Raw genomic sequence first — 52,735 nt, forward strand, 5'->3', positions numbered from 1 at the left:
CCCCGAGGTGGCGGACGTCTTCGGCAACATGGGGGAAGAGTCGTGAGGCTCACCGTCGTCGGGTGCTCCGGGTCCTTCGCGGGCCCCGAGTCGCCGGCTTCCTGCTATCTCGTGACGGCCGAGCACGAGGGGCGCACCTGGCGCATCGTGCTCGACCTCGGCAACGGCGCGCTCGGCGCCCTGCAGCGGCACGCCGACCCCGCCGACCTCGACGCCGTCGTGCTCAGCCACCTGCACCCCGACCACTGCATCGACCTCACCGGCATGTACGTCACCCGCACCTACCGGCCCGAGGGTGCGCTCACCGAGCGCCTGCCGGTCTACGGCCCCGCAGGCGCGGCCGAGCGCCTCGCCGCGGCCTACGAGGGCATCGACGAGGCCGGCATGACCGGGGTCTTGGACTTCCGTCGCATCTCCACGAGCAGGCCGACGCACATCGGACCCTTCGTCGTGCGGCCCTTCCTCGTGAACCACCCGGTCGAGGCGTACGGCTTCCGCGTCGAGGCGGACGGCAGGGTGCTCGCCTACAGCGGTGACACCGACTCGTGCGACGCGCTGTCGCCGCTCTTCGCCGACGCCGACCTCGTGCTCGTCGACTCGGCCTTCGTCGAGGGGCGCGACGAGGTGCGCGGCATCCACCTCACGGGACGACGGGCCGCCGAGGCCGCCGTCGCCGCCGGTGGCGTCCAGCGCCTCATGCTCACGCACATCCCCGCGTGGAACGACCCGCAGGCCTGTCGCGCCGAGGCCGCACAGGTGTGGCCCGGTGAGGTCGAGCTCGCCCGGCCGGACGCCACCTACGAGGTGTGAGCCTCCCGCCGCTGGAGATCAGCGACCTCATCACACCCGGCCCGGCCCGGCGGTCCGAGGCGGCTGCGCGGATGCGTGCCTCGGGGCAGGAGCGGGCAGCGCGGCTCGTCGAGCGACTGCCGGCCACGGACGACGTCCTCGACGCCGGGCACGTCGAGGCGCTCATGCGGCGCGTGCACGCCGAGCTGCAGCGGTTCGGTGAGGAGATGGAGATGCCGCACCGGATCAGCGAGGAGCTCGGCCGCCTGCGAGGACGGACGGGTCGCCCCCTTCGCCGTGTCGTGGACCTGGGCTGCGGCAGCGGTTACGTCCTGCGCTGGCTCAGCCACGACCCGATCCTCGCCGGGGTCGAGCTCGTCGGCGTCGACCACGACCCCGGGCTCATGGCCTGGGCCGGTGAGCTGGCGCGTGCCGACGGCTGCCGGGCGCGGTTCGTCGGCGTCGACGCCTTCGAACCCGGGCTCGCGATCGACGACCCGGAGGCGACCGTCGTCATCTCGTCCGGCGTGCTCCACCACATCCCGGCCACCCACCTGCCGGGATTCTTCGCCCCCACCACGAGGCCGGTGTCGCGGCCTTCGCCCACGACGACCCGGAGCCGGGGCCGGTGACGCGCCTGGGCGCCTGGGTCTTCCACCGGGCACGGATGCGCGTGGCCCTGTCCCGGCACGACGGCAACCTCTCCGCTCGGCGCGCGCACCCCGCGGCCGTCCTCCTGGCCGCCGTCGCCGAGGGCGCGCCAGGTTACGCCGCCCAGTGCATGGCCGGTCAGAGCGTGCGGCACGTCGTGCGACCGGTCATCGGGACGAAGGGGGCCTGATGGGCTGGGTGGTCCTGCTCGGGGTCGTCGTTGCGTTCGACGGTGCCTTCAGCGGGTACCGCGCGGCGCAGGGCCGCACCGGTCGGTTGCCGTCGTGGCGGCGGGACCTGGCAGCCAACGCTCTCGGACTGGCTGTGGCTGTCGCCCTCCTCGTGGTGCCCGTGGTCGTCGGTGCCGTGGTGACGACCGGACCCGAGCGCGAGGCGATCGCCCGTGCGGGAGTGCTGTGGTCGGCCTGGCTCAGCCTGCCGACCCTGCTGGCGGTGCTCGTGCTCGTCACCCTCGGCTGGCGCTGGCGTTACCTCGCGATGGCACTCGTGCTCGGACCGATGACCTGGCTGCGGCCGGTGGCCGCCCTCGCGACGGGCGCGGCTGGTGCCCTGGCCGCGCCCGGGCCGATCGCCGCAACCGCGGTCCTGCTCGCCATGGTGACGGTGCTGCTCGTCGAGCCGGTCGCGGGGCGTGTCGTCGCGCGTCGTACTGCAGTTCACCTCAGTACCGGTGAGGCGTCAGCGGCCTGACGGGTTCGGACGCCGAACTGCAGTACGACACGCGGTGCCGTTCGACGCAGTGCCCTGCGGCTGCTTGGCTGGACCCATGGACGCGCGACTGCCCGCCCCCCTTCGCCCCGGTGACACGATCGCCGTGACTGCACCGAGCTCGGGCGTGGGTCCCGCGCTCTGGCCGCGCCTCGATGTGGCGATCGCCCACCTGCGGCGGCGTGGCTTCGAGGTCATCGAGGGGGTCTGCCTGCGCGATGCCGACGACCACCACGTGAGCGCCTCCAAGGAGGCCCGGGCCGACGAGCTCATGGCCCTGCTCGTGGATCCCGACATCGCCGCCGTCATCCCGCCGTGGGGTGGTGAGACCGGCATCGACGTCCTGCCATACCTCGATCTCGACCTCCTCGCCGAGTGCGAACCGTGCTGGTACGTCGGCTTCTCCGACACTACGACGACGATGCTGCCGCTGACCCTGCGCTCGGGGTGGGCGACCCTCCACGGGATGAACCTCATGGACTCGCCATACGCGCCGGCGACCGGTCACCTGCACTGGCTCGACGTCGCCGCGAGTGAAGGGGGAGCGCTCACCCAGTCCGCGGCCAGCCACAGGCGGGCGAACGGTTGGGACGACTACGTCGGGGACCCCGGCGTCGACGAGATGACGCTCACCGAGCCGACGGCGTGGTCCCTGCTCGAGGGGGAGTCGGCGAGCTTCGCTGGGCCGCTCGTCGGCGGGTGCATCGAGGTGCTCTCGCCGCTGGCGGGGACTCCCTTCGGCGACGTGCGCGGCTGGGCTCAGGAGCAGGACAAGGCGCCGATCGTCCTTCTCGAGGCGGCGGAGGGGAATGCCTTCGAGGTGGCGCGGTGCCTCCACGGGATGCGGCTGGCGGGGTGGTTCGACCGCTGTGCGGGCGTGCTCGTCGGACGGACCTCGGCGCCGGACGCCGAGACCCTGACCCAGCACGACGCCGTCCGTGACGCCCTCGGCGAGCTGGACGTCCCGGTCGTGGTCGACGTGGACTTCGGGCACCAGCAGCCGATGATGCCGCTCGTCCTCGGTGCCACTGCGGAGGTGGAGGTCGGCGTCGGCGTCCAGCGGATCACGCAGGACCTGACCCGCGGACGGTGACTGCTAGCATTGCCATCAGGGAGTGATGGCAATGGCAGCGATTACGGTACGCAATCTGGACGACGAGGTACGAGACGAGCTCCGCCTGCGTGCGGCGAGCCACGGCCACTCGATGGAGGCCGAGGTCCGGTCGATCCTGACCGCGGCAGTCAGTCAGAGACGGCATCGGCCCAACGCGCTCATGGATCTCTACTGGGCCGGGCGGGGTGGAGTCGAGGCCGAGGCGGAGTTCGTGGAGCCACGGGGGGAGGCGGAGCAGCCTCGAGTCGACTTCAGCGGAGCCGAGTTCGGATGATCGCGGTCGACACCAACGTCGTGTCGGAGCTGATGAAGGTCCAGCCCGACCCTGAGGTGATCACCTGGGCCGGTGAGGTGGACCCCGCCGATCTGGCCGTGCCCGCCATCGTGGCAGCTGAGTTGCTGCGCGGACTCGATCGACTCCCGGACGGGGCCCGGCGGGATCGTCTCGAGCGAGCTCTCGATGCCTTCTTCGGGCGTCTCGGCGATGATCGCGTCCTGCCCCTGGATGCTCGCGGGGCTGCGGAGTACGCACACGTCAAGACGGCACGGGACCGTGTTGGCATGCCGATGGGCCCCATGGATGCACTCGTCGCGGCGACGTGCCGCTCGTACGGGGCAGTCCTGGCTACGCGCAACACCAAGGACTTCGTCGGCGTGGGTGTCGAGCTCGTGGATCCCTGGTCTGGCGAGGTGCAGGGATGAACGATGTCGTCGCACTCACCGAGTCAGACGCAGGTGAGCTGCTCACGCTGCAGCGCGGCGCGTACGTCACCGAGGCGCAGGCGCACGACGACCCGCGGCTGCCACCTCTCGTCGAGACGCTCGACGACCTCCGGTCGGCGCTGACCGACCCGGCCGTGACGACCCTCGGGATCCGCGACACCACCGCCCGACTCGTGGCATCGGTCCGGTTGACGCTGCGGACGGGGGAGGGCTGGGCGGAGCTGGGCAGGCTCATGGTGGCGCCCGACCTCCAGGGGCGCGGCCTGGGCGGGCGGCTGCTGGACGTGGTCGACGATCACCTGCCGGCGAGAGTTGTCGGGGTGCGCCTCTTCACCGGCGAGCGGAGCCCGGCCAACCTTCGGCTGTACGCCCGCCACGGGTACGAGGAGACGGGGCGGGAGCAGACACCCGCCGGCTACGCCGTGGTGCACCTCGTCAAGCGGCTGCGCTGATCCCCTTCAGGCAGAAGGGCGTCGCTCACTGACACGGTCCAGCGCCCAGGTGGCGATGCGCTCACCGATGATCTCGGGGGAGCGGGCGAAGGAGTAGTGGTCGACCGGCTTGCCCAGGTCGTCGGGCTGCTTGGCGAAGGCGCAGCGGTCGACGTCCGCGCCGGCGAACATCGCGACCAGTCCGTCGACGGCCGAAGGGGGAGCGAGGGTGTCGTTGTCGAGGTCGACCACGAGCAGCGGCAGGTCGCGATGCGCCAGCCCCGGCGCGATGTCGCGACCGCCGGGGGCGAGCCGGCCGGTCCGGCCGAAGGCCGCCCACTCGACCATGAGGGTCTTCGACTGCGTGCCACCGAAGCCGAAGCGCGTGCCCGGCCAGTAGCCCAGCGCCCGGCTGACGAGGCCGATGAACTGGGTCTGGACCAGCGTCTTGATCCCCTGCTGGTCACGCCAGTAGGGCGTACCCGAGCCGATGAGGACGACGGCGTCGACGTCGGCCTCGTCCGCGGAGAGGTGGGCCGCGAGCACGTGCCCACCGAGGGAGTGGCCGATGGCGACGACCGGGCCGGGATGCTCCCTTCGCAGCTCGTGGACCACGGCGGGCAGCCACGCGTGTGCCAGCGCGTCGTACCCGAGGTCCCGGCCCCGGCCGGATCGCGGGCGTGACTCGCCCTGACCCGGGTAGTCGGCCACGGCGGCGCTGACACCGGCCCGGGCCAGCTCGTCGACGAAGGGCCCGTAGTACCCCGCCGGCACGCCCATCGCGGGCAGCAGCAGCGCGACCGGGGCGTCGTCGCCCGCGGCGCGGGTGCCGTGCAGGACGGTGGTCCCGCCGCCGGGCAGGGTGATCTCGCTGTGCTTCTCCACGGCAGTGAGCGTAAGGGGTCGGCCGATCGTTAGCCTTGAGGACATGTCTGACACCCCCCGCCACGACGGACGCACCCCCGAGCAGCTGCGCGAGGTGCGCATCACCCGCAACTGGCTCGACCACGCCGAGGGCTCGGTGCTCGTCGAGTTCGGCCGGACGCGCGTCCTCGTCGCCGCCTCCTTCGAGGCCGGTGTGCCGCGCTGGCTCAAGGGGCAGGGCACCGGCTGGGTCACCGCCGAGTACGAGATGCTCCCGCGCAGCACCAACACCCGCAGCGGCCGCGAGTCGCGCAAGGGCAAGGTCGGCGGCCGCACCCACGAGATCTCCCGGCTCATCGGCCGCAGCCTGCGCGCCGTCATCGACACCAAGGCGTTGGGGGAGAACACGATCGTCCTCGACTGCGACGTCCTCCAGGCCGACGGCGGCACCCGCACGGCCGCGATCACCGGCGCGTACGTCGCGCTCGCCGACGCCATCGCGGACGCCCGGACCCGCGGCCTGATCGCGGCCAAGGCCGAGCCGCTCACCGGCTCCATCGCCGCCGTCTCGGTCGGCGTCGTCGACGGCCGCGCCGTCTGCGACCTCGACTACCCGGAGGACTCGACCGCCGAGACGGACATGAATGTCGTCATGACCGGCACCGGCGAGTTCGTCGAGGTGCAGGGCACGGCGGAAGGCGCCCCCTTCGACCGGGCGCTCCTCGGCGAGCTGCTCGACCTCGCGACCACCGGCTGCGCCGAGCTCACCACGCGGCAGCAGGCGGCCCTGGCCGAGACCCCGCGCGAGCGCGTGCAGTGACCCGGAGTGTCGTGCTCGCGACGCACAACGAGCACAAGGTCCACGAGTTGCAGCAGATCCTCGGCGGTGCCGATCTCGACCTCGAGATCGTGTCGATGGCCGCCTTCCCGGAGGTCGGGGAGATCGCGGAGACCGAGGTGACCTTCGTCGGCAATGCCCGGCTCAAGGCGGAGCACGTGGCGCAGCGGACCTCCCTTCCCGCGCTCGCGGACGACTCCGGCCTGGCCGTCGAGGTTCTCGGTGGCAGTCCCGGCATCTTCTCCGCGCGGTGGTCGGGTCTGCACGAGGGTGCGGACCTGTCGCGGGCCGACAAGGACCGTCGCAATCTGCAGCTCCTGCTCGACCAGCTCGCGGACGTGCCCGACGAGCACCGTCGGGCGGCCTTCCGTTGCGCGGCGGTCCTCGCGATCCCCGGCGGCACCACCGTGACGAGCGAAGGGGAGGTCCCCGGCGTCGTCGTGCGGGAGCCGGTGGGGGACAACGGGTTTGGTTACGACCCGATCTTCGTCCCCGACGGAGACACCCGCACCCTGGCGCAGTACACCGACGTGGAAAAGAACGCGATCAGCCACCGCGGCCGCGCCTTCCGTGCCATGGTCCCGCTGCTGCGCGAGCAGCTCGCTCCCTGAGGAGGCCGCCCGCGGCCGAGCCTCGAAACCTGCCCGGACCCGCGTCCTGCCTCAAGCGCGGCCGAGGGCCGATCTGGGAGCGTGCCCACGCAAGGACCTGACCATTCAGAGGGGGTCGGTGAACGAGACAGGCGTGTCGGTGGCGTGAGCGTAGGCAATCTCTGAACGAGTGGACTCACCGATGTACCCGCCCGGGTTGACCACGAGCACCCTGTCGGCAAGGTCGATCTTCCGCAGGTGGAGTGCGTCCAGCATGGCCTTCTGGTCGCTCGTGACCTCCCCGTCTATCTCGGCGGGCATGAGGGCGATCAGTCCCGAGACGGTCAGGTCCCGGTGGGCCCTACGCAGGTCATCTGCGAACCGCATCGAACCGCAGATGCACACGATCTCCGGTTGCTCTGACACGGTCCAGTCCTCCGCTCAAATTCTTGTGCCGAAGGCGGGACTTGAACCCGCACGCCCGTGGACACGGCATCCTAAGTGCCGCGCGTCTGCCAATTCCGCCACTTCGGCTCGGTCGTGCAGTCTAGGCGCTGGTGTAGCGACCCGTCTGTCGGCCGGCGAACGTTTCGGTTGTGGAATGGCAGTTCGGACATAGGTAGCGAACGTTCTCAGGCACGTTGTTCGTCATGTCGCCGTCGATGTGATCAACATGCAACGAGATGGCGTGGCCTTGCCAGTTTCCATCGCACCCGCACATCTCGCACTCGTATGGCCGACCGATCTCGTTGAGCGCACGTCGGAGTTGCTCAGGCGTGGTCCGGTTTGCGTCGCGAGGCTTCCGGACGAGGATCTGTGCCGCCGTCAGTGGAGGTCTCGTGGGAGGCCGACCACGTTGCGTGAAGTGAGACGTGTCCACTTCGAGCTTCTTCAGCATGCGACCTATGTGCGCCTGGGTGCCTCCGGCTTGTCTCAACCCCAGGTATCTGAGAATCCCCGCGACCGAAGTCGAGTTGGCAGCAGCCTCTTCCAGCAGTTCCTTTGTGTACTTCCTCCCCATGAATGAACTCTAGAGTTGACCACCGACAACGATTCTCGCTCAGGGAGGTGCCCGGTCAGCGACCACTCCTTCACCACGACCCTCGCGTGGTCGGGCTCGACGGGCGTCGGCTACGACGACTACTCCCGCGAGCACGAGCTGACGATGGCGTCGACGGCGACGCGGGCGAGCAGCGACGTCGCCTTCCGGGGCGATGCATCCCTGCCCAACCCCGAGCAGCTCCTCGTCGCGGCGGCGAGCAGCTGCCAGATGCTCTCCTTCCTCGCCGTCGCCGCGCGGGCCCGCCTCGACGTCGTCGACTACCGGGACGAGGCCGTGGGGGAGATGCCCGAGAGTGAGCGGCCGATGTGGGTGACCCGGATCGTCCTGCGCCCGCACATCACCCTCGGCAGCCCGGCCCCTCGCGCCAAGGTCGAGCGGCTCGTCGAGGTCGCCCACCGGGAGTGCTTCATCGCGCAGAGCCTGCGCAGCGAGATCGTCCTCGAGCCGACCTTCGTCGGGCTCGCCTGATCCCGAGCGATCGGGAGCCGGACCGGCATCAGGTGGTCACCTCGTGCACCATGCCCGTTGGCATGCCGCACCAAGCGACCACCTGACCGGGTCGAGCCGGCCGTCAGCCGCGCTTTCGCCCCGGCACCGACCGCGGGTCGAAGCCGTAGGGCAGCTCCAGCCGATGGGCCGCCATGAGCTCGCCGTCCGAGAGCACCTCGCGCGTCGCGGCGTCGGCGACCATCCTCCCTTCGGAGAGCACGACCGAGCGCTCGCACAGCTGGAGGGCGTACGGCAGGTCGTGCGTCACCATGAGCACCGTGATGTCGAGGCCGTCGACGATCTCGGCGAGCTCGCGACGCGAGGCCGGGTCGAGGTTGCTGCTCGGCTCGTCGAGCACGAGGATCTCCGGTCGCATCGCGAGCACGGTCGCGACCGCGACGCGCCGCTTCTGCCCGAAGGACAGGTGGTGCGGGGGACGGTCGGCGACGTCGAGCATGCCGACGGCCGTGAGGGCCTCCTCGACCCGGGCGTCGACCTCGTCCGCAGAGAGCCCGAGGTTGCGCGGGCCGAAGGCCACGTCCTGCGCCACGGTCGTCAGGAAGAGCTGGTCGTCGGGGTCCTGGAAGACCACCCCGACCCGGCGTCGTACCTCGAGCAGGTGATCGCGCTCGACGGGCAGCCCAGAGACGGAGACCGAGCCGCTGGACGGGGTGAGGATCCCGTTGAGGTGGAGCACGAGCGTCGTCTTGCCGGCGCCGTTGGGTCCGAGCAGGGCGACCCGCTCACCGGGGTGGATGTGCAGGTCGACCCCGTCGAGCGCCCGGTGCCCGTCGGGGTAGAGGTGGCGCAGGCCGCGCAGGTCGATGACCGGGATGCTCATGCGCCCAGCCTCGCAAACGCGAGCACGATCGCCGCGCCGAGGGGCAGCAGCATCGCCACTGCCCACGTGGCGCCGGGCACGGGTGTCCGCTCGACGTGGGTCCGCCCGTCGAACCCGCGCGCGAGCATCGCGAGGTGCACCCGCTCGCCCCGCTCATAGCTGCGGACGAAGAGCGAGCCCGCGGTGCTCGCGAGCGCCGGCCACGCCCGAAGCCCGCGACCGCTGAAGCCCCGCGACTCCCGGGCCACCCGCATCGCCCGCAGCTGCCCGGTGACGATGTCGGCGTAGCGAACCATGAAGCCGAGGATGAGCACGAGCTGACCGGGCAGCCGCAGCCGTGCCAGCCCCGTGACGATGTCGGCCGGCTCGGTCGTCGCGGCGAGCAGCAGCGAGGCGCCGACGCCGAGCGTGCCCTTGGCCAAGAGGTTCCACGCGCCCCACAGCCCCGCCTCCGACAGCGACAGCGGCCCGACGTCGACCCGCGGCCCCGTCGCGACGAACGGCATGAGCAGCGCGAAGACGACGAAGGGCACCTCGACGAGCAGTCGCGGGGCCAGGTGCCGCAGCGGGACCCGGCTGGCGAGGACGGCACCCAGCAGGAGCAGTGCCTGCACCCCCAGGGCCCAGACCGCCTCTCGGGGGGTGAGCACGACCGCGACGACATAGGCGAGGGTCGCGACGATCTTGACGTGCGCCGGCAGCGCGTGCAGCCGCGTGCGCCCGTGGGTGGTCAGCGCGTGGCCGTGCGGTCCGCCCACGTCAGTCGCGGCGGCGGACCAGCCGCAGCACGAGCCACATGACGGCGCCGGTGAGCGCGACGCCCACGATGCCCGCGACCGGACCCGACAGGGCGCCGCCCACCCCCTTCGTCTCGTAGTCGGCGAAGGGGGAGCCGGCCGCGCCGTGGTCACCGGCGGCGTCGGCGAAACCAAGGGTCTCGGCGACGTGCTCGAGGCCGTCGGGGTGCCCGGAGGCCCAGGTGCTCACCACGGCAGCGAGGAGCAGGCAGACCACGAGACCGCCGACGACGAGGGTGCGGGTCGAGATGCACGACCTCATCGGACGACCACCGCCTCGACGTCCGCGCCACCCCGGGGCAGGTGCTCGGCGCCGCGCACGAGATCGGGTCGCACCCCCACGACGGCCGAGACGACGAGGCCGGTGATGACCGCCTCCCCGATGCCGATGAGCAGGTGCCAGCTCACCATGGCGGTGAGGAGGGCGCCTCCGTCGACGGGCGCGGTGCCGCCGAGCGTGAAGAGCCCGGCGAAGACCACCGCGGACGAGGGTACGGACACGAAGGCGCCGATCGCGGCGGCCACGGGGATGCTGGCCGGCCGCGCCGGCAGGAGGCGTCGCGCGAGGACGAAGACGACCCAGCCGACCCACACGCCGACGAGCGCCATGAGTGTGACGTTGGTTCCGAGGGCGGTGAGGCCGCCGTCAGCGAAGACGAGCGCCTGGACGAGCAGGACGACGGTGATGCACAGGGTGGCGGTCCACGGTCCCACGAGGACTGCCGCGAGTGCACCGCCGAGGAGGTGGCCGGAGGTGCCGCCGGCGACGGGGAAATTCAGCATCTGGGCGGCGAAGACGAAGGTGGCGACGAGACCGGCGAGCGGGGCCACCCGGTCGTCGAGATCGCTCGGGGTTCGTCGCAGCGCTAGGGCCACCCCCGCGATCGCCACACCCCCCGTGGCGAGGGAGGTCGGAGCATCGAGGAAAGCATCGGGCACGTGCATAGGTCACTCCTACGTGACTCTGCCCCTGGGAGGATAGGTTGGGGTGACCATACTGCATTCCGCCGAGACAGGAGATGCGATCCGTGGGCGAGAGACTCACCCCGGGCGATGCAGCCCCCGACTTCACCCTCCCTGACGACACCGGCGCGCAGGTCACGCTGAGCGACCTGCGCGGCAAGCGCGTCATCGTCTACTTCTACCCGGCGGCGATGACCCCCGGGTGCACCAAGCAGGCCTGCGACTTCAGCGACTCCCTCGAGGCGCTCCGGGCCGCCGACACCGAGGTCGTCGGCATCTCGCCCGACAGCCCCGACAAGCTGGCCCGCTTCCGCGAGCGCGACGGGCTGACCATCACCCTCCTCTCCGACGCGGACAAGTCGGTGATGACGGCCTGGGGCGCTTATGGTGAGAAGAAGTTGTACGGCAAGGTCGTCGAGGGAGTGATTCGCTCGACGATCGTCGTCGGACCCGATGGCGTGGTCACCCACGCCCAGTACAACGTCAAGGCGACGGGCCACGTGGCCCGTATCCGCCGCGACCTCGGCATCGAGTAGGACAGGACCCCACGTGAGCAATGACAACCCGAGCATGACCAAGCTCGAGAACGACATCATCACGACCCGAGACCGACTGGCCCAGACGATCGACGAGCTGACGGTCCGCGCGGCGCCCAAGAACGTCGTCGCCCGGCAGAAGGCGCAGGCCAGGGCCTCCTTCGCCCAGGCGACCCGGACCGAGTCCGGTGAGCTGCGCATGGACCGCGTGGCCATCGCGGCCGCCGCAGTCGTCGGTCTCGTCGTGCTCAAGGCGATCTCCACCAGCCGCAAGCACAAGAAGTGGGAGCGCCAGCGCGCCAAGCGCTCCTGGTGAGCCCCGCACCGCCTCGAAGGGGGTCGCACCAGCGGGTGCGGCCCCCTTCGTCATGCCCGGCCGGGCGCCTCGTCAGGCCCCGGCAGCCCTGTCGCGGAGTCGATTTCGTCCCTGCGTCATCGTGGTGCTAATGTTTCTCCTCGCGCGCCAATAGCTCAATTGGCAGAGCAGCTGACTCTTAATCAGCGGGTTCGGGGTTCGAGTCCCTGTTGGCGCACAGTGTCGAAGGCCCGGTTTTCCGGGCCTTTCGCATGTCCGGGACCGGTTGTCCCGTCGACGACGCAGGGCCCCACCGCGATGCGGTGGGGCCCTGCGTCGTGTCGGCCGGGAGCGGGTCAGCCGCGCCACTCCTCGAGGTCGACGTGCTCGTCCTCCTCGGTGTCGCGCCGGCCGCGCAGGGCCAGCCCGATGCCCGCGAGGACCACGAGGACGGCACCGATGATCGCGGCCCAGCCCCAGGCGGGGAAGCCGCCGCTGCTCGAGGTGTCGTCGCCCTCGACGGGCGCCGCGGTGTCGCTGGACGTGCTCGAGCCCTCACCGCTCGGCTCGGTCTCGCCGTCACCGGAGGTGCTCGAAGAGCTGCTGGAGCTCGAGGTGCTCGTCGACGACGGCTCGCTCGTCGAGGAGCTCGGGGCGCTCGTGCTCGTCGGAGCCGAGGTCGTGGACTCGCTCGGGGGCGGCGGGGTGGTCGCGCTCGAGCTGGGGGAGTCGCTCGTCGCGCCCCCACCCGAGGTCGTGGTCTCGCTGGAGCCGTCGTCACCGGCGCCGGTGTCACCACCGGGCGGGGCGTAGGTGAAGGAGAGGGACCCGCTGATGGGGTGCCCGTCGGCGCTCACGACCTTGTAGGTGACGGTGTAGGAGCCGGACTTCAGCGAGGACTTGATCGGCTGGTAGACGGTGTTGCCCTCGATCTCGAGGTCCCCGTCGGTGACGTCGGTCGACCCGCTCTTGACGCTCACCTGGTTGAGCCCGTCCTTGATCGGCTCGTTGAAGCGCAGCATGATCTCCGGCGGCGTGGCCGTGAGCGTCGAACCGTCCTTGGGGCTCGAGGCCTCCAGCCGCGCGTGCGCTGCGGCGGGGGAAGCCAGGGTGACCATCGTCGCGAGCATCGCTGCGAGAGCGAGGATCGCGGTCGTGCCACGGGCGAAGGGGGGTGCGGTCCGGGGTGTCGTCGTCACCTGACCCATCGTGCCCGATGTGCCTGCGCGGTCGCTGGAGGTGGGTGGTCATGAGCACCCTCCGAGAGCAGGTACGATGGTCCGCGCTGCCTGAGACAGGCGGTACATGGTGGGTATAGCTCAGCTGGTAGAGCACCGCGTTGTGGTCGCGGGTGTCGCGGGTTCAAGTCCCGTTACTCACCCCAGCAGTCGAACGGCCCCGGGCAACCGGGGCCGTTCGCATGTCCGGCGGCGTCGAGCGGCCTCGGGATCGCGTGTTCTTGGTCACGGGATCAGGTGCGCGATCGACGTGAACTCCCGATGAATCTAGGCCGTCCGGCGCATCGGCAGGGCACCAATACGACACGTTTCGGCACGTCGAGTTAACCTTTGCGACGATTTCAGGCCATTATTGTTGGGATGCAGACCGTACGCAGCTGGCCCTACACCGTCGCTGTGGTCGTCTCGATGCTCGTCGGGGTGGCCGCAGTCGTCGGCACCTACTCTCTCGGGATCCCGATCAAGGACCCCGAGGGCTTCCTCGGCCCCGCATACGTGCGGCTGCCTCTCTTGGCGCTCCTCCTCTTCGGTATCGGCCTGGTCATCGCCGGTGCCCGCCGACGCGGCTGGCGACAGCTGCGGCAGGGCATGGTCGAGGTGGCCCGCTACGAGTGGAGCCTGGGCCGCATCATCTACATCGCGACCGGCCTGCTCACCTTCTACGTCTGCTACGTCGGGTACCGCAACCTCAAGAGCGTCCTGCCTGTCTACCGCGAAGGCGTCCTCTACGACCGCCAGCTGCTCGAGGTCGACAAGTGGCTCTTCGGTGGCACCGACCCGGCCGTGATCCTGCACGCGATCTTCGGTGTCGACCTGACGGCGGGCGTGCTCTCCTTCGTCTACCTGCTCTACCTGCCCCTCGTGCCGGTGAGCCTCATGGCCGTGCTCGTCCTGTGCCGTGACCTGGCCGTCGGCGCCTGGTACGCCACCGCGCTCAGCCTCAACTGGGTCCTCGGTGCGATGAGCTACTACGTCCTGCCGGCGCTCGGGCCCATCTACGCCCGGCCCGACCTCTTCTCGACGCTGCCCGACACCGGGGTGAGCGACCTGCAACAAGCCCTGTTGAGCAACCGCCTCGAGTTCCTCGCCGACCCGATCGCGAGCGACGCGATTCAGGGTGTCGCGGCCTTCGCCTCGCTGCACGTCTCGGTGACCTTCGCGCTCGCGCTCTTCCTCCAGCGCACCGGCCAGTCGCGCTCGCTGCGGATCGCTGCGTGGACCTTCTTCGGCCTGACCTTCGTCGCGACGATCTACTTCGGCTGGCACTACGTGCTCGACAACTTCGCGGGCGTGCTCATCGGCTACCTCGCCGTCGTCATCGGCGGCTGGGCCACCGGTCAGCGCGGCGGCCGGGTCGGCGGTGCCGTGGTGACGACCAAGGAGAGCGAGCCGGCGCCGTCGCTCGTCAACGCCGCCTGATCGACGTCCGTCGGCGGGCGTTCGCGACGCCGCGTGTGTACGGCGACCGACCGTGAGTTCGCAGCCTGCCGTCGCCACGGCCACCGAGGAGCGCAGCGGCTACATCGCCGTCCTGGTCTTCCCCCTGCTTATCGTCGCCGGGGGAGTGATCGGCTACCTGGCCGCTGACACCGTCTCCGGGGCGGCCCCCTTCGTCAACCCGCTGCTCGGGCTCGTGATGTTCACGATGGGTCTGACCCTGCGGCCGGCCGACTTCGCGCTCGTCGTGCGACGTCCGCTGCCGGTCGTCCTCGGGGTGATCGCCCAGTACGTCATGATGCCGTTGTGCGCGGTGCTCGTGGTGAGTCTGCTGGGCCTGCCCTCCGAGCTGGCCGCGGGCGTGATCCTCGTCGGGTGCGCCCCGGGCGGCACCGCCTCCAACGTCGTGTCCTATCTGGCGCGTGGTGACGTGGCTCTGTCCGTGGCGATGACCTCGGTCTCGACGCTCCTCGCCCCGCTCCTCACGCCGCTGCTCACGCTGTGGCTGGCCGGGCGCTACATGCCGCTCGACGGTGCGGGGATGGCCCGCACCATCGTGACGATCGTCCTGCTGCCCCTCATCGCCGGGATCATCGTGCGCCTGCTGCTCGCGCCGCTCGCCGAGGCCCTGCTGCCGGTCCTGCCGTGGCTGTCGGTGGCCGCGATCTCGATCATCGTCGCGATCGTCGTCTCGGGCAGCGCCGACGCCATGCTCTCGGCCGGTGCCCTCGTCCTCGTGGCGGTCATCGCACACAACCTGCTCGGCATGGCGCTGGGCTACGGCGCTGCCACGCTGGCGCGGCTGCCCGTCGCGGCCCGTCGCACCACGGGCATCGAGGTCGGCATGCAGAACTCCGGACTCGCCGCCGGCCTGGCGGCGCAGTACATGGACCCGCTCTCGGCCCTGCCGGGTGCCGTCTTCTCCGTCTGGCACAACGTCTCGGGCGCCCTCTTCGCCGCCTGGTGCCGGCGCCGCGACCGGCGGTCGTAGGACCGCCCGTCAGCCCACCTGGTGGCGCGCGGCGATCTCCTTGAGCTCCGCGGTCTCCAGCCCCGGCTGCGGACGGAAGACCGCCTCGCGGTAGTAGCGCAGCTCGGCGATCGACTCGGTGATGTCGGCGAGGGCGCGGTGGCCACCGTTCTTGTCCGGGGCGGCGAAGTAGGCCCGCGGGTACCACCGTCGGGAGAGCTCCTTGATCGAGGAGACGTCGATCATCCGGTAGTGCAGGTGCGCCTCGAGACCGGGCATGTCACGCACGAGGAAGGCCCGGTCGGTGGCGACGCTGTTGCCTCCCAGGGGCGCCTTGCCCGCGTCGGGGACGACCTGACGGATGTGCGCCAGGACCGCCTCCTCCGCCTCGGCCAGGGTGGTCCCCTCGGCCAGGACGTCGAGCAGTCCCGAGGTCGTGTGCATCTCCCGGACGAAGTCGTTCATCTGCGTCAGCGCGGCCTCCGGCGGGCGGATGACGATGTCGATGCCCTCGTCGAGCTGGTTGAGCTCGTAGTCGGTGATCAGCGCCGCGACCTCGATGAGGGCGTCGTGCTCGAGGGAGAGCCCGGTCATCTCGCAGTCGATCCACACGATGCGCTCGGACGAGTTCGAAGTCGATGAAGTCACGTCCGCCACCATATCCACCGGGGCACGTGGGTAGTCCTCCCCACCGACGCAAGGGAGTTGGCGCACTAGCGTGTAAGCCATGACGACGCCACCTCCTCCGCCCTCCGGGCAGCCTCCGGCTCCCGCCGGGCCTCCGCCGCCCCCTCCGGCCGCCGCCCCCCGGACGGCGACGCCGCCACCGCCGCCCGTGGGTCAGCAGCCCCCGCCGTCTCCGACCGGGCAGCAGCCCCCGCCGCCTCCGGGCCAGCCCGCGCCACCGTCCCAACCGTCCGAGGACACCCTCAGCCGGCGGCTGCTGCGACGTACGGTGCCGGACGAGCCCGAGTGGTACCGCACGGCGACCCGGTCGGTGCTGCTGGCCGAGGAGGAGGCTCGGACCGACTCCCGGGCCGAGGTGCTCGAGCAGCAGCGTGCCTACGAGGAGCAGCAGCGTCTGGCCCAGCAGGCCCAGGCGCAGCAGCAGGCCCAGCAGGCCTACGCCCACCCGGGTGGCGCGCATCAGCAGGCCCAGGCCGCGCTCGCCTACCAGCAGGCACAGCAGGCGGCCTGGCTGCAGCAGCAGAGCTACTCGGCCCACTACGTCACGGCGCAGGCACAGGCCAATCCGACGCCCCGGCCGAGGCTGCGCACGTGGATCCTCAGCGGGATCGTCATCGTGCTCTCCCTCATCGGTGCCGGGCTCATGGCACTGATCATCGGGGCGGAGTCGGGCGTGCTGGCGACCCTGGTCGGCCTGCTCTTCGCCCTCATCCCCCTCGTCTTCGTGCTGCCCCTCTTCCTGTGGCTCGACCGCTTCGAGGCCGAGCCGTGGCGTTACCTCGCCACGGCCTTCCTCTACGGCGCCTTCGGGTCGACCCTCGCGGCGCTCGTCCTCAACTCCCTCGGTGGGTTCGTCCTGATGGGCTACACCGACGCGGAGTCCGCCAACGTGCTGAGCGCGGTCTTCATCGCACCGCTCACGGAGGAGACCTTCAAGGGGCTCTTCCTGCTCGTCATGTGGTGGTTCATGCGCAAGGAGTTCAACGGCCTGACCGACGGCATCGTCTACGCCGGCATCGTCGCCGCGGGCTTCGCCTTCACCGAGAACATCCTCTACCTCGGGCGGGCCCTCGACCAGGGCGGCACCGAGGCACTGCTCGGCACCTTCGCCCTCCGCGGGCTCGTCAGCCCCTTCTGCCACCCGATGTTCACCGCCATGACGGGCATCGGGGTCGGCATGGCCTCGCTGTCGCGCCAGACCCCGGTGAAGATCATCGCTCCCTTCGTCGGGTGGTGCGCGGCGGTGCTGCTCCACGGCCTGTGGAACCTCGGCGCCTCCGCCGGCGTCACCGGGCTCGTCGTCAACCTCTCCTTCGGCTTCGTGGTCTTCGTCGTCTTCGTGGCCTTCGTCGTGTGGACCCGCCAGCGTGAGGGCAAGGTCATCGGTCAGCACCTGCTGCCCTACGCCGACTCCGGGTGGATCTCGCGCGACGAGGTCTCGATGCTCGCGTCGATGAAGGAACGGCGGGTGGCCCGCCGCTGGGCCCGGGCACGTGGTGGCAGCAGTGCCGTGCAGTCGATGCGCTCCTTCCAGGACACCGCCTCCGAGCTCGCGCTGCTGCGCTTCCGGACGTTGCGCCACGAGGCGGACCACGAGTCGCTGCACAAGGAGCGGGTGCTCCTGGACTCGATGACGGCCCGGCGACGGGAGTTCGCCGGAGCCTGACCGCGTCAGCGGGAGCAGCTCGGCCGCTGCGGGTCGGGGCGGGTCAGACCGCCTCGACCCGCAGGTCGTCCCCGGTGAGAGCCGCAACGGCCGCCCGGTGGTCGGGCGTCGTCGGGTCGACGTCGGCGAGGGCGATCATCGGGGGGCCGGGCTCGTCGGCGCGCCAGTCGACGAGCCGTGCCGGGTCGCGCGGACCGGACACGAGCACCTCGGAGGGGTCGACGACCAGGCCGCGACCGGTGGCCTTGAGCACGGCCTCCTTGCGCGCCCACACCCGGGCACGGGCGACGAGCAGGTCGTGCCCGTCGAGTCCGTCGAAGCCGGCGACCTCGTCGCGGGCCAGGGTCGCCGCGGCGAAGCCCTCGAAGTCGGCGTCGGTGAGGTCCTCGATGTCGACCCCGACCTCGACTCCCTCGGCGACGGCGACGATCGCGCTCGCACCGGTGTAGGAGAGTGAGAAGTGCCAGCCGGGGACGTCGCGCAGGCTCGGCTTGCCGTGCTGCTCGCTGCCGCAGGTGGTGCAGCGGCGGGCGAAGGCCAAGCCGGCGGGGTCGCGGTCGAGGAGCTCGCCGAGCACCCGGCGCACGAGGGCATGACCCGTGACGAAGGGGGGCGCCTCACGCTTGCGCCCGGCCCGCGCCCGCTCGCCGTCGTCGAGGATCGCCAAGTCGTCGGGGGAGTCGGTGACTCCCCTCTCGCGCACCACGATCCGGACGGACATGGTGCCGATGATGGCAGGTCGTCCCGCTCATTACACTGAAGCCGCCCGGGTCGTGGACACGTCCGTTCACCCGGGCATGCCTCCGTAGCTCAGCTGGACAGAGCAAGGGCCTTCTAATCCCTAGGTCGCAGGTTCGAGTCCTGCCGGGGGCGCCGACCTCCTCGGCGCCGATCTCGTCGACGCCGCTGCCGCCGTCAGTCGGTCGTCGTCACCGGTGCCGGGCGGCGGGTCCACGGCCAGGTCATCAGGGCCCACACGAGGGCGACGATGACGACCTCCACGGCGAGGTAGACCGGCCACGGGCCGAGGAGGTCGAGCAGCGACCCCGTGCCCGGCTTGCCGTTGACGAAGCCGTAGTTGGTGCCGAGCAGCAGGTTGAGCGGGTAGAGCACGAGCATCCAGGTCGCGGTGAGCGCCACCGTGCGGCGGTAGCCCGACCAGTCCGGCCGGTGACCCAGCCCGAAGGTGAGGAAGACGGCGGCCCAGACGACGAGGATGTGCATGGCCCAGAAGACGACGAACCGCGGGTCGGGGAAGTCGGCGGCCAGCGCCGGGGTGACGAGTGCCTGCGGCGTGAGGAGCAGTCCCCACAGGTAGGTCACGCAGATCGCGGTGTGGTTGCGGGTCCACAGGGCGATGACGGCGACGAGCGCCGCCAGGTCGCACAGCTGCAGCGGCAGGCTGACCCCGAGCTGGAAGTTGCCCGGCAGGTGGTCGAGGACCTGCAGCGGCAGCACCGCCGCGACGAGGACGAGCGCGAATCCTCGGGCGACCGGCTGGGGGTGCGCACGGGCGAGGCGACCCAGCAGCACCATCAGCGGGAGCCCCACGAGGCAGATCCCGATCATCGACAGGTGGGAGGTGCCCATCGCCTCGAAGCGGTCCGCACCGGTCATGGCCCGATCCTCCCGCGGCGAGGGGCGAAGGGGGTGAGTACCTCGCCCCATCATCGGTCCGGGCCCGACGCGCGCACGGGTGCGCGTCCACGTCGAGCCGACCCCCTTCGCTGGATAGGGTGTGCCGCATGGGTGAGATGCCGAGGGGACAGGACGACAGCAGCCTCCTGACCCGGGTGACGGCGCTGCGTGACGAGGTCGAACGAAGCCGGCTGACGCTCGATCTGCCGAGCACCCGGCAGGCGCAGTCCGAGCGGCAGGCGCTGCTCGACCAGCTCGACGACTACGTGATCCCCAGACTCCAGTCGATGGACGCCCCGCTGCTCGCCGTCGTCGGTGGGTCGACGGGGTCGGGCAAGTCCACCCTCGTCAACTCCATCCTGCGCCGTGAGGTGAGCCGTTCGGGCGTGCTGCGCCCGACGACGACGAGTCCCGTGCTCATCCACCACCCCGACGACGAGCGGTGGTTCCGCGACGCGCGGGTCCTCCCTTCGCTCGCCCGGGTCACCGGGGGCGACGCCGAGCCGCAGCCCGGCACCGTCCGGCTCACCCCGTCGACGACGCTGCCGCCGGGCATGGCGATCCTCGACGCACCCGACATCGACTCGGTCGTCTCGGCCAACCGCGAGCTGGCGGCGCAGCTGCTGTCCGCTGCCGACCTGTGGCTCTTCGTCACGACGGCCGCGCGCTACGCCGACGCGATCCCGTGGCAGCTGCTGCGGCAGGCCTCCGACCGGGGGACCGCCGTCGCGATCGTCCTCGACCGCGTCGACCGTCCCGCGATGACCGACGTGCGCTCCCACCTCATCGAGATGCTGCGCGAGCAGGGGCTCGAGACGGCGCCGGTCTTCGCGGTGCCCGAGACCGAGCTGGATCCGCAGGGCCTGATCCCCGAGCCCGACATCGAGCGCGTGCGCGGCTGGCTCACCGCCCTGGCCGGCGACCAGCGGGCCCGCACGATCGTCATCCGGCAGACCCTGCAGGGGGCCCTGCGCTCGCTCGACGGGCGGGCGGCCGCGGTCATCGACGCGGCGCGGTCCCAGCGCGAGCAGACCACCTCGCTGACCCAGGTCGCCTACGACGCCTACGACACCGCCGAGCAGGGCGTGAGCGACGGCATGCAGGACGGCCAGCTGCTGCGCGGCGAGGTGCTCGCCCGGTGGCAGGAGTTCGTCGGGACGGGCGAGTTCTTCCGCAAGGTCGAGAAGGGCGTCTCACGCCTGCGCGACCGGGTCACCTCGGCCGTCTCCGGCGGGCCGCCACCGGCCGCCGAGCTCGACCAGGCCCTGCACACCGGGGTCAGCGCCCTGATCCTCGCCGAGGCCGACACCGCCGCGGCGACCATCGCCCGGACCTGGCGTGGCACCGAGGCCGGCCCCGTCGTCCTCGACGACCACCCCGAGCTCGGCCACTCGTCGCGCGGCCTCGAGAGCGACGTCGAGCGGCTCGTGCGTGACTGGCAGGGCGACGTCCTCGACATCGTGCGGGCCGAGGGCGGCAACCGCCGCACCAATGCCCGCATCGCGGCCTACGGGGTCAACGGCATCGGCCTGTTCCTCATGCTCGTCTCCTTCGCCCACACCGGCGGCGTGCTCGTCGCCCCCGAGGTGGCCATCGCCGGCGGCACGACCGCCCTCGCACAAAAGGTCCTCGAGGCGATCTTCGGTGACCAGGCCGTGCGCGACATGGCCCGCAAGGCGCGCCAGCTGCTCCTCGACCGGGTCGTCGAGCTCTACGCCGCCGAGCGCGACCGCTACACCGCGGTGGTCGGTGACCTCAGCGTCAGCGAGGCCCAGATCCGCCGGCTCGAGCAGGCGGCTGCCGCGGTCGGGGAGGAGACCCGATGAGCCCGCGCAACCCACTTCGCCGTGGTGACACCCCGCAGGCCCTGACGGTCGACGAGCTGAGCGCCCGCGCCGATGCCTTGGCCGGCGCCGTCGAGACGGGCGGCGAGCGGTTGGAGCGTGGGGCGGCGCACCGGGCGACGGCCGTCGTCGACAAGGTGCGCGAGCGCAATTCTCTCGTCGGCGGTCACACCGTCGTCGCGCTCGCCGGGGCGACCGGGTCGGGCAAGTCCTCGCTCTTCAATGCCCTCGTCGGGGCGGACATCGCCCGGGTCGGGCAGCGGCGTCCCACGACGTCGACGCCGACCGCCGCGGTGTGGGGGACCGAGCCGGCGGGAGCGCTGCTCGACTGGCTCTCCGTGGGCACCCGACACCAGGTGACTGAGCCCGGCGACCTCGACGGTCTGGTCCTGGTGGACCTCCCCGACTTCGACTCGCGCGAGTCGGCTCACCGCGAGGAGGCTCAGCGGATCCTCGAGCTCGTCGACGTCTTCGTGTGGGTGACCGACCCGCAGAAGTACGCCGATGCGGTGCTCCACGACGACTACGTCGCCGTGCTGCGCGACTACGGGGCCGTGACGATCGTCGTGCTCAACCAGGTCGACCGGCTGCCGCCCGGTGGCGAGGAGCAGATCGCCGCCGACCTGGCGCGCCTGCTCGAGCGTGACGGGCTCCAGCAGCACGAGGTCATCGGCACCTCGACCCGCACCGGGGTCGGCCTCGACGCACTTCGCTCACGGCTGCACGACGCCGTCGAGCACTCCGACGCCGCCCGCCACCGGCTGGGCGCCGACCTGCGCACCGCGGCCGGCGGCCTGCTCGACTCGGTGGGGGAGAGCGGCGCCGGGGTGCCCGACCGCGCCCGCGACGAGCTCGTCGACGCGCTCGCCCGCAGCGCCGGGGTCCCGACCGTCGTCGACGCCGTCGCCCGCGACTTCCGGATGGAGTCGTGGGCCCGCACCGGGTGGCCCTTCACCCGCTGGGTGCGCGCCGTCCGCCCGGCACCGCTCAAGCGGCTGCGGCTCGACCGCGATGTCGCGGGGTCACCGGACATCACCGAGCAGGACGTACGTGCCGTGCTCGGTCGTTCCTCGATTCCGTCGCCGGCGCCGGCGGCCCGAGCCGCGGTCGACCTCGCCGCCCGGCGCATCGGTACCAGTGCCGGCGAGGGGCTGCCGACGCGGTGGGCCGACGCGGTCGCCGACGCTGCGCGCCCTGCCGACGCCGACCTCGCCGACGAGCTCGACCAGGCGGTGCTGCGCACCTCGCTGCGGGGTCGCAAGCCGCTCTGGTGGGCGGTCCTCGGCCCGCTGCAGGTCGTGCTCGCGCTCGCGGCGCTGGCCGGGCTCGTGTGGCTCGTCGTCATCGCGCTCGCGGGGTGGCTGCAGCTACCCGACGTCCCGACCGCCGACATCGGACCCTTCGCGATGCCCTTCCTGCTGCTCGTCGGCGGTCTGCTCGCCGGACTGCTGCTCGCGGCGATCGCGCGCTGGCTGGCCGCGATCGGTGCCCGCAAGCGGGCCGCGACGGTCGACAAGCGGTTGCGTCGGGCGATCGGCGAGGTAGGCGATGCCCGCGTCGTCGAGCCGGTCGAGCAGGTGCTCTCCCAGCACGACCGGACCCGCGCGGGCATCGAGCGCGCCCTGGGGTGAGGACACCCGGCGCCGTGGGGCTCAGCCCGACGGGAGCAGGGCTGTGCCCTCACCGGTGAGCCCGTGGGCGGCGCGGGCCCGGCCGGCGCAGACCATGAGCAGCTCGAGGACCGGACCGGTCAGCTCTGGCCCGTCACCGCGGACCCAGTCGACGTCTGTGGCGACCATGTGCACGCCGCGCACGAGTCGCCATCCGCCGAGGAGCGAGCTGAGCAGACGGCACCGGTCAGCGGCGACGGCGGCGGCCTCGGGGTCGGGGTCGTGCGAGCGCCCCAGCGGATGCAGCACGTCCTGGTGGTGCACGAGCGCGTCCACCAGCGGCTCGACGGCCGTCGTCACGGGGACGTGCCGGGTCGAGTCGGCGTAGGTGGCGAAGTCGGCGAGCACCTGCTCGGGCGTGCGCGTCGCACCGAGGCGCTGGACCTCGCGCCGGATCATCGAGTTGTAGCCACGACCGAGGTTGCGCCCGAGCATCCCGGGCAGCTGCGCCCAGCCGATCTGCGGGTTGGAGATGACGTGGGCGGCGACGTCCTTGACGCTCCAGCCCGCGCACAGCGACGGGTGCTCCCACTCCTCGGGGGTCAGGCTCTCGAGGGTGGCGGCCATCGCCGCTCGCTCCTCGTGGATGAGCGCCCAGAGGCGGGTCCGGTCCATGCCCACGATCTTCCTCGTCCCCAGTCCTGAGCGGTAGATCCCGGTCGTCCACAACCTGCGTCGCGCGAGGCCGCGCCCCCTTCGTCTCGGTGAGTCTGGGTGCACGGACCCGCCGACCGCGGTGGGTGGGGAGAGAGGACAGATCATGAACGAAGTCGAGATCACCGTCGCCGGCCGAGTCGTCGCCGACCCGGAGCACCGGGAGACCGGTCAGGGGCGGACCTTCACGACCTTCCGCATCGCCTCGACGGTGCGTCGGCGCAACCGCGAGGGGGTCTTCGTCGACGTGTCGACGAGCTTCTACAACGTCGCGGCCTTCCGCTCGCTGGGGATGAACTCGCACGGCTCGCTGCGCAAGGGCGACCCCGTCGTCGTCCACGGTCGGTTGACCATCAACTCGTGGCAGCGGGCCGACGACTCCTGGGGCAGCTCGGCCGACATCGAGGCGGTGAGCGTCGGGCACGACCTGACCTTCGGCACCACCGAGTACGCCAAGGCCGCCCGGGGTGTCGTCGACAGCCTCGCGCAGGAGGCCGGCGCGCACGGCCTGGACCGGATGACCGAGCGCTACGAGCAGGGCGAGGGCCCTGCGTGGGGCGGCCCGGCACCGTCGACCACGCCGGACGGTGAGACCTCCGCCGGCGAGGGCGAAGGGGAGGACACGCCCGTCGCCGTGCCGGCCTGACCGGTCGGTCGGGGCGCGGAGCCGGGGAGGATTCGGGCGAGGGGGCAGGAGTGGATAGCCTGCCCCCATGGCCGACTACATCTACACCATGGTCCGTGCGCGCAAGGCGCACAACGAGAAGGTCATCCTCGATGACGTCTCGATGTCCTTCTTCCCCGGAGCCAAGATCGGGATGGTCGGGCCCAACGGGGCCGGAAAGTCGACCATTCTCAAGATCATGGCCGGGCTCGACCAGCCGAGCAACGGCGAGGCGCAGCTCAAGCCGGGCGCGACCGTGGGCATCCTGCTGCAGGAGCCGCCGCTCAACGAGGACAAGACCGTCCTGGGCAATGTCGAGGAGGGCGCGGGCGAGATCAAGACCAAGCTCGACCGCTACAACGAGATCTCCGAGCTGATGACCGAGCCCGACGCCGACTTCGACGCGCTCATGGACGAGATGGGCAAGCTCCAGGAGGACATCGACCACGCCGACGCCTGGGACCTCGACTCCCAGCTCGAGCAGGCGATGGACGCGCTGCGCTGCCCGCCGCCGGACGCCGACGTCACCGTGCTCTCCGGTGGTGAGCGCCGCCGCGTCGCGCTGTGCAAGCTGCTCCTGCAGAAGCCCGACCTGCTCCTGCTCGACGAGCCGACCAACCACCTCGACGCCGAGTCCGTGCTCTGGCTCGAGCAGCACCTCGCGTCCTACCCGGGCGCCGTCGTCGCCGTGACGCACGACCGCTACTTCATGGACAACGTCGCGCAGTGGATCGCCGAGGTCGACCGCGGCCGGCTCTACCCCTACGAGGGCAACTACTCGACCTACCTGGAGAAGAAGCAGGAGCGCCTGCAGATCCAGGGCAAGAAGGACGCCAAACTCGCCAAGCGGCTGAAGAACGAGCTCGAGTGGGTGCGTTCCAACCCCAAGGCCCGCCAGACGAAGAACAAGGCGCGTCTCGAGCGCTACGAGGAGATGGCGGCCGAGGCCGACCGGACCCGCAAGCTCGACTTCGAGGAGATCCAGATCCCGCCGGGCCCGCGCCTGGGCAGCAAGGTCATCGAGGTCAAGGGCCTGAAGAAGGGCTTCGACGACCGCGTGCTCATCGAGGACCTGTCCTTCTCCCTGCCGCGCAACGGCATCGTCGGCATCATCGGTCCCAACGGCGTCGGCAAGACCACGCTCTTCAAGACCATCGTCGGCATCGAGGAGCCGGACGCGGGCGTCGTCGACATCGGCGACACGGTCAAGCTCTCCTACGTCGACCAGAACCGCGGCGGCATCGACCCGGAGAAGAACGTCTGGGAGGTCGTCTCCGACGGGCTCGACCACATCCAGGTCGGCCAGGTCGAGATCCCCTCGCGTGCCTACGTCAGCCAGTTCGGCTTCAAGGGTCCGGACCAGCAGAAGAAGTCGGGCGTGCTCTCCGGTGGTGAGCGCAACCGTCTCAACCTGGCGCTGACGCTCAAGCAGGGCGGCAACGTCCTGCTCCTCGACGAGCCGACCAACGACCTCGACGTCGAGACCCTGGGTTCGCTCGAAAATGCGCTGCTCGACTTCCCGGGCTGTGCCGTGGTCATCTCCCACGACCGGTGGTTCCTCGACCGCGTCGCGACGCACATCCTCGCCTACGAGGGCACCGAGGAGAACCCGGCGAGCTGGTACTGGTTCGAGGGCAACTTCGAGGGCTACGAGGCCAACAAGATCGAGCGCCTCGGCGAGGAGGCGGCGCGTCCGCACCGCGTGACGCACCGCCGCCTGACCCGCGACTGAGGTCTCGCCGCACGACGACGGGCGCTCACCCCTGCCGGGGGCGGGCGCCCGTCGCGTTGGGCTACCGCAGCTCGGCCTCGACGAGGTCGGCCGCCCGTGAGGTGCCCCCCTCGGCCCGTGTCTGGTGTGCCAGCTCGGCCAGCCGAGCGGCGACGTCGCGGTCCGCGAGGAGCTCGTCGCCCGCGGTACGCAGGGCCTCGGCCGTCGCGTCGGCGGTGTCGATCCGCCGCGCCACGCCGAGCCCGACGAGGGTGTCGGCATTGGCGAACTGGTCGACGTCCTGCGGGACGGCGATCATCGGGGTCGCGGTGAGCAGGCCCTCACCGGAGCCGCCCATCCCGGCATGGGTGACGAAGAGGTCGGCCTCGCGCAGGATCGCCAGCTGGGGCACCCACCGGTGGACCTCGACGCCGTCGGGGAGCGCACCCAGCACGTCGATGTCGACCCGTCGCCCGACCTGCAGCACGAGGTGCCAGCCGGGGCGACCGCCGAAGGCGGCCACGCACTCCCGGTAGAAGTCCGGCTGATCGGTGTAGCTGGAGCCGAGCGAGACGAGCACGACGACCTCGGCGCCGTCCGGGCGCTGCCACGACCCCTGGTCGGCGCGCTCGCCGATGCAGGGACCGACGAAGGAGATCCGCCGCTCGTCGACCCGGTCGGCGTGTGGTTGCATCGCCCGGGGGACCAGGGCCAGCGCCCGGGGAGGGGTGCCGGCGAAGGCGTCCGGGTCGTGCGTCGTGGCCCCCGACCTCTCGAGCCAGGCGGCGAAGTCCGCCCGGTACTCCGCGGCGCCGGGCAGCGCCATGATCTGGTCGCCGACCTCCTGCGCGTAGCCCTCCCAGGCGACATAGGTCGGTGACAGCTGGACGAAGGGAGCCCCCTGCGCCTCGGCGAGCACGCGCCCTCCGTAGCCACCGATGTCGGCGAGGTAGAGGTCGGCGGGGTCGGCGGTGAAGTGCTCGCGGACCTGCTCCAGACCCTGCACGGCGTCCTCGAGGAAGATCCGCATGGCGGCGATCGGGTCGTCCGGCCAGTCGCCCTCGGGCAGGGTCGAGGTGCACGGCACGAGCTGCGCCCCCGTGTCCTCGACCAGCTCGCGCTGGTGCGGGTCGTTGACGACGCTCACCCGGTGCCCGCGGGCAACGAGCTCGCGCAGGATCTCCAGGCTGGGCAGGGTGTGGCTGACGGCGTCGACGCCGAACATCGCGATGTGGGCCATGCCCCGATGGTCGCCCCGGGGACGGGCGCGACGCCAGCGAGTTTCGGGCTGGGTCGGGTCTCGCTGTCGCCCCACGTCGGTAGCGTGCCGTCATGCCCACACTCGCCGAGCAGGTCGACGGACGCACGAGCATCGTCGACGAGGTCCTCACCGGGTCGATGGGGGAGGGCGAGGTCCTCTCGGGGGTCGAGCTGGTCGGGTGCACCCTGCGCGACGCCCAGCTGGCCGGAGCCACGCTCGCCGGCGTCCGACTGGAGGGCTGCGCCCTCGAGCGGGTCGACCTCTCGCGCGTGCGCCTGCCCGACGCGGTCGTCGACGGCTGCACCTTCACCGGGTGCAAGGCGCTCGCGACCTCGTGGTCGATGCAGCGGGCCCCGGTCCTGGCTCCGGACCCGTCGACCTGGGTCGAGTGCCAGCTGGCCATGGGCAGCTTCGGCGGGCTCGACCTGAGCGGCGCGCGCTTCGAGCGGTGCGTGCTCACCGACGCCGACTTCGACGAGGCCGTCCTGCGCGAGGCCGTCCTCGACGACTGCTCGCTGGCGGGGGCCCGCTTCGTGCGGGCCGACCTGCGCGAAGCCGACCTGCGCACCGCCCGCGACTACGTGATCGACGTGGGCGATGCGCGGGTTGCCGGGCTGCGGGTCGACGCGGTCGGCGCGCTCGGTCTCCTCGCCCCCTTCGGCGTCGTCGTCGGCTGAGGCCGGGGCTGGCTCAGCGGTGCTCGGCCGCCTAACGGGCCGACCAGACCCGATCTGCGGCGGTGATGCTCGCCGGGGATTCCAGGTCCACCCCGGCCCTCGCGGCGGCGCGGCGCACCCGCGGAGAGTCGAGGTCAGGCAGCCGCACCGTCTTGGGCTTGATCGTGGAGTCGAGGTCGGCCCGTGCGCGCTGGCGCGTGGCCTGCGCGTCCCCGCCGGCCTCCGCCCGCCGCTCGACCTCCTGGGTGACCGCGACCGCGGACCCGCTGATCGAGGACGAGACGAGCGGGGTGTAGCCGTCGCGGTGACCGGCGACATTGGGGTGGTAGCTCTCGACAATCGGGTCGGACAGCCCGTTGAGCCACTCGGGGTCGTCGCAGACCGCGTGACCGGTGAAGGCAGAGGTCGGGTTGACGAAGGTGAAGCCCGCGGACTGCGCGGCCGAGCGCAGCCGGGAGTTGAGCAGGTCGGCGGTGGCGTTGAGCCGGGTCTGCTCCTCGGGGCTGAACCACGTGAGGGCATTGCAGTCCTCGCCCATGAAGACCCGCGGGTAGCCGACGACCACGACCCCGGCGTTGGGCGCCTTGCTGCGGATCGAGCCGTAGAGCGTCCCCAGCCGCCCCGGGAGGGTGCCGTCGATGAAGGTCTCGGCGTTGTCGATCGCGCCATTGCAGTCACTGGCCCAGCCGGGCATCGCGCACTCGGTGAGCACGTGGGCGAAGCCCGCATCGTTGCCGCCGACCGAGATGCTCACCCGGTCCGTCGAGGTGCTGAGCGCCGCCAGCTGCGTCGCGGTGACATCGGCGGTCGTGGCGCCGGAGCAGGCGCGCAGGTCGAGGTCCAGCCCACCGGCCGCCGCCGTGAGCGAGGGGTAGGCGAGCGTCGAGCGCAGGCACGAGGTGCCGTCGTCGAGGTACTGACGGGTCCCCGTGCCCGAGGAGTAGGAGTCGCCGAGGGCGACGTACTCGTCGCCCGGAGCGGCCTGTGCGGAGGCCGGTGCCGACAGTGCGGCGATGGTCAGGGCGATGGCCGTGGTGGCGAGCGGACGGGACACGTGCATGCCGGGCTGCTCGGGGGGCGATGTGGTGTGGCTCACGTCGCACGCTAGGGCGCACCGAAGGGGGGTGCCCGCCGACCTGACGAAGTCCGGATGGACTCCTGACCGAGTCCGGACGCCTGCTCAGTCCTCGCGCGCCCCGACGAGACGCAGCGCGAGGGTCGCGTAGGTGCGACCGATCTGCTCGGGCGTGGTGCGCTTGATGCCCGGGTGGTACCAGCGGGCGACGTCGACGACGAGGGAGAGCGCGGCCAGTGCGGTGGCCCGGGTGTCGGTGACGTGGAAGTCACTGGAGGCGACGCCCTCGGCGATGATCCGCTCGACGACGCCGTCGATCTCGCGACGCAGGGTGAGCACCTCGCGCTGGTGGTCGGGGGAGAGGTGGCGGAACTCGTACTGCACGATCCGCGCGACCTGGTGCTGCTCGGCGTGCCAGCGGGCGAAGGCCGAGATGACCTCGGCGAGGGCATGGGGCGGCGAGTCGGCCGCTGCCGCCGCGGCGGCCAGGTCGTCGCGGGCTGCCTCGTGGCCGACCCGGCTGAGCTGGAAGAGCAGGTCCTCCTTGCTCGTGAAGTGGACGTAGACGCCGGCTGGCGACAGCCCCGCGCGGGAGGCGATGTCGCGCGTGGTGGTCGCGTGGAATCCCTTGTCGGCAAAGGCATCCGCGGCCGCCTCGAAGAGGCGCACGACCGTCGGGTTGCTGTGCTCGGGCAGGGAGGGTGTCGGCGTCGTCACGGTTGACAGCATGCCCGCCGGAGGCGAGACTAAGCAAGCGCTTAGTCCGTTCTGCACGTCACGTCCCAGAAGAGGTGGACACATGCCCCGCAACATCTACGACGAGGACCACGAGGCCTTCCGCAGCTCCGTCAAGGAGTTCGTCGACCGCACCCTCGTCCCGCGCGCCGAGTCGATGATCGCCGAGCACTCCATCCCGCGTGAGGTGTGGCTCGAGGCCGGCAAGCAGGGCTTCTTCGGTCTGACCATCCCCGAGGAGTTCGGCGGGGCGGGCATCGACGACTACCGCTTCAACGCGGTCCTCGCCGAGGAGCTGGCGAAGTTCAACGTCGCGGTCTCCTCCTGCTTCGGCATCCACGCCGACATCACCGCGCCCTACATCGTCGCCCTCGGGACCGAGGAGCAGAAGCAGCGCTGGCTCCCGCAGGTCGCCACCGGCGAGAAGATCCTGTCCATCGGCATGACCGAGCCCAACGGTGGCTCGGACCTCGCCGCCCTGAAGTCCACCGCGGTCAAGGCCGACGACGGTTCCGGCGACTGGATCATCAACGGCTCCAAGACCTTCATCACCAACGGTCACCAGTGCGACCTCGCGGTGGTCGCGATCCGCACCGACCCGAGCAAGGGCCCCAAGGGCATCTCGCTCTTCGTCCTCGAGAAGGAGGACGAGGGCTTCACCAAGGGCAAGCCCCTCGACAAGGTCGGCCAGCCCGAGTCCGACACCTCCGAGCTCTTCTTCGACAACGTGCGCGTCCCCGCGGACCGTCTCCTCGGCCCCGAGGGCATGGGCTTCATCTCGATGATGCAGAAGCTCCCGCAGGAGCGTCTCGGCAATGCCGTCGGCTGCGTCGCGCACGCCGCCCAGATCCTCGGCGAGACGATCGAGTACACCAAGGAGCGCAAGGCCTTCGGTCAGCCGATCGGCTCCTTCCAGCACAACAAGTTCAAGATCGCCGAGCTCGTCACGAGCATCGAGGTCGCCCAGGCCTACGTCGACGACTGCGTCGCGGCGCACGCCGAGGGCAAGCTCTCCGCCGTCGACGCCGCCAAGGCGAAGTGGTGGGCCGCCGAGACCCAGAGCAAGGTCCTGGACGAGTGCGTGCAGCTGCACGGCGGCTACGGCTACATGAACGAGTACCGCGTGGCCCGCGCCTGGCGCGATGCCCGGATCAACAAGATCTGGGCGGGCACCAACGAGATCATGAAGGAGCTCATCGGCCGCGACCTGGGCCTGTGACGCCAGACGCATGCGAGGTCGTGGGCGACGAAGGAGCCTGCGGCTGCGCGGAGTCGGCGGAGCGGGCCCCAAGAGTGGGCCTGTGACACCGGGCTAGCGCCGCACGGCAGGCCCACCCCGTGAGACGGGGTGGGCCTGCCTTCGTCTTCCCTGCGTGATTTGAGACACTGGGAGACCAGCAAGGCGAAGGGAGCCCGGTGAGCACCACAGCGCACGTCATCACGGTCTCGAACCGGGTGAGCGCCGGCGAGCGGGAGGACCTGTCGGGTCGCACCGCGGTCGAGCTCCTGGAGGCGGCCGGCCTCGAGACGACGACGAGCGTCGTCCCGGACGGCGCGGACGAGGTCGAGTCCGTCCTGCGCGCCTCCATCGCGGCGGGGTACCGCCTGGTCATCACGAGCGGTGGTACCGGCGTGACGCCCACCGACCGGACGCCGGAGGGCACGGCACCGGTCCTGGACCGCGAGGTCCCCGGTCTCGCCGAGCTGCTGCGTGCCGAGGGCTCGCGGCACACCCCCTTCGCCGCGATCTCCCGTGGCCTGGTCGGTGTCGTGGACGCCTCGCCGGACCACCCGGGTGCCCTCGTCGTCAATCTCCCCGGCAGCCCCAAGGGGGTCCGTGAGGGCCTGGACGTGCTCCTGCCCCTCGTCGAGCACGTCCTCGACCAGATCGCTGGAGGTGACCACTGATGGCACACACCGCGTGGATCGCCACCGACCCGATCGACCTGACGGACATGCTCGCGAGCGTGAGCGGGCCGACCCACGGAGCCGTCGCGAGCTTCGTCGGGCAGGTGCGCGACCACGACCCCGAGGCGAGTGGCCGGGTCGTCGCCCTGCGCTACACCTGTCACCCCGACGCGCCCGCCCTCATCGAGCAGATCGTCGCGCGGACCGTCGCCGAGCACGACCCGGCGGGCGAGGCCGACGTGGCGGCGATGCACCGCATCGGTGACCTCGACGTCGGTGACCTCGCGCTCGTCGTCACCGTGGGCAGCGCCCACCGGGATCTCGCCTTCACCCTCTGCCGCGCCGTCGTCGAGGCGGTCAAGCACGAGCTGCCGGTGTGGAAGCAGCAGTTCGAGGCCGACGGCTCGCACGCATGGTCGGGGCTGAGCTGCTGATGACTCGCCCCCTGATCGATCCCCACGGTCGCGTCCACCGCGACCTGCGGGTCTCGCTGACCGACAAGTGCAACCTGCGCTGCACCTACTGCATGCCGGCCGAGGGCCTGCCCTGGCTGCCCAAGGACGAGCTGCTCACGACCCCCGAGCTGCTCACCCTCGTCGAGGCGGCGGTCACGGCAGGCATCACCGAGGTGCGTCTCACCGGTGGCGAGCCGCTCGTGCGCCCCGACGTCGTCGAGATCGTCGCGGGCATCGCGGCGATGGAGGGCCCGCAGGGCCGTCCCGAGGTGTCGATGACGACCAATGGCCTGGGCCTGGCCAAGATCGCGCCGGCACTCAAGGAGGCCGGCCTGGCCCGGGTCAACGTCAGCCTCGACACGCTGCACCCGGAGCGTTTCCACGAGATCACGCGTCGTGACCGCTTCGACGACGTCGTCGCCGGCATGGCGGCCGCCCACGAGGCCGGGCTGCAACCGGTCAAGGTCAACTCGGTGCTCCAGCGCGGCATCAACGACGACGAGGTCGTCGACCTCACCCGGTGGGCGGTCGAGCGCGGCTACGAGCTGCGCTTCATCGAGCAGATGCCGTTGGACGCCCAGCACAGCTGGGAGCGCACGGAGATGATCACCGGGCACGAGATCCTCGCGTCGCTGCGTGCCGAGCTCGACCTCGAGGAGCTCCCCGGGCGAGGTGCCGCACCGGCCGAGCGCTTCCTCATCGACGGCGGCCCGGCGACGGTGGGTGTCGTCGCCTCGGTGACGATGCCCTTCTGCGGGTCGTGCGACCGGCTGCGCCTCACGGCCGACGGCCAGCTGCGCAACTGCCTCTTCGCCAACGGCGAGACGGACCTGCGCGGGCCGCTGCGCTCCGGCGCGACGGAGGAGGAGATCCATGCTCTCGTGCACGAGTGCTTGGCCCTCAAGCTGCCCGGCCACGGGATCAACGAGCACGGCTTCCTCCAACCGCCGCGTCCGATGAGCGCGATCGGCGGGTGACTCACCCCCCGGCGAAGGGGGGCAGCACGTCGATCGTCGCTCCGGCGGTGACCGGTGTGGAGTCGTCGTCGACGTAGCGGCCGGCGTGCAGCACGGAGCACCGCTCGAGGACCTCGCTCAGCCGGTCCCCGTGCGCCCGACGGGCAGCCGCGAGCACCTCGCCGACGGTGGCGCCGTCGAGCTGCTCCTCGTCGGTGCCGGCCGCCTCGGCGGCGCCGGCGAAGTACCGGATCGTCGTGCTGCTCATGCCTGCTCCGTCCTCGACGCCGGGGGCAGCGTCGACTCGAGGTGCGATCGTAGGGACTCCAGGTCGACCGGTCGGCCCTGCTCCTGGAGACGGCCCACGGCCAGCCCGAGGATGTAGGCACCGACCGGCGCCATCGGGCGCTCGACGCCGTGGGCGATCGTCCTGGTCGTGTCGAGGATGCTGCGCACGTCGACGGCCTCGGGGTCGAGTCCCAGTGCGGCACAGGCCCGCTCGATCCAGTCGGCCCAGCGCTCCTGCGCCTGCTGGTCGTCGGTCCGGGGGCTCATCGCTCCTCCTCCTGCTGCGCGGACTCCGACGGGGCGTCCTGCGGATGCTCCAGTCGCTCGGCCCACCGGGCCAGCTCGGCCCAGGTGTCGATGTCGGCGACGTCGTCACGGCTCGCCGGCAGGGTGACGAGTGTCGACTCCGCGAAGAGCTCACGCAGCGACCGGTCACGCGGCGACCCGAGCCGCTCGAGAGCCCGGCGCAGCGTGCTCGTGCGGTGGATGCCGAGCAGCCACTGGGGGCGGTCGTCCGCCTCGGCCAGGCACCAGCCGTCGTGCTCGTCGGTCGTGACCTCCTCGCTGCGGACCGCGAAGGACCAGGCCGCCAGCAGCCGCCCGAGTGCCGGGAGAGGGTTGGCGAGGTCGCACGAGGCGAGCAGGGTCCACTCGGCGCTCGAGCCGGCGGCGTCGAGCTCGGACAGCCCGGCGGCGAGCCCGGCCACCGGCCCGCCCCGAGGTGGGTCCTCGAGGGTGCGGTGGACGCCGTCGGGGACCGCGACGTCACCGACGACGGCGATCGCCTCGGCATCGGCCACGGCGACGATCACGCGGTCGAGCAGGCGCTGGCCGTCGAGCTCGAGGTCGGCCTTGCTCGCACCGCCGAGGCGTGAACCCGTGCCACCGGCGAGGATGACGGCGTCGAAGGGGGCGGGGTCGTTCATGAGTCCTCCCGGGTCCAGGCGCCGCTGCGGCCGCCGGTCTTCTCCAGCAGACGGATGTCGGTGATGTGGGCGCTGCGGTCGCGCCCCTTGACCATGTCGACGACGGCGAGGGCTGCGACGCTGACGCTCGTCAGGGCCTCCATCTCGACACCGGTGCGGTCCGCGGTGCGCACCGTCGCGGTGATGTCGACACCCGTGTCGGTGATCGTCAGGTCGACGACGGCACCGTGCACGCCGATGACGTGGGCCAGCGGCAGCAGTTCGGGCGTCTTCTTCGCCGCCTGGATCCCGGCGATGCGTGCGACGGCGAGGACGTCCCCCTTCGGCACGGTACCGTCCCGCAGGAGCGCGACGGTCTCGGCGGAGGTCACCACGAGGCCTGCGGCGGTGGCCGATCGGATCGTCGGCTGCTTGTCGGTGACATCGACCATGCGGGCGTGGCCCGCGGTGTCGAGGTGGGTCAGCGGGTGGTCCATCTACAGGCTCCTGACCCCGACGAGGTCGCCGGGCTCGACGGTGTCGGTCTCCTCGTCGACGACGGCCAGCGCGTGGGCGCCGCCGACCGAGGTGGCCATGTGCGAGGCGGATCCCCGCCGGTGGGCCGGGGTGGCGACGAGGCGTCCCCGGTCATCGCTCGTGAGGCGCACGGGAACGAACTGCCGGCGTCCCTGGGGGGAGCGCCAGCCGGTACCGGCGACCGCGAGCGTCGCACCGCCGGGTGCCTCGCGGCCCAGCAGGCGGTCGACGACGGGCCGGCCGAAGACCTCGAAGGAGATCGCCGTGCTCACCGGGTTGCCGGGGAAGGCCAGCACGGGCACGCCGTGCCACCGGGCCCAGCCCTGCGGCTTGCCGGGTTGCATGCGCACGTGGCGGAAGACCCCGTCGGCGGAGTCCTGCAGGACGATGCGGGAGACGTCGAAGTCGCCCACGCTCACCCCGCCGGTGAGGATGATCAGGTCGCTGCACCGTGCGAGATCGTCGAGGCCCGAGGTGAAGGCCGCGCGCTCGTCCCCGAGGACGACGGGTCCGCGCACCTCGACCCCGAGCTCGGTGAGGGTGGCGGCGAGGTGGGTGCCGTTGGACTCGAAGATCTGGCCCCGCTCCAGGGCCCCACCGGGGGCGACGAGCTCGTCACCGGTGGCCGCGACGGCGACGACCGGGCGGCGTCGCACGGAGACGGTGGCGGTGCCCGCGGCTGCGAGCGTGCCGAGCACGCGTGCGGTGATCGTCACCCCGGCGTCGGTGACGACGTCATTGGCCCGCACGTCCTCACCGGCGCCGCGCAGGTGCTGTCCGGGCTCGACGGTCCCGGTGATGGTCACGATTTCGTGCCCGCCGTCGGTGAGCTCGACCGGGACGATCGTGTCGGCGGCCGTGGGCACCGGCGCGCCGGTCATGATGCGCACGCACTCGCCGGCGGCGAGGGCGGGGTCGAGCGAGGACCCGGCGGCGACCGCTCCGACGACGCGCAGCGTGCCCGGCCCAGCGGTGAGGTCGGCGTGCCGCACGGCGTAGCCGTCCATGCCCGAGTTGGCGAAGGCGGGCACATCACCGCGGGCCCGCACCGGCTCGGCGAGGACCCGGCCCAGGGCTTGTGCCAGTGGGACCTGCTCGGTGTCCGTGAGTGGCCCGCTGCCGGCGAGCAGGTCGGTGAGCAGCTCCTCGCGGTACTCGTCGACGGTCAGCAGGGCGCGGGCGGTGGGGCTGGTCATGCGGGGGACTCCTCAGCGAGCGGGACCGGGTCGGGCCAGGCGAGCATGCCGCCGTCGAGGACGTGCAGCTGCTCGAAGCCGCGGGCACGCAGCGTGGTCGCCGCGAGTCGGGCCCGCGCCCCGGAGTGGCACACGAGGACGATGTCGCGGTCGGTCGGCAGCGCGTCGCTGGAGGCCGGGTCACCCGTGAGGGTCGGCACGGGGATGTGCACGGCGCCCGGGACGCTGCCGGACGCCAGCTCGTAGGCGTCTCGCACGTCGAGGACGAAGGGGGCGTGCGCCCCGGCGAGCTGGTCGGCCAGGTCGGCTGGGGAGACGAGCGTGGCACCGGCGGGGTCGGTGTCCGCGACCGGGGTGGGCAGGACCGCCGGGGGGCGGGTGCGTGGCCCGCGTGCGACGAGGGGCAGCTCGCGCTGGGTGGCGGCGAGCACGTCGATGAAGAGCAACCGGCCGACGAGGGGCGCACCGACACCGGTGATGAGCTTGATCGCCTCGGTCGCCATCATCGAGCCGACCTGGCCGACGAGTGGTCCGACGACGCCGGCGTCACCGCAGGCGGGCACCGATCCGGGGGCCGGCGGCCGTGGGAAGAGGTCGCGCAGCCCCGGGGCGGGGTGGCCCTCCGGCGCCGCGGTCCAGAAGACGGTGAGATGGGCCTCGGTGCGGTAGACGGCTGCCCAGACGAGAGGGACACCGAGCTCGTCGCAGGCGTCGGCCACCGCGTAGCGGGTCTCGAAGTTGTCGCTGCCGTCGAGCACGACGTCGTGGTCGACGAGCAACGCGGCGGCATTGTCGGCAGTGAGGTGGTCGGTGACCCCGACGATCTCGACCTCGGGGTTGAGAGCCCGCAACCGCTCGAGGGCGCTGTCGATCTTGGGCCGACCCACGTCCGCGCTCGAGTGGATGACCTGCCGCTGCAGGTTGGTCTCGTCGACGACGTCGTCGTCGACGACGGTGATCCGACCGACGCCGGCCGCGGCCAGGTAGAGCAGCGAGGGGGAGCCGAGACCACCGGCCCCGATGACCGCCACACGGGCGGCGACGAGGCGACGTTGACCCCCTTCGCCGATGGTCGGCATGAGCAGGTGGCGCGAGTAACGGCTCACCTGCTCCCCGGTCAGCGCCGGTCCGGGGGCAACGAGCGGTGGGAGGCTCATGTCCTGACCGTAGTTCACCACTGCTGCGGGTCGCTGCCCGGTCTCGTCGCGCCGTGCGCCCGTCTGGACGTCGTGGCGGGGTGCTGGCCGTGCGGCGGGGTGCTCGTCATGAGACCCCCGCTCAGGCCACGGGCTTGATCCGCACCATGGCCTCCTGGGCGATGGTCGCGACGAGGACACCCTCCTCGGTGAAGACCTTGCCGACCATCAGCCCGCGACCGGAGCGGGTCGAGGGCGACTCCTGGTCGTAGAGCAGCCAGGCACCCGGGTCGACGGGGCGGTGGAACCAGATGGTGTGGTCGATGGTCGCCGGCGTCAGCCCGGGCTCGGACCAGGTCAGGCCGTGGGCCCGCAGCATGCTGTCGATCGGCGTGTAGTCCGAGGCGAAGGCGAGGACGGCACAGCGGGTCAGCTGGTCGTGGGGGAGCTGGGCGATGGTCCGGAACCACACCCGCTGGTGACCGTCCTGCTCGGGGGCCGGCGCCATCATGATGTCGCCGTCGACGTAACGGTGGTCGACGGGCCGGGTGGCGACGTACTTGGCGCGCGGGTGGTCGATGACGCCGTAGCTGTCGCCGATGGACTCGAGGTCGTCGGGGGAGGGCACATCGGGGGCGGCGACCTGGTGGTCGAGGCCGTCGGAGGGGTCCTGGAAGGACGCGGTCATCGACAGGATCGGGCGTCCGTGCTGCAGCGCGTGGACGCGTCGGGTCGAGAAGGAGCGGCCGTCGCGCATCCGCTCGACGGCGAAGCGGATGGGCAGGTCGGAGTCCCCGGGACGCATGAAGTAGGCGTGCAGGGAGTGCGGCATCCGGTGCGGCATCTCGGGGAGGACGGTGCGCCCGGCCGCCATGAGCGCCTGCGCGAGCACCTGTCCGCCGAAGACCCGCCCGTGCGGCATGGCGATGCTCTCGCCCTCGAAGACGTCGGCGGAGCTCGCGCCGAGCTCGCCCACCCCGTCGGCCCCCTCGACGCGGATGGTCGCGTGACCGACCTCCTGGAGCTCGAGCGTCGCCAGAGCGGTGCTCAGGTTGATGCGCTGTGCTTGCTCAACGGAGTCTGCGGCCATGGTGCTCCTCGGTGTCACGTGGTCAACGGACCGAGCCTAGGCGAGAGGGGTGCCCGGGGTCAGCATCGGTCTGCCGTGCGGACCGCGCGGGCTCACCCGTCGACGGCGAGGGCGAAGGGGAGGACCTCCTGTGCTCCGGCCCGACGCAGGGCCCGAGCCGCCGTGGTCATCGTCCACCGGGAGTGGACGACGTCGTCGACGAGGAGGACCGGTCCGGTGAGGCCCTGAAGCTGGTGGGCGAGCTCGGGGTCGACGGTCAGCCGCTCCCACACCCCGGCGAGGCGGTAGGCGGAGTTGCCGCCCGGCTCGCCCACGGGTCCGCCGTCGACGGGGGTGAGCGCACCCAGCACCGGCAGCCGGCCGATCTGCCCGAGCTGATCGGCGAGCGAGGTGACGAGCGTCGGGCGAGACCGCGAGGGGACGACGACGATGCCGGCGGGGCGGGTCTGCCACCCCCACTCGGCGAGCACCCGGACGACGGCGCGGACCATCTGGTCCGGTACCGGCTGGTCCTCGGAGAGGAGCTCGCGCACCCGTGGGCCCCAGCCGAGGTCGGTGACGCGGGCCAGGGCACGTCCGACCGACATCGCCTCCTCGGCGGGGATGCGGCCCTTGACCGGGACACCGAGCCGGTCCATGCCGCTCGGCCACTGGGCGCGCGGGTCGAGGTCGACACCGGCCCGGTCGAGCGTGGAGCGGGCCGAACCGAGTGCGTCGTCGGCGACCTCGGCGTCGATCCACGGGCCGGCGCAGCGGTCGCAGCGGCCGCAGTCCCGTGCGCTCGCGTCGTCGAGGGTGCGCTGGAGGAAGGCCATCCGGCAGCCGGTGGTGTCGATGTAGTCGAGCATGTGCTGCTGCTCGGCCTCACGGGCGGCGGCGACCCGCTCGTAGCGCTCCGCGTCGTAGACCCACGGCTGGCCGGTGCCGATCCAGCCACCGCTCACCCGCTCGACCGCGCCGTCGACGTCGAGCACCTTGAGCAGCAGCTCCAGCCGCGTGCGCCGGATGTCGACGATCGTTTCGAGGGCGGCCGTCGACAGGGGACGGCCGGCCTCGGCGAGCGCGGTGATGACGGCCGCGGCCTGGTCCTCGCGGGGCATGGAGGAGGAGGCGAAGTAGGTCCAGATGGAGACGTCGTCGTGGCCGGGGAGCAGCACGACGTCGGCGCGCTCGGTGGCACGCCCGGCGCGCCCGACCTGCTGGTAGTAGGCGACGGGCGAGGACGGTGCACCGAGGTGGACGACGAAGCCGAGGTCGGGCTTGTCGAAGCCCATGCCGAGGGCGCTCGTCGCGACGAGTGCCTTGACCTCGTTGTGCCGCAGCGCCTCCTCCATCGACGCCCGCTCCTCCGCGTCGGACCGACCGGTGTAGGCGGCAACGCGGTGGCCAGCCGCCTGCAGCGCGGCGGCGACGTCCTCGGCGGCACTGACGGTGAGCGTGTAGATGATGCCGCTGCCCTCGAGCTCGCCCAGGTGGGTCGTCAGCCAGGCGAGGTGGTGGTCGGTGCCGGCACGCGGGAGGACGGCCAGGCGAAGGCTGTCGCGCGCGAGCGGTCCACGGACGGTGAGGACCTCGTCGTCGGTGCCGGCCGCCAGCTGCTCGGCGACGTCGTGGACGACGCGCTCGTTGGCCGTCGCGGTCGTCGCGAGCACCGGGGTGCCCTGCGGGAGCTCGCCCAGCAGGTCCTTGATCCGGCGGTAGTCGGGGCGGAAGTCATGGCCCCAGTCGCTGACGCAGTGCGCCTCGTCGACGACGAGCAGACCGCACCGCCGGGTGAGGTCGGGCAGCTGCTCGGCGCGGAACCGGGGGTTGTTGAGCCGCTCGGGGCTGACGAGCAGGACGTCGACCTCGTCGCGGGCGAGCCGGCCCCGGACCTCGTCCCACTCCTGGGCGTTGGCCGAGTTCATCGACACGGCGCGCACGCCGGCCCGCTCGGCGGCGGCGATCTGGTCGCGCATGAGCGCGAGCAGCGGCGAGACGATGAGTGCCGGGCCGGCTCCCTTCGCCCGCTGCAGGCGCGAGGCGACGAAGTAGACGGCCGACTTGCCCCACCCGGTGCGCTGGACGACGAGCACCCGCCGCCCACCCCCGACGAGGGCCTCGATCGCCTCGAGCTGTCCGTCGCGGAAGGTGACGTCGTCGCGGCCGACGAGCTGCCGCAGGACAGCGGTCGCGTCGTCGTGGAGGGAGCTGGTCTGTGTGGTCATCGTGGTCAACCGTAGGTCAGCCCACCGACCACGAGCCGGCCGCCGACGGAGGATGGGGATGACCGCGACGGTCGGTGGGAGGATGTGGACATGACGAGCAAGACCACCGAGCCGGCGGCCTTCACGGCCGAGATCGGCCTGCGCTGGGGCGACATGGACGCCTACGGCCACGTCAACAACGTCCAGTACCACCGCCTGCTCGAGGAGGCCCGCATCCGGGCCTTCGCCGAGTGGTTCCACTCCAGCGGGGGAGAGCGCATGCTGCGCTCGGGGGTGCTCCTTGCCCGGCAGGAGATCGAGTACCTCGAGCAGCTCGTCTACCGCCCGGAGCCGATCCTCATCGACATGTGGGTCACCTCGCTCGGTGGCGCCAGCTGGGACATGGGCTACACGATCCGCGACGAGGAGGTGGTCTGCGCGCGTGCCGAGTCCACGCTCGTCGCCTTCGACATCGCCGCGCAGAGCGCCCGCCGGCTCACCGACGAGGAGCGGGCCGCGCTCACCGCCCGGCAGGGCGGTCCGGTTCCGATGCGGCGCCGGCGATGACCCCCCTTCGCCTCGCCGACGCTGAGAGCGCCGCGGACCTCACGACCTATCTCACCCGGGCCAAGCGCCTGGACGAAGGGGGCGACGTGCGCCTGCAGGCAGTCGGCTCCGTGCTGGCCGCCTGGACCTGCGTGCTCCCGGGGCGTGGCCTGGGCAGCACCGGTCTCGTCCTCGGGCTGCGGACCTACGCCCTGGCCGAGGCGAGCTCGATGGACACGACGGTCCCGCTGTCGGCAGTGACCGACCGCCTCGCCCGCGGAGGCACCCAGATCGAGCAGCCGCCGGTGACCTCGCAGCCGACGTGGCGCGCCCTCACCCCGCCGCGATCCGGCTGGGAGCCGGTCGGCGTGGTCGCCGACGCCGAGCTGCTCGCCGCCGCCCGGGCCGGGATTGCCGAGGTCGCGGAGGGTGCCCCCGAGGGGTCCGGTGCTTCGGCCGTCGCCGACCTGCGCTCGCGGGTCTGGGGCCGCCCCACGTCGACCATCCCGCCGGTGCCGGCCGGGACGGCCTTCGGGCTGCACGCCCTGGGCTTCCTGCGACCCGACGCCGACGCCCGGGCCCAGATCCACACGGTGGGCCCGTGGACCCGGGTGGCGACGGACCGAGGCTTCGTCCTCGCTCGCTGATCCGTAGGGTGGGCCGCGTGGACGACCACCTCGCCGACCTCGACGACGCCGCGCTCGCGGCAACGCTGACCCGGGACGCGGCGCGGCTCGCCGCTCGCATGCGCGCCGAGGGGCTGCAGGCACAGCACAAGACGTCGATCTCCGACGTCGTCACGGCGGCCGACCACGCGGCCGAGGAGCTCGTCGCCGGCACGCTCGCCCGGTTGCGTCCCGACGACGGGATTGTCGGCGAGGAGGGTGCCGAGGCCGAGAGCCGCTCCGGTCGCACGTGGGTCATCGACCCCGTCGACGGGACCTACAACTTCCTCTCTGGCCTGGGCACCTGGTGCAGCGCCCTCGCCCTGCGCGACGGCAGCGGCCTCGTGCTCGGTGCCGTGCACCAGCCCGCGGTCGAGGAGGCCTGGATCGGGGGGCATGACCTGCCGACGACGCTCAACGACTCACCCGTCGGTGACCTCGCCGACCTGCCTCTGGCCGAGGTCGCGATGGCGACCTATCTCCACCCCGCGCGCCTGCCCGACGCCACCCTGCGCGAGCCCTGGCTGGCCGCGATCGAGGGTGCGGCCACGGTCCGGATGTTCGGCTCCGGCTCGTGCGACCTGGCCGCGGTCGCCGCGGGGCGCATCGGCGTGTGGGCCCAGCAGTCGGTGCCGGAGTGGGACTGGCTGCCCGGCGCGGCGCTCGTCACCGCGGCCGGCGGGCGGACCGAGCAGGTCGAGGTCCGCGGGCACGTCTGGAGCGTCGCCGGGCGCCCCACCGCCGTCGAGCAGGTCCTCGCCGCGCTTCAGTCCTGACCTACCGCGACGACGGGCGAAGGGGGTGACCCCGGTCCGCGAGCACGTCGCGCAGGGTGTCGATCCGGTCGGTGACGATGCCGTCGACGCCGAGGTCGAGCAGACGGTGCATCTCGTCGGCGTCGTCGATCGTCCACACGTGCACCTGCTTGCCCAGGCGGTGGGCGGTGGCGACGAGCCGGGGCACGACGACGCCGACGGTCGCCGGCCCGAGCCGGTGGGTCACCGGGATCTGCAGCGCCTGGGCAGGGGAGTGGACGAGCCGGGAGAGCGCCCCCGGGAGCAGTCGGAGCGAGGCGACGCCGACCGGGCCCGCAGACGTCGCGAGGTCCGGGCCGAGCGCGCGGCGCACCCGGCGCAGTCGCCCGTCGCTGAAGGACCCGATGCACACCCGGTCGATCGCGGCGTGCTGGCGGATCGCGGCGACGAGGGGCTCGACGGCCGGGTCGGCCTTGACGTCGATGTTGAAGCGGGCCTCGGGGAAGGTCTCGAAGAGTTCGTCCATGAGGGGCACAGCGTCGGTCCCGTGGATGCGTGCGCCCGCGACCGCCTCCCACGGCAGGCTCGCGATCGCTCCCTCGGCGTCGGTCACCCGGTCGAGCACCTCGTCGTGGAAGGCGACGAGCCGCCCGTCGGCGGTCGCGTGCACGTCCGTCTCGAGATAGCGGTAACCCATGTCGACCGCCTGGTGGAAGGCGTGGACGGTGTTCTCACGACCGAGGTTGGGCTCGTAGGTCGAGCCGCCGCGATGGGCGAGCGCCAGGGGAGTGGGGTGGTCGAAGTAGGGGTAGTCGCGCGCCGGCCTCACGCGCTCACCGTACGCGCCCGGCAGTGGCACGCGACGCAGTCCGGCCCGCCGGCTCGCACCGCCCCGAGCGGGAGCCTCCTCAGCGGAGGAAGGCGTCGATCCGCTCGCTGGTCGCGGACGTGATCGCTTCGTCGTAGCCGGGCAGCTCGGGGTCGGTGAAGAGGTGCCCCCGGCCGGGCGTCACGTGGTCCTCGAAGGGAGCACCGCTCGCCTCGACGGCCGCGCCCAGCCGGGGCACGTCGGCAGGCGAGATCCAGTGGTCGTCCTCATGGCGGTGGACCTGGACGGGCACGCCGGACCACTCGTAGCGCGGTGCGGCGACCGAGTGCAGCAGGATCGCGGCCCGGGCGCGCGGCCGGCGCGCCGCGAGGCGCTGGGCGAACCACGCCCCGAGCGAGAAGCCGGCGAGCACCGTCTCGGGTGGCAGCGTCGCCGCGAGCTCACGGACCGCCTCGAAGTACTCGGTGTGAGCGTCACGGTGCGCGATGCCCGGCGCCTCCTCGCCGAAGACGTGACCTTCGTAGTAGTCGGGCACGACGACCTCGTGACCGAGCTCGCGCAACCGGTCGGCGAAGGCGTGCACCCCCGGCCGCAGGCCGAGCGCGGAGTGGAGCAGCAGGACGTGGGCCATCAGCCCAGGTCCGCCCACACCGCGGTGTCCGTCGGCACCCGGCCGTCGGCCAGGTCGCCGGATGCGACGAGCAGCCGGGCACCCTCGGGCAGCGCCACCGGCTCGGTGCCGAGGTTGGCCACGACGAGTGTGCGGGTGCCGTCCGGCGAGGTCGCGACGTAGCCGACGACGTCGTCGGCCAGTCCCTCGACCTCGTCGAGACCGGCGAGCCCGAGCCGCCGCTCGCGGCGCAGCGCGAGCAGTCGTCGGTAGAGCTCGAGGGTCGAGCCCTCGACCCCCGTCTGCGCGTCGACGGCGAGGTCGGAGTAGGAGGGCGGCTGCGGCAGCCACGCGGCACCGGTGGGCGAGAAGCCCAGCGCGGGCGCCCCCTGCTCCCAGGCCATCGGCACCCGGCACCCGTCGCGACCGAGCTCGAGCCCCTCGGTCCGGGCGAAGGTCGGGTCCTGACGCACCTCGTCGGGCAGGGCGGTGTGCTCGGGCAGCCCGAGCTCCTCGCCCTGGTAGACGTAGGCCCCACCGGGCAGCGCGAGCATCAGGGTCGTCGCGGCACGGGCCCGGCGCAGCCCGAGCTCGGCGTCCGGCTGTGGGTCGTCGGCGCCGATGCCGTTGGGTCGCGGACGGTCGTCGGGCAGGCCGAAGCGACTGGCGTGGCGCAGCACGTCGTGGTTGCTCAGCACCCACGTCGACGGGGCGCCGACGGAGTCGTTGGCGGCCAGCGAGCGGCGCACGCCGGCACGCAGCGCCTCGGCGCGCCAGGGCGTCTCGAGGAAGTCGAAGTTGAAGGCTTGGTGGAACTCGTCCTCGCGCACGTAGCGGGCCAGTCGGTCGGCGGGGTTGACCCACGCCTCGGCGCACATGATGCGCACCGGCTCGCCGTAGGAGTCGAGCAGCTCGCGCCATGCGCGGTAGATCTCGTGGACGCCTTCTTGGTCCCAGTAGGGCGCCTCGTGGGTCACCTCCATCAGCCCACCCGGGTGCTTGCCGAAGGGAGGGAAGGTCGGGTCCTTGACCAGGCCGTGGGCGACGTCGACACGGAAGCCGTCGACGCCCCGGTCGAGCCAGAAGCGCAGCGTCGTCTCGAAGTCCTCGCGCACCTGCGGGTTGGTCCAGTTGAGGTCCGGCTGGCTCGGGTCGAAGAGGTGGAGGTACCACTGACCGGGCGTGCCGTCGGGCTCGGTGACGCGGGTCCAGGCGCCACCCCCGAAGTTGGCCAGCCAGTTGGTCGGCGGCTGCGACCCGTCATCGCCGAGACCGTCGCGGAAGACGTAGCGCTCGCGCTCGGGGCTGCCCGGCCCGGCGCCCAGCGCCGCCTGGAACCAGGCGTGGTCGGAGGAGGTGTGGTTGGGCACGAGGTCGACGACGACCCGCAGGCCGAGGTCGTGGGCCCGGGCGATCATCGCGTCGGCGTCGTCGAGGGTCCCGAAGAGCGGGTCGACGTCACGGTGGTCGGCGACGTCGTAGCCGGCGTCGCGCTGCGGCGAGCGGTAGAAGGGGGAGAGCCACACGGCATCGACGCCCAGGTCGCGCAGGTGCTCCAGCCGCGAGGTGATGCCCGGCAGGTCACCGACACCGTCGCCCGAGGCGTCGGCCCACGAGCGTGGGTACACCTGGTAGATGACGGCATCGCGCCACCACGGGGCGTCTGCCGGGTCCGGGTCGTGCAGCCCCACGGAGTGGTCGAAGGGGGTCGGTCCGGTCGTCACAGGCGCTGCCCCTCGTCGTCGGCGTTGATCATCATGTCCGCGGCCCGGGTGAAGTACTGGCGCATCGCGGCGTCGTGCGCCTCGGGCAGGTCGAGCGTGTCCATCGCGGCGAGCATGTGCCGCATCCACCGGTCGCGCATGTCGGGCGTCACGGCGTAGGGCACGTGGCGCATGCGTAGTCGCGGGTGCCCGCGCTGCTCGCTGTAGGTGTGCGGCCCACCGAAGTACTGCTCGAGGAACATCCGCAGCCGCACCTCGGCCGGGCCGAGGTCCTCCTCGGGGTACAGCGCCCGCAGCGGCTCGTCCTGCGCGACGCCCTCGTAGAAGGCACGCACGAGGCGCACGAAGGTCTCGTGCCCCCCGACCTGCTCGTAGAAGCTGTCTCCGGGCTGGGCGAACATGCCCGCCAGTCTGTCAGGCGTCGCCCCCGACCTTGCGGCGGGGACGCTTCCACAGCATCTCGACGAGCGGCCGGGTGTCGGCCTCGTCGCGGGCCGTGCTCTTCCTCGTCCCGGTGCGCCAGGAGTTGAGGATGTGGATCAGGCCGAGGGTCTCGCCCGTCGAGGCGCCGGAGGCGCCACCGACGACGGCACCGACCTGCAGGTTGCTACAGCCTCGGCACGCGGGCTTGCCGATCGTGGACCGGTGGACCTTGCCCTGGATGCGTCGACCGCACGAGTAGCACGTGGTCATGATCTCCCCCTTCGTCGTTGGTGACGACCCTACTCAGATCTGGTGCCCGCCACCGGACATCGGGATCGGGGGGCCTGCGATGCCCTCGCGGTCGAAGGTCTCCTTGACCCGACGCCGGATCTCGCGCTGGATGCCCCAGTTCTCGTCCGGGGCGCAGCGCGCGAGGACCCGCACGGTGACGGTGCCCCCGGTGATCGACTCGACGCCCAGCACCTGCAGGTCCTCGCGCAGCACCTCGTGCCAGTGCGGGTCGTCGTCGATCTGCTCGACGGTGGACCGGATGATCCCCAGGACCCGCTCGATGTCCTCGCGGTAGCTGAAGGGGATGTCGACCATGACCGTCGACCAGCCCTGGCTGCGGTTGCCGATCCGGATGATCTCGCCGTTGCGGACGTACCAGACGACCCCGTCGGGGTCGCGGAGTCGGGTGACCCTCAGGGTGACCTCCTCGACGGTGCCGACGGCCTCGCCGGTGTCGATGAGGTCGCCCACGCCGTACTGGTCCTCGAGGATCATGAAGATCCCGGAGAGGAAGTCCTTGACGAGGGCCTGCGCGCCGAAGCCGAGGGCGACGCCGCCGACACCGGCCGAGGCGAGCAGCGGCGCGAGCGGGATCCCGAGGAGCGACATCACGGTGAGCACGGTGATGACGGCGATGGCGAAGGTGGCGATGCTGCGCAGCAGCGAGCCCATCGTCAGCGTGCGCTGGCGATAGCGCTCCTTGGCCGCCGAGGCCGGGATCCCGCTGTTGCGCTCTCGCTTGGCCCGACTGGCCTCGCTGCGGACGATCGACGCGTCGACCGCCTTGGTGATCGCCCGGTGCGCGAGCCAGCGGGCGACGAAGCCGACGACGACCGCGACGAGGATCTGTAGGGGCGCACCGAGGACCCAGTCGAGGGTGGACTCCCAGGTGAGGTCGATGGCAAGCAGGCGGGGCACGTCGATCATCCGACGGAGTCTGCGTCACGCTCCTGAGCAGCAACTGCACGCGCCACCGTGTCACGGCTCTCCGCGACGGTGCGCCGCAGGCCGGCCGGCGCATCCGGGTGCTCGTCGAGCCAGGTCTGCGTCGTGGCGAGCAGCTCGGGCCCCGCCAGCGCCATCGGGTAGAAGCCGATGACGATGCCCTCGGCGATGGCGTGGGTGCGCTCGGCCCAGACCTGCTCCAGCACCTCGTGGTAGCGCTCGACGAAGGGGGTGAGCAGCGCCGTGTCGCCGGTGCGGCCGAAGCCGAGCGCGTGCGCGTCGACGACGGAGTTGGGCGTGTCGGTGGCGACGACGCCGGCCTGCCACGCGGCCTCCTTGGCCTCGGCCGTGGGGAGGCTCGCCGCGGCCCGGGCCGCGCGCTCGCGACCGGTGGCGGTGTTGTCCCCCTGGGCCTCCGTGGCCACGGCATCTGCGTCGGCGACCCCGGCCGCGGCCAGGCCGGTGAGCAGGGTCCACCGCATGTCGGTGTCGACCGCCAGGCCCTCGAGCGTGGTGCTGCCGTCGAGCAGGCCGGCGACCCACGTGGTGTCGTCGCCGGGGGCCAGGAGGTTGGCGTGGGCGGTGACGAGCTGCAGCTGGGCATCGCTGCCGGGGGTCGCCGCACGGGCCAGGTCGGCCAGGTGCGACACGACCTGCCGGCGCAGCTGCTCACGGTGGGCCGGGGCCGAGTAGGTGAGGATCGCGGTGCTCACCTGGCCCAGCAGGGTGCGCAGCAGGGTCGAGTCGGCCAGCCCGTCGAGGACCGGCAGGACGAGCTCGACGTAGTCGCGCGCCGGCATCTCGGCGTCACGGGTCATGTCCCAGGCGGAGGCCAGCGCCAGCGAGGCCGGCAGCGAGTCCTCGAAGGCGGTGGGGTTGGCCAGCAGGGTGGCGAGGGAGCGCTCGTCGAGCCGCAGCTTGGCGTAGGTCAGGTCGTCGTCGTTGAGCAGCAGCAGGTCGGGCTGGCGCTGACCGACGAGCTGGGGGAGCGGGGTGCGCTCGCCGTCGACGTCGACCTCGAAGCGCTCGCGACGCTGCAGGGTGCCGTCGACGAGGTCGTAGAGCCCCACGGCGAGACGGTGGGGGCGCAGCGTCTCGAAGCCCTCGGCGAAGGTCTGCTCGATGACCGCGTCGACGTAGTGCCCGCGGTCGTCGACCTCGACCAGCGGACGAAGGGTGTTGACGCCGGCCGTCTCGAGCCACAGCTTCGACCAGGACCGCAGATCGCGACCCGAGGTGGCCTCGAGCTCGTCGAGGAGGTCGTCGAGCGTGGTGTTGCCCCACGCGTGCTTGGCGAAGTAGGCGCGCAGCCCGTCGCGGAAGGGCTCACGCCCGACGTAGGCGACGAGCTGCTTGAGCACCGACGCGCCCTTGGCGTAGGTGATGCCGTCGAAGTTGACCTCGACGTCGGCGAGGTCGCGGATCGGGGCGACGATCGGGTGGGTCGAGCTCAGCTGGTCCTGGCGGTAGGCCCAGGCCTTCTCGTGGGTGCAGAAGGTCGTCCACGCGTCGGTCCACTCGGTGGCCTCGGCCTGGCAGGTCGTCGAGGCCCACTCGGCGAAGGACTCGTTGAGCCACAGGTCGTTCCACCAGCGCATCGTCACGAGGTTGCCGAACCACATGTGGGCGAGCTCGTGCAGCACGGTGAGGGCGCGGCGCTCGACGAGCGCGTCGGGCACCTTGGAGCGGAAGACGTACATCTCGTGGAAAGTCACGCAGCCCGCATTTTCCATCGCGCCCATGTTGTACTCCGGCGTGAAGACTTGGTCGTACTTGGTGAAGGGGTAGGCGCGGTCGAACTCCTCCTCGAAGAAGGCGAAGCCCGCCTTGGTGAGGGCGAAGAGGTTGTCGGCGTCGAGGTACTGGGTGAGCGACTTGCGGCAGAAGATGCCCAGAGGCACCTCCTTGTCGCGCGAGGTGAGCGAGTCGCGCACGACGTCGTAGGGGCCGGCGACGAGCGCGGTGATGTAGCTGCTCATCCGCTCGGTCGGGGCGAAGGCCCAGGTCGCCGCGCCCTTCTGACCCTCGACGGGCGTCGGCTCGGGGGTCGGCGAGTTGCCGATGACCTGCCAGTGCGACGGCGCGGTGACGGTCAGGGTGAAGCTCGCCTTGAGGTCCGGCTGCTCGAAGACCGGGTACATGCGGCGGCTGTCGGGCACCTCGAACTGCGTGTAGAGGTAGACCTCGCCGTCGACCGGGTCGACGAAGCGGTGCAGGCCCTCACCGGTGTTCATGTAGCGACCGGTCGCCGCGATCGTCACGACGTTGTCCTCGGCGAGGTCGTCGAGACGGATGCGGTGGTCGGCGTAGACGACGGCGGGGTCGAGCGCGGTGCCGTTGAGCTCCACGGACTCCACGGACTCCCCGATGAAGTCGACGAAGGTGGCGGCGCCCCCCTTCGCCGCGAAGCGGATCGTGCTGGTCGTGGCGAAGGTCGTCTCGGAGGTCGTCAGGTCGAGGGTGATGTCGTGCGTGTCGACGGTGACGACGGCCGCCCGGTCGGCGGCCTCCTCACGGGTGAGGTTCTTCCCGGGCACGTGCTGCTCCTTCGCATCGAGGCTTTTTCCTCATGCTGTCACAGCCGCACCGGCCGGTCTGAGACGATGGCGCCATGACGCAGACCGTGGAGATGTGGTTCGACCCGCTGTGCCCCTGGGCCTGGATGACGAGCCGATGGCTCATGGAGGTCGAGCAGGTGCGTGACCTCGAGGTCACCTGGTCGCAGATGAGCCTGTCGGTCCTCAACGAAGGGCGTGACCTCCCCGACGAGTACCGCGAGATGATGGACCGTGGCTGGGCCCCGGTCCGGGTCATCGCCGCCGCCCGCAAGGCACACGGCGACGAGGTGACCAAGCCGCTCTACGACGCCATCGGCACCCGTCTGCACCTCGGCGGCGAGCGCGACTTCGTCGCCGCCACCGCCGCCGCGCTCGCCGAGGTCGGCCTGCCGGCCGAGCTCATCGAGGCCGCCGACACCGACGAGCACGACGCCTTCCTGCGCGAGAGCCACGAGCGCGCCATCGCCCTCGTCGGCGACGACGTCGGTACCCCGGTGATCTCCGTGGAGGACACCGCCTTCTTCGGCCCGGTCGTCTCCCCGGCACCCAAGGGCGAGGCTGCCGGCCGCCTCTGGGACGGCTGCGTCCTCGTCGCGGGCACCGACGGCTTCTTCGAGCTCAAGCGCTCGCGCACCCGCGACCCGATCTTCGACTGAGAGGCACTTCCTTGCGCGTCCACATCGGCGGCGACCACGCCGCCTTCGAGCTCCACCAGGAGCTGCTGACCTTCCTCGCCGACGAGGGTCACGAGGTCACCGACCACGGCCCCTTCGAGTACGACGCCCTCGACGACTACCCGGTCTTCGTCATCCGTGCCGCGCAGGCCGTGGCCGCCGACCCGGGCAGTCGCGGCATCGTCCTCGGTGGCTCCGGCAACGGCGAGCAGATGGCGGCCAACAAGGTCGCCGGCATCCGAGCAGCCCTGTGCTACGACGCCGAGCTGGCCCGGCTGGCCCGCGAGCACAACGACGCCCAGGTGCTGTCGATGGGTGGGCGCATGCAGTCCGTCGACGAGTCCAAGGAGATGGTCCGGGTCTTCCTCGGCACCGACTTCTCCGGCGAGGAGAGGCACCAGCGCCGCATCGACATGGTGAGCGCCTTCGAGGCCGACGGCACGGTCCCGCCGCTGCCCTGATGTCCTCCTCCCCATAGCACCAGAGACCCGTCGCACGGTGTGTGCGGCGGGTCTCTGATCGGTTACGACCCTTCCCACAGAGGCGAATCCCCGCTTAAGGTGCGGGCAACGGTCCCGGACGGGGCCGTGACGAACGACCGGGGAGAGCACGTTTGTCCGCCATACTGCCCAGCCGGACCCTGTGGTCCGAGCGACGCCAGCCGACCTGGGCCCTGTCGTCACTGCGCGGGACCCCCCTCCTGGTCGCCGTCGTCGCCCTGCTGGCGCTCGTCCTCGCGGCCCACCTGGTCTGGCCGCAGTCGGTTCCCCTCGTCGCGCTCGTCCCCCCGTGCCTCCTCGCGAGCACGCTGTGCCCGATCCGCGAGGTCCGCATCGTCTTCGGCCTCGTCCTCGCCGTCGTCCTGTGGTCGCTCGTCATGTCCGACGAAGGGATGGCCCGTCACCTCCCGCTGCTCGTCTCGCTCGGCCTGATGTACGCCATCGCCGCGTCCCGCTCCAGCCACGGTGCCGCGGCCTTCGCCGGCGACCGGATGCTCGGCGACCTCCGCTCACGGCTGCACGGCATGGGTGCCATTCCCACGCTCCCGCGCGGCTGGCACGCCGAGCGGTCCTTCGCCACCGCCCACGGCAGCGCCTTCGCCGGCGACTTCAACGTCTCGACGACCAGCCGCTGCGGCAACACCCTCGAGATGGTGCTCGTCGACGTCAGCGGCAAGGGACAGGAGGCCGGGACCCGCGCGCTCGTCCTCGCCGGAGCGCTCGGCGGCGTCATCGGCGGCACGGCCCCGCAGGACGTGCTGCCCATGGCCAACGAGTTCGTCGAGCGCGACGGCTGGGACGAGGGCTTCGCGACCGCGGTCCACGTCCACCTCGACCTCGTGACCGGCGAGGCCCTCGTCCACTCCGCGGGTCACCCGCCGGCCATGCACTACGACGCCGGGTGCGGCCGCTGGCGCGCCCTCGACGACCAGCGCGGCCCGGCCCTCGGGCTCCTGCCGGGCGCCAGCTACCCCTCGTCGCGCACGGTCCTCCAGCGGGGCGATGCCCTGCTCGTCTACACCGACGGCATCATCGAGTCCCGGGTGCGCGACCTCGACGACGGCATCGACTGGATGCTCGGCCAGGCCGAGGCCCGTGTCTCGCAGGGTTTCTCGGGCCTGGCCAAGCGGCTCGTCGCCGGTGGTCGGGCCGGGGTCGAGGACGACCGCGCGGCCGTCCTCCTCTGGCGCGACTGACCCCCTTCGTTTGTCGAGCGGTCGGGGCCGGGTGCCATCGCGCCGTATCCTTGCGGCCGTGACCTCCGAGCCCGATCCGCACAAGCTGCCCCTGACGGACACCCCGCGCACCGCGGACGGCCGGTATCGGGCGACGGTGCGCACCTTCACCCCACGCTGGCGGATGTCGCCGCGGGTCGAGGAGCTCATGGAGCGGCTCCTGCCGCGCTACGCGGTCCCGAGCGGGCCCCTGGACCCGTCGGCGGTCTTCGGCCGTGACGTGCCCGTCGTGCTCGAGGTCGGGTCGGGCTACGGCGAGGCGGCGGTGGCCTATGCCCGGGAGCACCCCGAGCACGGGATCATCGCGGCCGAGGTCCACGTGCCCGGCGTGGCGACCCTGATGGAGAAGGCCGAGCGGGAGGGCCTGGACAACCTGCGCACCTTCCGCGGGGACGCCCTCGAGTACCTCGTCGAGTGCGTCGGCCGCGGTCAGCTCGAGGCCGTGCACCTCTTCTTCCCCGACCCGTGGCCCAAGGCCCGCCACGCCAAGCGACGCTTCGTCCAGCAGGACACCCTCGACCTGGTCCTCGAGCGCCTGCGCCCGGGCGGTCACCTGCTCGTGGCGACCGACCACGCGGCCTATGCGGAGCACGTGCGCGAGCAGCTCGCCCAGCACCCCCGGGTGGCCGTCGTCGAGGGGGAGCGCCCCGCGTGGCGCCCGTCCGCGGGCTTCGAGGACAAGG

63 protein-coding genes and 4 tRNA genes (2 of these 67 running past the window's edge) are annotated in these 52,735 nt (G+C 71.9%); 36 read left to right on the forward strand and 31 right to left on the reverse strand.

The window, feature by feature from the left end; all coding sequences use genetic code 11:
- From murI to B9B60_RS13660, 9 genes are all read left to right on the forward strand, one after another.
- Nucleotides 1–46, forward strand: the 3' end of a protein-coding gene (gene murI, locus B9B60_RS13620; protein ID WP_084452221.1) for a glutamate racemase. Its footprint begins 767 nt before the window's first position; 46 of the gene's 813 nt are visible here — the last part of the coding sequence; its start codon lies beyond the left edge, outside the window; it ends in the stop codon at nucleotides 44–46.
- Nucleotides 43–810, forward strand: a complete 768-nt coding sequence (locus tag B9B60_RS13625) for an MBL fold metallo-hydrolase (protein ID WP_084452223.1) — start codon at nucleotides 43–45, stop codon at nucleotides 808–810. Before murI ends, B9B60_RS13625 begins: the two co-directional genes overlap by 4 nt.
- Nucleotides 807–1,421, forward strand: coding sequence for a class I SAM-dependent methyltransferase (locus B9B60_RS13630; RefSeq protein ID WP_084452225.1), 615 nt, complete (start codon nucleotides 807–809; stop codon nucleotides 1,419–1,421). The genes B9B60_RS13625 and B9B60_RS13630 overlap by 4 nt, the downstream gene beginning before the upstream one ends.
- Nucleotides 1,418–1,630 (forward strand): hypothetical protein, encoded by a 213-nt coding sequence (locus tag B9B60_RS13635; protein ID WP_084452226.1) that lies wholly within the window; start codon nucleotides 1,418–1,420, stop codon nucleotides 1,628–1,630. The genes B9B60_RS13630 and B9B60_RS13635 overlap by 4 nt, the downstream gene beginning before the upstream one ends.
- A complete protein-coding gene (locus tag B9B60_RS13640; protein WP_084452228.1) occupies nucleotides 1,630–2,151 on the forward strand; it encodes a hypothetical protein in 522 nt (173 codons plus the stop codon). Before B9B60_RS13635 ends, B9B60_RS13640 begins: the two co-directional genes overlap by 1 nt.
- 76 nt (nucleotides 2,152–2,227) lie before the next feature.
- Nucleotides 2,228–3,262 carry a S66 family peptidase gene (locus B9B60_RS13645; protein WP_084452230.1) on the forward strand — a complete coding sequence of 345 codons (1,035 nt, stop codon included), beginning with the start codon at nucleotides 2,228–2,230 and terminating at the stop codon, nucleotides 3,260–3,262.
- Between the two features lie 31 nt (nucleotides 3,263–3,293).
- Nucleotides 3,294–3,557 (forward strand): FitA-like ribbon-helix-helix domain-containing protein, encoded by a 264-nt coding sequence (locus tag B9B60_RS17870; RefSeq protein WP_084452367.1) that lies wholly within the window; start codon nucleotides 3,294–3,296, stop codon nucleotides 3,555–3,557.
- On the forward strand, nucleotides 3,554–3,985 hold the full coding sequence (locus B9B60_RS13655; RefSeq protein ID WP_084452232.1) for a type II toxin-antitoxin system VapC family toxin: 432 nt from the start codon (nucleotides 3,554–3,556) through the stop codon (nucleotides 3,983–3,985). The genes B9B60_RS17870 and B9B60_RS13655 overlap by 4 nt, the downstream gene beginning before the upstream one ends.
- Nucleotides 3,982–4,458, forward strand: a complete 477-nt coding sequence (locus tag B9B60_RS13660; protein ID WP_084452235.1) for a GNAT family N-acetyltransferase — start codon at nucleotides 3,982–3,984, stop codon at nucleotides 4,456–4,458. The genes B9B60_RS13655 and B9B60_RS13660 overlap by 4 nt, the downstream gene beginning before the upstream one ends.
- Before the next feature lie 6 nt (nucleotides 4,459–4,464).
- On the opposite strand, the gene B9B60_RS13665 is transcribed toward B9B60_RS13660, so the two are convergent.
- Complete coding sequence (locus B9B60_RS13665; protein WP_159451214.1) at nucleotides 4,465–5,322, reverse strand: alpha/beta hydrolase family protein; 858 nt, start codon at nucleotides 5,320–5,322, stop codon at nucleotides 4,465–4,467.
- 43 nt (nucleotides 5,323–5,365) lie between these two features.
- Here B9B60_RS13665 and rph point away from each other — a divergent pair, with 43 nt between their 5' ends.
- Nucleotides 5,366–6,121, forward strand: coding sequence for a ribonuclease PH (rph, locus tag B9B60_RS13670; protein WP_084452237.1), 756 nt, complete (start codon nucleotides 5,366–5,368; stop codon nucleotides 6,119–6,121).
- Entirely contained in the window at nucleotides 6,118–6,750 is a 633-nt protein-coding gene (gene rdgB, locus B9B60_RS13675) for an RdgB/HAM1 family non-canonical purine NTP pyrophosphatase (RefSeq protein WP_084452239.1), read from the forward strand. The genes rph and rdgB overlap by 4 nt, the downstream gene beginning before the upstream one ends.
- 105 nt (nucleotides 6,751–6,855) lie before the next feature.
- On the opposite strand, the gene B9B60_RS13680 is transcribed toward rdgB, so the two are convergent.
- The 3 genes from B9B60_RS13680 to B9B60_RS13690 form a co-directional block, all read right to left on the reverse strand.
- Nucleotides 6,856–7,155 (reverse strand): hypothetical protein, encoded by a 300-nt coding sequence (locus B9B60_RS13680; RefSeq protein WP_143445591.1) that lies wholly within the window; start codon nucleotides 7,153–7,155, stop codon nucleotides 6,856–6,858.
- Nucleotides 7,156–7,181: 26 nt separating this feature from the next.
- A tRNA-Leu gene (locus B9B60_RS13685) sits at nucleotides 7,182–7,263 on the reverse strand.
- A gap of 13 nt (nucleotides 7,264–7,276) precedes the next feature.
- The gene (locus B9B60_RS13690; protein ID WP_084452241.1) at nucleotides 7,277–7,750 is read right to left on the reverse strand and encodes an HNH endonuclease signature motif containing protein; all 474 of its coding nucleotides are present in this window, start codon (nucleotides 7,748–7,750) and stop codon (nucleotides 7,277–7,279) included.
- Nucleotides 7,751–7,765: 15 nt separating this feature from the next.
- On the opposite strand from B9B60_RS13690, the gene B9B60_RS13695 reads away from it, so the two are divergent.
- On the forward strand, nucleotides 7,766–8,260 hold the full coding sequence (locus B9B60_RS13695) for an OsmC family protein (RefSeq protein ID WP_072625085.1): 495 nt from the start codon (nucleotides 7,766–7,768) through the stop codon (nucleotides 8,258–8,260).
- Nucleotides 8,261–8,363: 103 nt separating this feature from the next.
- Here the strand turns inward: B9B60_RS13695 and B9B60_RS13700 are convergent, their stop codons facing one another.
- From B9B60_RS13700 to B9B60_RS13710, 4 genes are read right to left on the reverse strand one after another with little or no spacing between them, the layout of a single operon-like run.
- Entirely contained in the window at nucleotides 8,364–9,122 is a 759-nt protein-coding gene (locus B9B60_RS13700) for an energy-coupling factor ABC transporter ATP-binding protein (protein ID WP_084452243.1), read from the reverse strand.
- The gene (gene cbiQ / locus B9B60_RS13705) at nucleotides 9,119–9,880 is read right to left on the reverse strand and encodes a cobalt ECF transporter T component CbiQ (RefSeq protein ID WP_084452245.1); all 762 of its coding nucleotides are present in this window, start codon (nucleotides 9,878–9,880) and stop codon (nucleotides 9,119–9,121) included. The genes B9B60_RS13700 and cbiQ overlap by 4 nt, the downstream gene beginning before the upstream one ends.
- 1 nt (nucleotide 9,881) lies before the next feature.
- Nucleotides 9,882–10,181 (reverse strand): PDGLE domain-containing protein, encoded by a 300-nt coding sequence (locus tag B9B60_RS16970; RefSeq protein ID WP_143445592.1) that lies wholly within the window; start codon nucleotides 10,179–10,181, stop codon nucleotides 9,882–9,884.
- A complete protein-coding gene (locus tag B9B60_RS13710; RefSeq protein WP_143445593.1) occupies nucleotides 10,178–10,864 on the reverse strand; it encodes an energy-coupling factor ABC transporter permease in 687 nt (228 codons plus the stop codon). Before B9B60_RS13710 ends, B9B60_RS16970 begins: the two co-directional genes overlap by 4 nt.
- Before the next feature lie 74 nt (nucleotides 10,865–10,938).
- Here B9B60_RS13710 and bcp point away from each other — a divergent pair, with 74 nt between their 5' ends.
- From bcp to B9B60_RS13725, 3 genes are all read left to right on the forward strand, one after another.
- Nucleotides 10,939–11,418: a thioredoxin-dependent thiol peroxidase gene (gene bcp / locus B9B60_RS13715; protein ID WP_234993879.1), complete on the forward strand. Its 480-nt coding sequence runs from the start codon at nucleotides 10,939–10,941 to the stop codon at nucleotides 11,416–11,418.
- Between the two features lie 13 nt (nucleotides 11,419–11,431).
- Nucleotides 11,432–11,734, forward strand: a complete 303-nt coding sequence (locus B9B60_RS13720; RefSeq protein ID WP_072625079.1) for a DUF3618 domain-containing protein — start codon at nucleotides 11,432–11,434, stop codon at nucleotides 11,732–11,734.
- Nucleotides 11,735–11,878: 144 nt separating this feature from the next.
- Nucleotides 11,879–11,951: transfer RNA gene (locus B9B60_RS13725), tRNA-Lys, on the forward strand.
- A gap of 118 nt (nucleotides 11,952–12,069) precedes the next feature.
- Here B9B60_RS13725 and B9B60_RS13730 read toward each other — a convergent pair.
- The gene (locus tag B9B60_RS13730; protein ID WP_159451215.1) at nucleotides 12,070–12,912 is read right to left on the reverse strand and encodes a copper resistance CopC family protein; all 843 of its coding nucleotides are present in this window, start codon (nucleotides 12,910–12,912) and stop codon (nucleotides 12,070–12,072) included.
- A gap of 109 nt (nucleotides 12,913–13,021) precedes the next feature.
- On the opposite strand from B9B60_RS13730, the gene B9B60_RS13735 reads away from it, so the two are divergent.
- From B9B60_RS13735 to B9B60_RS13745, 3 genes are all read left to right on the forward strand, one after another.
- Nucleotides 13,022–13,097: transfer RNA gene (locus B9B60_RS13735), tRNA-His, on the forward strand.
- A 214-nt stretch (nucleotides 13,098–13,311) separates the two neighbouring features.
- Nucleotides 13,312–14,370, forward strand: a complete 1,059-nt coding sequence (locus B9B60_RS13740) for a phosphatase PAP2 family protein (RefSeq protein WP_084452249.1) — start codon at nucleotides 13,312–13,314, stop codon at nucleotides 14,368–14,370.
- Between the two features lie 52 nt (nucleotides 14,371–14,422).
- On the forward strand, nucleotides 14,423–15,379 hold the full coding sequence (locus tag B9B60_RS13745) for a bile acid:sodium symporter family protein (protein ID WP_084452251.1): 957 nt from the start codon (nucleotides 14,423–14,425) through the stop codon (nucleotides 15,377–15,379).
- A 9-nt stretch (nucleotides 15,380–15,388) separates the two neighbouring features.
- Here B9B60_RS13745 and orn read toward each other — a convergent pair whose 3' ends face one another.
- Entirely contained in the window at nucleotides 15,389–16,018 is a 630-nt protein-coding gene (gene orn / locus B9B60_RS13750) for an oligoribonuclease (protein WP_072625075.1), read from the reverse strand.
- A 295-nt stretch (nucleotides 16,019–16,313) separates the two neighbouring features.
- Between orn and B9B60_RS13755 the strand changes: the two genes are divergently transcribed.
- Entirely contained in the window at nucleotides 16,314–17,711 is a 1,398-nt protein-coding gene (locus B9B60_RS13755) for a PrsW family intramembrane metalloprotease (RefSeq protein ID WP_223277610.1), read from the forward strand.
- A gap of 43 nt (nucleotides 17,712–17,754) precedes the next feature.
- Here B9B60_RS13755 and B9B60_RS13760 read toward each other — a convergent pair whose 3' ends face one another.
- Nucleotides 17,755–18,432, reverse strand: coding sequence for a 4'-phosphopantetheinyl transferase family protein (locus tag B9B60_RS13760; RefSeq protein ID WP_084452253.1), 678 nt, complete (start codon nucleotides 18,430–18,432; stop codon nucleotides 17,755–17,757).
- Nucleotides 18,433–18,510: 78 nt separating this feature from the next.
- Here B9B60_RS13760 and B9B60_RS13765 point away from each other — a divergent pair.
- Nucleotides 18,511–18,584: transfer RNA gene (locus B9B60_RS13765), tRNA-Arg, on the forward strand.
- A 42-nt stretch (nucleotides 18,585–18,626) separates the two neighbouring features.
- Here B9B60_RS13765 and B9B60_RS13770 read toward each other — a convergent pair.
- Nucleotides 18,627–19,328 (reverse strand): YwaF family protein, encoded by a 702-nt coding sequence (locus B9B60_RS13770; RefSeq protein ID WP_084452255.1) that lies wholly within the window; start codon nucleotides 19,326–19,328, stop codon nucleotides 18,627–18,629.
- 128 nt (nucleotides 19,329–19,456) lie between these two features.
- Between B9B60_RS13770 and B9B60_RS13775 the strand changes: the two genes are divergently transcribed.
- Together B9B60_RS13775 and B9B60_RS13780 are read left to right on the forward strand one after the other, a co-directional pair.
- Nucleotides 19,457–21,175, forward strand: a complete 1,719-nt coding sequence (locus B9B60_RS13775) for a GTPase domain-containing protein (RefSeq protein WP_084452257.1) — start codon at nucleotides 19,457–19,459, stop codon at nucleotides 21,173–21,175.
- The gene (locus tag B9B60_RS13780; protein WP_084452259.1) at nucleotides 21,172–22,824 is read left to right on the forward strand and encodes a GTPase family protein; all 1,653 of its coding nucleotides are present in this window, start codon (nucleotides 21,172–21,174) and stop codon (nucleotides 22,822–22,824) included. Before B9B60_RS13775 ends, B9B60_RS13780 begins: the two co-directional genes overlap by 4 nt.
- 21 nt (nucleotides 22,825–22,845) lie before the next feature.
- Here the strand turns inward: B9B60_RS13780 and B9B60_RS13785 are convergent, their stop codons facing one another.
- Nucleotides 22,846–23,478: a maleylpyruvate isomerase family mycothiol-dependent enzyme gene (locus tag B9B60_RS13785; protein WP_159451216.1), complete on the reverse strand. Its 633-nt coding sequence runs from the start codon at nucleotides 23,476–23,478 to the stop codon at nucleotides 22,846–22,848.
- A gap of 145 nt (nucleotides 23,479–23,623) precedes the next feature.
- Here B9B60_RS13785 and B9B60_RS13790 point away from each other — a divergent pair, with 145 nt between their 5' ends.
- Nucleotides 23,624–24,163 (forward strand): single-stranded DNA-binding protein, encoded by a 540-nt coding sequence (locus B9B60_RS13790; RefSeq protein ID WP_072625070.1) that lies wholly within the window; start codon nucleotides 23,624–23,626, stop codon nucleotides 24,161–24,163.
- 67 nt (nucleotides 24,164–24,230) lie between these two features.
- Nucleotides 24,231–25,913 (forward strand): energy-dependent translational throttle protein EttA, encoded by a 1,683-nt coding sequence (ettA, locus tag B9B60_RS13795; RefSeq protein WP_084452263.1) that lies wholly within the window; start codon nucleotides 24,231–24,233, stop codon nucleotides 25,911–25,913.
- 61 nt (nucleotides 25,914–25,974) lie between these two features.
- On the opposite strand, the gene B9B60_RS13800 is transcribed toward ettA, so the two are convergent.
- Nucleotides 25,975–27,132: a macrolide family glycosyltransferase gene (locus B9B60_RS13800; protein WP_234993880.1), complete on the reverse strand. Its 1,158-nt coding sequence runs from the start codon at nucleotides 27,130–27,132 to the stop codon at nucleotides 25,975–25,977.
- A 92-nt stretch (nucleotides 27,133–27,224) separates the two neighbouring features.
- On the opposite strand from B9B60_RS13800, the gene B9B60_RS13805 reads away from it, so the two are divergent.
- Complete coding sequence (locus B9B60_RS13805; protein WP_072625067.1) at nucleotides 27,225–27,830, forward strand: pentapeptide repeat-containing protein; 606 nt, start codon at nucleotides 27,225–27,227, stop codon at nucleotides 27,828–27,830.
- Between the two features lie 31 nt (nucleotides 27,831–27,861).
- On the opposite strand, the gene B9B60_RS13810 is transcribed toward B9B60_RS13805, so the two are convergent.
- Both B9B60_RS13810 and B9B60_RS13815 read right to left on the reverse strand, forming a co-directional pair.
- Nucleotides 27,862–28,926 carry an SGNH/GDSL hydrolase family protein gene (locus B9B60_RS13810; RefSeq protein ID WP_234993881.1) on the reverse strand — a complete coding sequence of 355 codons (1,065 nt, stop codon included), beginning with the start codon at nucleotides 28,924–28,926 and terminating at the stop codon, nucleotides 27,862–27,864.
- Nucleotides 28,927–29,010: 84 nt separating this feature from the next.
- Entirely contained in the window at nucleotides 29,011–29,622 is a 612-nt protein-coding gene (locus B9B60_RS13815) for a TetR/AcrR family transcriptional regulator (protein ID WP_223277607.1), read from the reverse strand.
- A gap of 82 nt (nucleotides 29,623–29,704) precedes the next feature.
- On the opposite strand from B9B60_RS13815, the gene B9B60_RS13820 reads away from it, so the two are divergent.
- From B9B60_RS13820 to moaA, 4 genes are all read left to right on the forward strand, one after another.
- Nucleotides 29,705–30,859 carry an acyl-CoA dehydrogenase family protein gene (locus B9B60_RS13820; protein WP_084452267.1) on the forward strand — a complete coding sequence of 385 codons (1,155 nt, stop codon included), beginning with the start codon at nucleotides 29,705–29,707 and terminating at the stop codon, nucleotides 30,857–30,859.
- 197 nt (nucleotides 30,860–31,056) lie between these two features.
- Nucleotides 31,057–31,548: a MogA/MoaB family molybdenum cofactor biosynthesis protein gene (locus B9B60_RS13825; protein ID WP_072625063.1), complete on the forward strand. Its 492-nt coding sequence runs from the start codon at nucleotides 31,057–31,059 to the stop codon at nucleotides 31,546–31,548.
- Complete coding sequence (locus tag B9B60_RS13830; protein WP_084452269.1) at nucleotides 31,548–31,982, forward strand: molybdenum cofactor biosynthesis protein MoaE; 435 nt, start codon at nucleotides 31,548–31,550, stop codon at nucleotides 31,980–31,982. The genes B9B60_RS13825 and B9B60_RS13830 overlap by 1 nt, the downstream gene beginning before the upstream one ends.
- Complete coding sequence (gene moaA, locus B9B60_RS13835; RefSeq protein ID WP_084452271.1) at nucleotides 31,982–32,980, forward strand: GTP 3',8-cyclase MoaA; 999 nt, start codon at nucleotides 31,982–31,984, stop codon at nucleotides 32,978–32,980. Before B9B60_RS13830 ends, moaA begins: the two co-directional genes overlap by 1 nt.
- A 1-nt stretch (nucleotide 32,981) precedes the next feature.
- On the opposite strand, the gene B9B60_RS13840 is transcribed toward moaA, so the two are convergent.
- The 8 genes from B9B60_RS13840 to B9B60_RS13875 form a co-directional block, all read right to left on the reverse strand.
- Nucleotides 32,982–33,227, reverse strand: coding sequence for a MoaD/ThiS family protein (locus tag B9B60_RS13840; protein WP_007925982.1), 246 nt, complete (start codon nucleotides 33,225–33,227; stop codon nucleotides 32,982–32,984).
- Complete coding sequence (locus tag B9B60_RS13845) at nucleotides 33,224–33,514, reverse strand: DUF6457 domain-containing protein (protein ID WP_084452272.1); 291 nt, start codon at nucleotides 33,512–33,514, stop codon at nucleotides 33,224–33,226. Before B9B60_RS13845 ends, B9B60_RS13840 begins: the two co-directional genes overlap by 4 nt.
- Entirely contained in the window at nucleotides 33,511–34,173 is a 663-nt protein-coding gene (gene mobA / locus B9B60_RS13850) for a molybdenum cofactor guanylyltransferase (RefSeq protein ID WP_143445594.1), read from the reverse strand. The genes B9B60_RS13845 and mobA overlap by 4 nt, the downstream gene beginning before the upstream one ends.
- The gene (gene moaC / locus B9B60_RS13855; RefSeq protein WP_084452274.1) at nucleotides 34,170–34,649 is read right to left on the reverse strand and encodes a cyclic pyranopterin monophosphate synthase MoaC; all 480 of its coding nucleotides are present in this window, start codon (nucleotides 34,647–34,649) and stop codon (nucleotides 34,170–34,172) included. Before moaC ends, mobA begins: the two co-directional genes overlap by 4 nt.
- Nucleotides 34,650–35,885 (reverse strand): molybdopterin molybdotransferase MoeA, encoded by a 1,236-nt coding sequence (locus tag B9B60_RS13860; RefSeq protein WP_084452276.1) that lies wholly within the window; start codon nucleotides 35,883–35,885, stop codon nucleotides 34,650–34,652.
- Complete coding sequence (locus tag B9B60_RS13865; RefSeq protein ID WP_084452381.1) at nucleotides 35,882–37,042, reverse strand: ThiF family adenylyltransferase; 1,161 nt, start codon at nucleotides 37,040–37,042, stop codon at nucleotides 35,882–35,884. The genes B9B60_RS13860 and B9B60_RS13865 overlap by 4 nt, the downstream gene beginning before the upstream one ends.
- Nucleotides 37,043–37,163: 121 nt before the next feature.
- Nucleotides 37,164–38,111, reverse strand: coding sequence for an acyl-CoA thioesterase (locus B9B60_RS13870; protein WP_084452278.1), 948 nt, complete (start codon nucleotides 38,109–38,111; stop codon nucleotides 37,164–37,166).
- A gap of 92 nt (nucleotides 38,112–38,203) precedes the next feature.
- Nucleotides 38,204–40,318 carry a RecQ family ATP-dependent DNA helicase gene (locus B9B60_RS13875; RefSeq protein WP_084452280.1) on the reverse strand — a complete coding sequence of 705 codons (2,115 nt, stop codon included), beginning with the start codon at nucleotides 40,316–40,318 and terminating at the stop codon, nucleotides 38,204–38,206.
- Nucleotides 40,319–40,408: 90 nt separating this feature from the next.
- Here B9B60_RS13875 and B9B60_RS13880 point away from each other — a divergent pair, with 90 nt between their 5' ends.
- From B9B60_RS13880 to B9B60_RS13890, 3 genes are read left to right on the forward strand one after another with little or no spacing between them, the layout of a single operon-like run.
- A complete protein-coding gene (locus B9B60_RS13880) occupies nucleotides 40,409–40,864 on the forward strand; it encodes an acyl-CoA thioesterase (RefSeq protein WP_084452282.1) in 456 nt (151 codons plus the stop codon).
- Complete coding sequence (locus B9B60_RS13885; RefSeq protein ID WP_084452284.1) at nucleotides 40,861–41,490, forward strand: DUF8185 domain-containing protein; 630 nt, start codon at nucleotides 40,861–40,863, stop codon at nucleotides 41,488–41,490. Before B9B60_RS13880 ends, B9B60_RS13885 begins: the two co-directional genes overlap by 4 nt.
- A 17-nt stretch (nucleotides 41,491–41,507) precedes the next feature.
- The gene (locus tag B9B60_RS13890) at nucleotides 41,508–42,284 is read left to right on the forward strand and encodes an inositol monophosphatase family protein (RefSeq protein ID WP_084452286.1); all 777 of its coding nucleotides are present in this window, start codon (nucleotides 41,508–41,510) and stop codon (nucleotides 42,282–42,284) included.
- Between the two features lies 1 nt (nucleotide 42,285).
- Here the strand turns inward: B9B60_RS13890 and B9B60_RS13895 are convergent, their stop codons facing one another.
- From B9B60_RS13895 to pepN, 7 genes are all read right to left on the reverse strand, one after another.
- A complete protein-coding gene (locus tag B9B60_RS13895) occupies nucleotides 42,286–43,092 on the reverse strand; it encodes a glycerophosphodiester phosphodiesterase family protein (RefSeq protein ID WP_084452288.1) in 807 nt (268 codons plus the stop codon).
- Between the two features lie 79 nt (nucleotides 43,093–43,171).
- Complete coding sequence (locus B9B60_RS13900) at nucleotides 43,172–43,723, reverse strand: dienelactone hydrolase family protein (RefSeq protein ID WP_084452290.1); 552 nt, start codon at nucleotides 43,721–43,723, stop codon at nucleotides 43,172–43,174.
- On the reverse strand, nucleotides 43,723–45,426 hold the full coding sequence (locus tag B9B60_RS13905) for a glycoside hydrolase family 13 protein (protein WP_084452293.1): 1,704 nt from the start codon (nucleotides 45,424–45,426) through the stop codon (nucleotides 43,723–43,725). Before B9B60_RS13905 ends, B9B60_RS13900 begins: the two co-directional genes overlap by 1 nt.
- Complete coding sequence (locus B9B60_RS13910; RefSeq protein ID WP_072625049.1) at nucleotides 45,423–45,827, reverse strand: globin; 405 nt, start codon at nucleotides 45,825–45,827, stop codon at nucleotides 45,423–45,425. Before B9B60_RS13910 ends, B9B60_RS13905 begins: the two co-directional genes overlap by 4 nt.
- Nucleotides 45,828–45,840: 13 nt before the next feature.
- Entirely contained in the window at nucleotides 45,841–46,119 is a 279-nt protein-coding gene (locus tag B9B60_RS13915; protein WP_084452295.1) for a hypothetical protein, read from the reverse strand.
- Between the two features lie 33 nt (nucleotides 46,120–46,152).
- Nucleotides 46,153–47,067 (reverse strand): mechanosensitive ion channel family protein, encoded by a 915-nt coding sequence (locus tag B9B60_RS13920; RefSeq protein WP_072625047.1) that lies wholly within the window; start codon nucleotides 47,065–47,067, stop codon nucleotides 46,153–46,155.
- Nucleotides 47,064–49,622: an aminopeptidase N gene (pepN, locus tag B9B60_RS13925; protein WP_084452297.1), complete on the reverse strand. Its 2,559-nt coding sequence runs from the start codon at nucleotides 49,620–49,622 to the stop codon at nucleotides 47,064–47,066. The genes B9B60_RS13920 and pepN overlap by 4 nt, the downstream gene beginning before the upstream one ends.
- A 74-nt stretch (nucleotides 49,623–49,696) precedes the next feature.
- On the opposite strand from pepN, the gene B9B60_RS13930 reads away from it, so the two are divergent.
- From B9B60_RS13930 to trmB, 4 genes are all read left to right on the forward strand, one after another.
- A complete protein-coding gene (locus tag B9B60_RS13930) occupies nucleotides 49,697–50,299 on the forward strand; it encodes a mycothiol-dependent nitroreductase Rv2466c family protein (protein WP_084452299.1) in 603 nt (200 codons plus the stop codon).
- A gap of 11 nt (nucleotides 50,300–50,310) precedes the next feature.
- Nucleotides 50,311–50,778 carry a ribose-5-phosphate isomerase gene (locus tag B9B60_RS13935; protein WP_084452301.1) on the forward strand — a complete coding sequence of 156 codons (468 nt, stop codon included), beginning with the start codon at nucleotides 50,311–50,313 and terminating at the stop codon, nucleotides 50,776–50,778.
- A gap of 152 nt (nucleotides 50,779–50,930) precedes the next feature.
- Complete coding sequence (locus B9B60_RS13940; protein ID WP_083546122.1) at nucleotides 50,931–52,013, forward strand: PP2C family protein-serine/threonine phosphatase; 1,083 nt, start codon at nucleotides 50,931–50,933, stop codon at nucleotides 52,011–52,013.
- Nucleotides 52,014–52,071: 58 nt separating this feature from the next.
- Nucleotides 52,072–52,735, forward strand: partial view of a tRNA (guanosine(46)-N7)-methyltransferase TrmB gene (gene trmB, locus B9B60_RS13945; protein ID WP_084452303.1) — the 5' portion only. Its footprint extends 53 nt past the window's final position; the window shows 664 of its 717 coding nt (coding positions 1–664); it begins with the start codon at nucleotides 52,072–52,074; its stop codon lies beyond the right edge, outside the window.

It is taken from the genome of Janibacter indicus, from assembly GCF_900176385.1.
Lineage (GTDB): Bacteria > Actinomycetota > Actinomycetes > Actinomycetales > Dermatophilaceae > Janibacter > Janibacter indicus.

What these genes read in the sequence shown, in the direction of transcription:
- B9B60_RS13640 (WP_084452228.1), top strand. Translation starts at nt 1,630, where the DNA reads ATGGGCTGGGTGGTCCTGCTCGGGGTCGTCGTTGCGTTCGACGGTGCC.
- B9B60_RS13645 (WP_084452230.1), top strand. Translation starts at nt 2,228, where the DNA reads ATGGACGCGCGACTGCCCGCCCCCCTTCGCCCCGGTGACACGATCGCC.
- B9B60_RS17870 (WP_084452367.1), top strand. Translation starts at nt 3,294, where the DNA reads ATGGCAGCGATTACGGTACGCAATCTGGACGACGAGGTACGAGACGAG.
- B9B60_RS13655 (WP_084452232.1), top strand. Translation starts at nt 3,554, where the DNA reads ATGATCGCGGTCGACACCAACGTCGTGTCGGAGCTGATGAAGGTCCAG.
- B9B60_RS13660 (WP_084452235.1), top strand. Translation starts at nt 3,982, where the DNA reads ATGAACGATGTCGTCGCACTCACCGAGTCAGACGCAGGTGAGCTGCTC.
- rph (WP_084452237.1), top strand. Translation starts at nt 5,366, where the DNA reads ATGTCTGACACCCCCCGCCACGACGGACGCACCCCCGAGCAGCTGCGC.
- B9B60_RS13690 (WP_084452241.1), bottom strand. Translation starts at nt 7,750, where the DNA reads ATGGGGAGGAAGTACACAAAGGAACTGCTGGAAGAGGCTGCTGCCAAC.
- B9B60_RS13700 (WP_084452243.1), bottom strand. Translation starts at nt 9,122, where the DNA reads ATGAGCATCCCGGTCATCGACCTGCGCGGCCTGCGCCACCTCTACCCC.
- B9B60_RS16970 (WP_143445592.1), bottom strand. Translation starts at nt 10,181, where the DNA reads ATGAGGTCGTGCATCTCGACCCGCACCCTCGTCGTCGGCGGTCTCGTG.
- B9B60_RS13710 (WP_143445593.1), bottom strand. Translation starts at nt 10,864, where the DNA reads ATGCACGTGCCCGATGCTTTCCTCGATGCTCCGACCTCCCTCGCCACG.
- bcp (WP_234993879.1), top strand. Translation starts at nt 10,939, where the DNA reads ATGCGATCCGTGGGCGAGAGACTCACCCCGGGCGATGCAGCCCCCGAC.
- B9B60_RS13740 (WP_084452249.1), top strand. Translation starts at nt 13,312, where the DNA reads ATGCAGACCGTACGCAGCTGGCCCTACACCGTCGCTGTGGTCGTCTCG.
- orn (WP_072625075.1), bottom strand. Translation starts at nt 16,018, where the DNA reads ATGGTGGCGGACGTGACTTCATCGACTTCGAACTCGTCCGAGCGCATC.
- B9B60_RS13760 (WP_084452253.1), bottom strand. Translation starts at nt 18,432, where the DNA reads ATGTCCGTCCGGATCGTGGTGCGCGAGAGGGGAGTCACCGACTCCCCC.
- B9B60_RS13770 (WP_084452255.1), bottom strand. Translation starts at nt 19,328, where the DNA reads ATGACCGGTGCGGACCGCTTCGAGGCGATGGGCACCTCCCACCTGTCG.
- B9B60_RS13775 (WP_084452257.1), top strand. Translation starts at nt 19,457, where the DNA reads ATGGGTGAGATGCCGAGGGGACAGGACGACAGCAGCCTCCTGACCCGG.
- B9B60_RS13780 (WP_084452259.1), top strand. Translation starts at nt 21,172, where the DNA reads ATGAGCCCGCGCAACCCACTTCGCCGTGGTGACACCCCGCAGGCCCTG.
- B9B60_RS13785 (WP_159451216.1), bottom strand. Translation starts at nt 23,478, where the DNA reads ATGGACCGGACCCGCCTCTGGGCGCTCATCCACGAGGAGCGAGCGGCG.
- B9B60_RS13790 (WP_072625070.1), top strand. Translation starts at nt 23,624, where the DNA reads ATGAACGAAGTCGAGATCACCGTCGCCGGCCGAGTCGTCGCCGACCCG.
- ettA (WP_084452263.1), top strand. Translation starts at nt 24,231, where the DNA reads ATGGCCGACTACATCTACACCATGGTCCGTGCGCGCAAGGCGCACAAC.
- B9B60_RS13800 (WP_234993880.1), bottom strand. Translation starts at nt 27,132, where the DNA reads ATGGCCCACATCGCGATGTTCGGCGTCGACGCCGTCAGCCACACCCTG.
- B9B60_RS13805 (WP_072625067.1), top strand. Translation starts at nt 27,225, where the DNA reads ATGCCCACACTCGCCGAGCAGGTCGACGGACGCACGAGCATCGTCGAC.
- B9B60_RS13820 (WP_084452267.1), top strand. Translation starts at nt 29,705, where the DNA reads ATGCCCCGCAACATCTACGACGAGGACCACGAGGCCTTCCGCAGCTCC.
- B9B60_RS13830 (WP_084452269.1), top strand. Translation starts at nt 31,548, where the DNA reads ATGGCACACACCGCGTGGATCGCCACCGACCCGATCGACCTGACGGAC.
- moaA (WP_084452271.1), top strand. Translation starts at nt 31,982, where the DNA reads ATGACTCGCCCCCTGATCGATCCCCACGGTCGCGTCCACCGCGACCTG.
- B9B60_RS13840 (WP_007925982.1), bottom strand. Translation starts at nt 33,227, where the DNA reads ATGAGCAGCACGACGATCCGGTACTTCGCCGGCGCCGCCGAGGCGGCC.
- B9B60_RS13845 (WP_084452272.1), bottom strand. Translation starts at nt 33,514, where the DNA reads ATGAGCCCCCGGACCGACGACCAGCAGGCGCAGGAGCGCTGGGCCGAC.
- mobA (WP_143445594.1), bottom strand. Translation starts at nt 34,173, where the DNA reads ATGAACGACCCCGCCCCCTTCGACGCCGTCATCCTCGCCGGTGGCACG.
- moaC (WP_084452274.1), bottom strand. Translation starts at nt 34,649, where the DNA reads ATGGACCACCCGCTGACCCACCTCGACACCGCGGGCCACGCCCGCATG.
- B9B60_RS13860 (WP_084452276.1), bottom strand. Translation starts at nt 35,885, where the DNA reads ATGACCAGCCCCACCGCCCGCGCCCTGCTGACCGTCGACGAGTACCGC.
- B9B60_RS13865 (WP_084452381.1), bottom strand. Translation starts at nt 37,042, where the DNA reads ATGAGCCTCCCACCGCTCGTTGCCCCCGGACCGGCGCTGACCGGGGAG.
- B9B60_RS13870 (WP_084452278.1), bottom strand. Translation starts at nt 38,111, where the DNA reads ATGGCCGCAGACTCCGTTGAGCAAGCACAGCGCATCAACCTGAGCACC.
- B9B60_RS13875 (WP_084452280.1), bottom strand. Translation starts at nt 40,318, where the DNA reads ATGACCACACAGACCAGCTCCCTCCACGACGACGCGACCGCTGTCCTG.
- B9B60_RS13880 (WP_084452282.1), top strand. Translation starts at nt 40,409, where the DNA reads ATGACGAGCAAGACCACCGAGCCGGCGGCCTTCACGGCCGAGATCGGC.
- B9B60_RS13885 (WP_084452284.1), top strand. Translation starts at nt 40,861, where the DNA reads ATGACCCCCCTTCGCCTCGCCGACGCTGAGAGCGCCGCGGACCTCACG.
- B9B60_RS13900 (WP_084452290.1), bottom strand. Translation starts at nt 43,723, where the DNA reads ATGGCCCACGTCCTGCTGCTCCACTCCGCGCTCGGCCTGCGGCCGGGG.
- B9B60_RS13910 (WP_072625049.1), bottom strand. Translation starts at nt 45,827, where the DNA reads ATGTTCGCCCAGCCCGGAGACAGCTTCTACGAGCAGGTCGGGGGGCAC.
- B9B60_RS13915 (WP_084452295.1), bottom strand. Translation starts at nt 46,119, where the DNA reads ATGACCACGTGCTACTCGTGCGGTCGACGCATCCAGGGCAAGGTCCAC.
- B9B60_RS13920 (WP_072625047.1), bottom strand. Translation starts at nt 47,067, where the DNA reads ATGATCGACGTGCCCCGCCTGCTTGCCATCGACCTCACCTGGGAGTCC.
- B9B60_RS13930 (WP_084452299.1), top strand. Translation starts at nt 49,697, where the DNA reads ATGACGCAGACCGTGGAGATGTGGTTCGACCCGCTGTGCCCCTGGGCC.